Below are 55631 nucleotides of genomic sequence, written 5' to 3' on the forward strand. Positions count from 1 at the left end.
ATGCGCGCCCGCCTCGAGAAGCGGTTCGGCGAAGGCGTCGGCCGCTCGGTCCGCCTGCTCTACGGCGGCTCGGTGAAGCCCGGCAACGCCTCCGAGATCTTTGCGGTCTCAAATGTCGACGGCGCGCTTGTCGGGGGCGCCTCGCTGAAGGCGTCGGACTTCGTGCCGATCATCGAGGCGCTGAACGGCTGAGACGCCCTTCGAATGTTTGAACATGGAAACGGCCGGACAATCTGTCCGGCCGTTTTCGTTTCGGGGCGATGCGCTGCAATCAGACGAAGTTGAACAGGTCCGCCGTCATGTCACCGGCAAACAGCGCCGGCTCGCCCGCGCCGCTGTCGAGCGAGATCGTCAGGTCGCCGGCGGTGATGAAGAGCGGCCCGTAGGTGTCGAATTTCTGGAACGTCAGATCCTCGAACCCACCGTCGAAGCCCACGAAGGTCAGCACGTCGGTGCCCAGTTCGAAATCGAGCACGGTATCGGTTTCCGGGCTGTCGAAGACGTTGAACACGAAGACGTCCGCTCCGTCGCCGCCCACCAGCGTGTCCGAGCCGAAACCGCCGTTGAGCGTGTCGTCGCCGGCGCCGCCGCGCAACAGGTCGTGACCCGCGCCGCCGCCAAGGTAGTCGTCGCCGCCCTCGCCGTAGATCGTGTCGGCGCCATAGCCGCCGCCCACCGCGTCGTTGCCGTTGCCCGCGAAGATCAGGTCCTGGCCGGCGCCGCCGCCGAGGCTGTCGTCGCCCGAGCCGCCGTTGATCGTGTCGTCGCCGGTCACTCCGCCGATGGTCGAGTCGCCCGCCTCGTCGATGATGAGGTCGTTGCCGGCGCCGCCCGAGGCGACGTTGTCGCCCGACCCGAGAAGGATGATGTCGTCACCGCCGCCACCGCCGACGATGTCGTTGCCGTCGCCGGCCTCGATCGAATCGCTGCCCTCGCCGCCGCCGATCTGGTCGTTGCCGCCCTCGCCGAACACCGTGTCGTCGCCGTTCGAGGCCGCGATCACGTCGCCCCGGTCGCCGCCGAGCACCACGTCATCGCCATCGCCCGCAAGGATGCTGTCGGAGCCGCTGTCACCGAGCAGCGTGTCGTTGCCCGCGCCGCCTTCGAGACGGTCCGGCCCGTCGAGCGCCCAGATGACATCGTCGCCGGCGGTGCCCTGCAGCAGGTCGCCGCCGTCTGTGCCGATGATGAGGTTGGTATCCGGCGCGTAGGAATCGGCGAGTGCGTCGAGGTCGTAGGCGTCGGGAAAATCTGCCGGATCGACCGGGTCGAGATCGACGTTCAGCCCGGAGACCTGCCCCCAGAGATCGTTGGCGTCTGCAGCCGACATGTTCTCCGACAGCGCGTCGCCCCCAAGCTGGATGATCGCGTAGTTATAGGTATCGGGATCGGCCGCGAGCCCGTAGGAGACCACGAGGAAATTCGCCTCGAACTGGTCGTTGTCGCCCCAGATCCAGGTGTTTTCGCTGATCGACAGGCGGGTGCCGACCTCTCCGATGTCGACGGTAGTCCCGCCGTCGGTGATCGCCACTTCGGTCAGCCAGCCCGAGAGGGTCGCCGCGCCCGCAAGACTGAGGTCCGATCCGAGCACCCGGGTGCTCTGCTCGGGGTCTATGGAGAAATCCCAGTTGCCGATGGTCCCGATCTCGAGGGTCTGGCTGCTGAGGTCGATCTCGGGTGCGAGACCGCCATCGAAATACCATTCAAGAAGAAGAGCGTCGAAGCTGTAATAGGGCATGACAGGCCATCCGGTGTGGGAAACTGCGAAACGTTAAGACTTTGTTAACGCGTCAAGCAAGCGTTCCCGCATTGCCCCGACCTACTCTCAACCCTGCGGGCGACAGTCCCGTGATCCTCTCCGGGATTGTTCTCGCTTTCGCTGGCCCGCGCCAATTTCTCCTTCGAATCGAACCGCGTGCCGCCCGCCCCTGCCCGAAAAGCGAAGCGGCCCGCCCTCCGGACAGGAAGGCGGGCCGTGGGATCTGGCAGCGGCATCCCGTGCCGCCGTGACCGGATCAGCGGGTGATGATCTCCGGCCCCATGAAGGTGGTCGGCAGCCAGGTCGAGAGCACCGGGATGTAGGTCACCATGATGAGGAACACGAAGAGCACCGCGAGGAACGGCAGCGCCGCGCGCACCACGGACATCATCGGCATGCCGGCCACGCCCGAGGTCACGAAGAGGTTCAGGCCCACCGGTGGCGTGATCATCCCGATCTCCATGTTCACCACCATGATGATGCCGAGATGGATCGGGTCGATGCCGAGCTCGATGGCGATGGGGAACACCAGCGGTGCCACGATCACCAGGAGGCCCGAGGGCTCCATGAACTGCCCGCCGATCAGCAGGATGACGTTCACGATCACCAGGAACATCACCGGGCCGAGGCCGGCGTCGAGCATCGCCGCCGCGATCTGCTGCGGGATCTGCTCGTCGGTCAGCACGTGCTTGAGGATCAGCGCGTTGGCGATGATGAACATCAGCGTGATCGTCAGCTTGCCGGCGTCGAACAGCGTGTCGCGCGTGTCGCGGTGGAAGAACGCGGTGACCAGCGCGATGGGCTTGCGGATCAGCGGCACGTTCGGCGCACCGTCCCGGCCCGCGAGCGGCCCCATGTCGCGATAGACGAAGTTCGCGATCAGGAAGGCGTAGACGGCGGCGACCGCGGCGGCCTCGGTCGGGGTGAAGATGCCGCCGTAGATGCCGCCCAGGATGATGATGATGAGGAACAGTCCCCAGAGCGCCTCGCGACCGGCGGAAAAGACCTCGCTCCAGCCCATCCATTCGCCTTTCGGCAGGTTGCGCACACGGGCGATGATGTAGATCGTCGCCATCAGCATGGTGCCGGCCATCAGGCCCGGGATGACGCCTGCGAGGAACATCCGTCCCACCGACACGTCGGTCGCCGAGGCGTAGACCACCATCACGATCGACGGCGGAATGAGGATGCCCAGCGTGCCGGCGTTGGCAATGACGCCCGCGGCGAAATCCTTGCTGTAGCCCACCTGCCGCATGCCTGCGATGACGATGGAGCCGATGGCCACCACGGTCGCCGGCGACGACCCCGAGAGCGCCGCAAAGAGCATGCAGGCAAAAACGCCGGCGATGGCGAGACCGCCGTGCATGTGACCGACAAGCGCGATCGAGAAGCGGATGATCCGTCGCGCCACGCCGCCCGTCGACATGAACGACGAGGCAAGGATGAAGAACGGGATCGCCAGCAGCGTGTAGTGCCCGGCCATGGCCTGGAAGAAGCTCTGCGCCACCGAGGCAAGCGAGGTGTCCGACAGCACCAGCAGGAAGATGATCGACGACAGGCCGAGCGAGACCGCGATCGGCACGCCGATCAGCATCAGGCCCACGACGGAGACGAAAAGAAGAAGCACGTCCATCTGGATCAGTCCTCGCGGTTCATGTGGGCGACGTCATCGATGGCGTCTTCGGCCTCGTGACTGACGATCAGGCTGTCCTGGCGGCCGGTGAAGATGCGCACGCCCGCCTGGATGAAGCGGAAGAGCAGCAGCGCGGCGCCGAGCGGCAGCATGGCGTAGGGAATGAACCGCGGCAGCTTCTCGTAGGCGTCGCCGTAGTTGATGAGCGGTTCAATGAAGCGCAGCCAGTCGGGCATCGGGATGTCGACGACCTCGTACCACGAGCGGTAGGAGGTGCGTTTCATCTCCTCGAAGCCGGTGGGAAACCAGCGGCCGGTGGTCTGCGGCAGGTTGGCGAAGTTGGCCCAGTAGTCCCAGGCGCCCTTGAGCAGCAGCGCGGCGTAGAAGATGCAAACAACAGCAGCGACGATGGCGAACACCCGACGCACTCCGTGCGGCACGATGCTGATCACCGCGTCCACCCCGAGATGGGCGGTGACCTTCACGGCGTAGCTGATGCCGAAGAGCACGAGCCAGGCGAACAGGATGGTCGTCGCCTCGAGGCCCCAGATCAGGCCGGTGTTGAAGATGTAGCGCAGCACCACGTTCACGAAGGTGATGAGCGTCATCAGCCCGAGGATGACCGCGATGGCCGTCTCCTCGAACTCGTTCACGAAGCGGCCCAGCATGGACGGGCCGTGCGAATGACTGGACATCCTGTCCCCCCTATGGATCGCGGAGGCGCCGCCCCCGGTATGTCATCAGGATATGCGAAGAGGTCCGGCCCCCTGTCCCGGGAGCCGGACCCGACGTGTCAAGGCGTCGGGATCAGCCCTGAACTTGCGAGTTGATCGCCTGCGCGGCGTCGATGTTCTCCTGGCCGACGTCGTCGGTGAACTGCTCCCAGACCGGCTTCATCGCCTCGACCCAGGCCTCGCGCTGCTCGGGGCTGAGCTCGCGGATGGTGGCGCCGGCATCGAGCACCGCCTGACGGTTCTCTGCGTCGACCTCGGCGATGGCCGCGTTGCGGTCCGCAGTCACCTCGTCGACGATGGTGCCGAGCTGCTCGCGCACGTCGTCGGGCAGGCTGTCCCACCAGTCGGCCGAGGTCACGACCATGTAGTCGAGCACACCGTGGTTGGTCTCGGTGATGCCGTCCTGCACTTCGAAGAACTTCTGGCCGTAGATGTTCGACCAGGTGTTTTCTTGCCCGTCGACAACGCCGGTCTGCAGGGCGCCGTAGACCTCGGAGAAGGCCATCGGCTGCGGGCTGGCGTCGAGCGCCTCGAACTGCGCCTTGAGCACTTCCGACGGCTGCACGCGGAACTTGAGGCCGGCGGCGTCACCGGGCACCTCGAGCGGCTTGTTGGCCGACATCTGCTTCATGCCGTTGTGCCAGAAGCCAAGGCCGAGCAGGCCGCGACGGACCATCGATTCCTTCATCGCCTGGCCGGTTTCCGAGTTCTGGAACTGGTCGACGGCATCCATGTTCACGAACATGAACGGCAGGTCGAAGATGCGGAACACCTTGGTGAACTGCTCGAACTTCGACAGCGACGGCGCGGCCATCTGGACGTCGCCGTTCAGCATCGCCTCGAGGACCTGGTCGTCGTTGTAGAGCGTCGAGTTGGGGTAGACCTCCATGCAGGCCTTGCCGTCCATCTCCTCGTTGACGCGCTCCTGCAGCAGCGACGCGGCGATGCCCTTGGGGTGCTTGTCGGTGTTGGTGACGTGGCTGAACTTGATGACGATCTCGCCGTCGTCACAGGCGGCCATCGCTCCGTTGGCACCGGCGGTCAGCGCTGCTGCAGCCACGGCGGTCATCAGAAAGGTCTTCATTGGGTATCCTCCCGAGTGTCTGGATGTTCGGGACCCGCTCCCCTGCGGGCCCTTCGCCAGACACAAGACAGCCATGCAGAAAATGCATCAAGAGGATGCGAGGCGCGCGTGAAGATATGTCTTAAAATACAATATTATCAATCAGATGAACATCAGACGACCATTCCGGCCCCGACACCGGAGACCCGAACGGTGCGAAACTTCGCACATCGCATACCGGCATATGTGCGGATTTCCGCACAGTGCTGCCCCGACTCGCGCCAATCTCAGCGGGTGCAAAGCTCGCGCGGGCGGTTGCCGTAGGGCTGGAAGGTACAGTCCGAGGCGCGAAACGACCGGTAGGCACGTTCGCAGGCCGACACGTTGCAGTTGCCTGCGGCACGCGCCCCGCCGCCGGACGTGTCCTGCTGCAAGGCATTTACCACGTCGCGGGCCGACACCCGCTGACCATTGAGTGCCCGGCCCAGGAGCGTCTCGACCGCGCTAGAGCGACCACCGCTGGCCGAAGGTCGAGGCGCCGGGGCTGCAACGGCCCGTGCTGGTTCAGGAAGATCGGAGAGTGTTTCGGGGCGCGCCTGCGGGCTCGGCATGTCCGACGCAACGATCTCGGGCGCGGCGTCCTCGGGTTCGGCAGTGCCGTCTGGGACTTCCTCCGGCGCACCCTGGAAGAAGGCCGTGAAGATCTCGGCAGGCAGCGAGCCGCCGGTCACTTCGTCCATGGGGCTGTTGTCGTCATTGCCGACCCACACGCCGACCACGAGATCCCCTGCCCAGCCGATGAACAGCGCGTCGCGGTAATCCTGGCTGGTGCCGGTCTTGCCCACGGCGCCCGGCACGGCCCCGGCGGCCTGCCCGGTACCATCGGTGACCACCGCGCGCAGCATGCCGGTCATCGTGCCGCGATGCTCCAGCAACTGCGCGGCACGCCCCTCGGGCTCGGGATCGCCCCACTCGAACGGATGGAAGTCCATGTCGCGCCCCGACACCCCGGCGAGCCCCCTCGCCTGCACCGGCGCGCGCCCGCTGGCGATGGCCGCGTAGGCTTCGGTCATGTCGAGCAACGTCACCCCCGACGCCCCAAGCGCCAGCGCGGGCGTTTCGCTCAGCTCGGCCTCGATACCAAGGGCGCGGGCGGTCTCTGCCACGGCGTCAATGCCCAGGGTCCGGGCAAGCTGGACCGTGGCGGCGTTCATCGACTCCACGAAGGCCACGGCCATCGCAACGTCGCCATGGAATTTGCCGTCGAAATTCTGCGGAGCATAGCCGTCGATGTCTACAGGACGGTCGGAGATCGCATCCTCGGGCCGCATGCCCCGTTGCAGGGCCGTGAGGTAGACGAAGGTCTTGAAGGTCGACCCCGGCGCGCGCAGGGCATCGGTGGCGCGGTTGAATTCGCTTTGCGCGTAGTCGCGACCGCCCACCATGGCCGCAACCGAGCCGTCGCCGCGCAGCGCGACGAGCGCCGCCTCATAGGCGCGGTCTCCCAGAACGGATGCCACGGCGTTCTCTGCCGCGACCTGCAGGCCGGGGTCCAGCGTCGTGCGCAGCGTTACGGCCCCGTCAAGCGTCGCGGTCATCGCATCGGCCTGCCCTTTTACCCAGTCAGCGAACCAGCCGCCATAGGGCGCCCGGCCACGCTGCGGTGACATGGTGGCAAGCTCGATACGGGCGGCATTGGCCACGCCTGCATCGATCCGGCCCTGATCCTCCATGAGGTCCAGCACCAGCGCCGCCCGGTCGCGCAGCGCATCGGGGGCGCTGAACGGATTGATCTCGGACGGCGCGCGGATGATCGCCGCAAGCGCCGCAGACTGCGCCAGCGACAGGTTCGCGGCGGAGGTGTCGAAGTAGATCCGCGCGCCCGCCCCGACCCCGGTGGCCCCGGCGCCCATGTAGACGCGGTTGAGATAGGCCTCGAGGATCTCGTCCTTGGTGAAGCTGTCTTCCATCTGGGCCGCCAGTCGCGCCTCGCGCAGCTTGCGCATGTAGGATTTCTCGGGGGTGAGGTAGCTGATCTTGACCAGCTGCTGCGTGATCGTGCTACCTCCCTCGACGATACCGTCCGAGACCATGTTGCGCATGCCGGCGCGCAGGATGCCGCGCAGGTCCACACCGCCATGCTCGCGAAAGCGCTGGTCCTCGAGGGCGATCACCGCCTCCTGCAGATGCGCCGGAATGCGGTCGAGCGTCACGTATTCACTGGTCACGCCATGGGCGAGGTACAGCGGGTTGCCGACCGCATCCTCGAAGTCCAGCTCGGCAGGCATGGCGGCTTGAGCTGCGGCAAGATCGGGCTTCGTGGCGATCCATGCGCCCGCACCGCCAACCACCAGGATGCCAAGCGCCGCACCTAACACCAGCGGCAGTCTGCCTCGGCCATGTCGGCCACCCCATCCCGGCCCCCTCGACAGCGACTTGACCTTGTGGCCCCCACGACGGGCGGCACTGCCGAAACGGGACGCAAGGTTGCGGAACTGGCTGGGGTCGGGCTTTTTCACGGCGATCCTGGCTCTGGCTGTGGACGTCATGGACCAATCCGTCACCGCCCAGGTAGTTCCCGCCAATGTTCGGACGCGCCGCGCTGTGGCGAAATTCTGCCGGCTATCGGAACGCCTCGGCCTTCAGCCCGTATTTCGCCAGCTTGTCGTAGAAGGTCTTGCGCGGAAGCTTCAGCATCTCGGCGGCGGCGCTCGCCTGTCCGCCGGTGCGGCGCAGCGCGTCGGCCAGCAGCGAGCGCTCCACCTGCGCCAGCCGCTCGCTGAGACCGAGCCCCTCGTCGCTCGCGTCCTTCTCGCCAAGCCCGAGCACGAAGCGCATCGCCGCCGACATCAGTGAGCGCGCGTTGCCCGGCCAGTCCCGCGCGATGAGCCCCGCGATCATCTCCTCGCCGATCTCCGGCTCGGGCAGGCCCGACTGCTCGGCGGCCTGCGCGACGTAGTGGCGAAACAGCACGGGAATGTCCTCGGGGCGCTCGGACAGGGCCGGGATGCGCAGCTGCATCACCTCGAGCCGGTAGAAGAGTTCTGCCGAGAAGCCGCCCGCCTCGACCTGGGCCCCGAGATCCTCGACCGTGCCCGCGATCAGACGGGCCCCGCCCGCCTCCAGCGCATCCTGCAGCGCCATCTGCGTGTCCATCGGCAGCTGGCCGATCTCGTCGAGGAACAGTGTCCCGCCGGCGCAGCCCTGCCACAGCTCCGACAGGTCGTCGCGCGAGAGCCCCGCCGCCGAGCGCTTCTCGAACGCTCCCTTGGCGCGCGAGGAACACAGGTGCACGACCTCGGCGACCTTGGGAATACCCGAGCCGCGCGCGCCGCGGATGAGCACGTCGGTGCCTGCCCGTGCCGCCGCGCGAGCCTGCGCGCGCAGACTCTCGGACTGAGGCGAGATGCCGAAGATCATGCGTGCCGCCGGGTCGCCGGTCTCGAGCTGGGCCTTGAGCCTGCGGTTCTCCAGCACCAGCGAACGGGTCCGCAGCGCCCGTTCGATCACCGAGATCAGCTCGGCCGGCGCGCAGGGCTTCTCGAGGAAGTCGAAGGCGCCCGCAGACATCGCCCGCACCGCCATCGGGATGTCGCCCTCGCCGGTGAGCAGGATCACCGGCAGCTCGGCGTCCTGTTCGTGCGCGTAGTCGAGCAGGTGGAAGCCGTCGCGCCCCGGCATGCGGATGTCCGAGACGATGACACCCTCGAAGCGCGGGCCGATCCGGTCCTTGGCCTCGACGAAGCTGCCGGCGGTGATCGCGTCGAACTCGGCAAGCTCGAGCGTCTGGCCCAGCGCCTCGCGCACCGCCGCGTCGTCATCGACCAGAAGCACCCTGCGCACGCTCATGCCATTTCCTCCGCCTGAAGCAGTTCCACCGTGAAGAGCGCCCCGCCCGCGACGTTCTCGCCGCGCAGCCGCCCGCCGAAGCCCTCGACGATGCCATGTGAGATCGACAGGCCCAGGCCCATGCCCTCGGCCGCACCGACCTCCTTGGTCGAGTAGAACGGATCGAAGATACGCGACGGGTCGGCGATGCCCGGCCCGGTGTCGCGTACCGTGAGAAACGCCATTCCCAACGAGTCGTCGCGGGCGATACGGATGGTGAGGCACCGCGTCTCGCACTCTGCCATCGCGTCCATCGCGTTCGACAGCAGGTTGATCACCACCTGCCCCAGCCGGACCTCGCCCGCCATCACGACGGTCGCCCGTTCGGGCCGCTGCCAGTCGATCCGCGTGCCGGTCTCGGCAATACGGGGCCCCAGCACCTCGAGCGCGCTTTCCACCACCGCCGCCAGCCCTACGCGCCGCGCGGGCTCGGGCTCGGCCTTGGCAAAGGCGCGCAGGTTCTTGATGATGCGCCCCATGCGGTTCGCCATGTCCGAGATGCGCCCGAGGTTCTCGGCGGCGCGCTCGGCCTTGCCGCGTTCGAGGAAGGCGGTGCCGTTCTCGGCGAAACTGCGGATCGCCATGAGCGGCTGGTTCAATTCGTGGCTGATGCCGGCACTCATCTTGCCCAGCGCGGACAGCTTCGAGGCCTGCACGAGATCCGCCTGCGCCCGCTTCAGCGCGGCCTCGGCCTCCTGCCGTTCGGCGATCTCGCGGCGCAACGCGACGTTGCTCTGCTCGAGCGCCCGGGTCCGGGCCGCAACACGGTCCTCGAGCTCGAGGTTGGCCTCGGCCAGCGTGCGGCGCCGTTCCAGCCCCAGCCACAGCAGCGCCCCGAAGAACAGCACCACCGAGGTCACCACGGCGGACTGCAGCGCCGCGACGCGCATGGTCGGCATCACGTCGGCCAGCAGCACGCCAGTCATGCCGATGACCGGCAGCGCGGTCTCGAGCCGCAGCGCGCGAGGCGGGACGTAGGACGACAGGCGCTGCACCGAGACGGTATGCCCCCCGGGATGGCGCAGCGTCACCTCGTAGCTCGTGCCGTCGGGGCTCAGCAGCGCGTCGCCGTTCTTTCGCCAGCCCAACAGCTCGGAGCGGTTGGTCACGAAAATCTCGCCCGAGGCATCGGTGAAGAAGACCGCCGGCAGCGAGCCGCGCCAGTCCTGTTCGAGACCCGCCACGTCGACGGCGACGATCAGCGCGCCCCGCACCCGCCCGTCCGGTCCGAAGCTGGGCGCGGCGTAGTAGAAGGCCCGGTCGATGCCGTTCGGTCCTGCGCCGTGCGAGACGCCCAGCGCCCCGTCCATGGCACGCGCAAATGGGCCGGCTTGCAGAACGTGCGACGGCAGGCCGGGCGCGGAGGCGGCAAGTGTCTCACCACTACGGTCCACGTAGGCCGCGAGCACCGCGCCCGACCGGTCGGCCGCGCGCAGGAGCATGGCATCCGCCGTTTCGCGCGACCCTCCTTCGTGGAGGGCGGCAAGCGCCGGATGATCGGCGGTCAGCACCGCGAATTCCCGAAAGCGCTGGAGCTGCGTGACAAGCCGGTCAGAGGCCAGTTCCAGGTCGCTCTGTCCCCGTGCCGCGAGCGGGTCGAGCCCCTGCAGGTAGGCCTGCCGCCAGACGCCCAGCGCCAGCGCCGCCGTGACGACGAGAGCCAGCGCGATCAGCGCGGCGCGGTTTCGGGATGCGGGAACCATCGCGTTCCACATAGCAAGCCGCCGCCGCTCAGGGAAGCGCGGCCGATCCGCTTGCCAGCCGTTTGCCGGCGGGGCAGTGTCACGGCCATGCAGCGCTTTTCCCAGTCCCCGACCGATCCCGACTTCGTGCAGAACCCCTACCCGTTCTACGACCGGATGCGTGCCTCGGGCGATCTCGCCTGGTGGGACGAGTATGACACCGTCTGCGCCACCTCGCACCGCGCGGTGCATGCGCTGCTGCGCGACCGCCGCTTCGGACGCGAGATCCCCGCCGAGCTCGCTCAGCCCGTGCCGCCGCATCTCGCACCCTTCTACGCCATCGAGAACCACTCGATGCTCGAACTCGAGGCGCCACGTCACACCCGGTTGCGCGGGCTCGTGCTGCGCGCCTTCACCACCCGGCGGATCGCCGGGCTGGGGCCCGAGATCGCGACCCTGTCCCATGCGCTGATCGACGCCTTCCCCGACGGTCCCTTCGACCTGCTCGACCGCTTCTGTCAGCCCTTGCCGGTGATCGTCATCTCGCGGCTTCTCGGCGTGCCAGACGAGATGGCGCCGCAGCTTCTCGGCTGGTCGAACGCCATGGTCGCGATGTACCAGGCGCGCCGCACACGCGAGATCGAGGACAACGCCGCGCGGGCCGCCTCGGAGTTCAGCGCCTTCCTGAGGGATTACGTCGAGGCCCGCCGCAGGACCCCGGGCGACGACCTGCTGTCACAGCTCATCGCGGCGGAGGAGGCCGGAGAGCGGCTTTCGACCGACGAGTTGATCGCCACCTGTGTGCTGTTGCTGAACGCCGGACACGAGGCAACGGTGCACACCATGGGCAACGGCATCCGGACGCTGCTGGAGACCGGCCACGGCATCACCGCCGAGACCGCCGCCCCGGTCACCGAAGAAATCATGCGGCACGATCCGCCGCTGCATCTTTTCACCCGCCACGCCTACGAGGAGGTCGAGGTGTTCGGCCACCGCTTCCGGCGCGGCGACACGGTGGCACTGTTGCTGGGGGCGGCGGGCCGCGACCCCGAGGTTCACGCCGACCCGGCGCGGTTCGACCCGGGAAGGACCAGCACTGCCCACCATGCCTTTGGCGGCGGGCCGCATTTCTGCGTCGGTGCGCCGCTCGCCCGGCTGGAATTGCAGACCGCCCTGCCCATCCTCTTCGAGCGATGCCCGACCCTGCGGCTGGCCGAGCCCGCGCGCTATGCGGATCTTTACCATTTTCACGGGCTCGAGACGCTGGTCGTCACGACCTGAGGGACTGGCCGTGCTCAGCTCTTGCGGTCGGAATGCCCGAGGTCGCGCTCTGGTTCGATTACGTCGCGCAACCGCTGCTTGATCTCCTTGGGCTCTGGAAAACCGCCGTCGCGCTTGCGTTCCCACAGGAGCGTGCCGTCGACGGAAATCTCGTAGACACCCCCGTAACCGGGCACCAGCGTCACGCCGCCCAGCGCCTCTCCGAAGGTCTGCAACAGTTCCTGTGCCATCCATCCGGCCCGCAACAGCCAGTTGCAGCCGGTGCAGTAGGTGATGCTCACGCGTGGTTTGTCTTTCGTCTCGGTCATGCGCCGCATCCTGCCCGATGCCACCGGGCGCGACAATGCACCAAAGAAAGCTGACGCCTCAGACCGGCAGCGCCGTGGTCGCCTTGATCTCTTCCATGGACAGCAGTGCCGTCACGTTGTGCACCTTCACCTCCGAGATGAGCGCCTGGTAGAAGACATCGTAGGCCCGGGCGTTCGCCACGCGCACCTTGAGGATGTAGTCGATATCCCCGGCGAGCCTGTGCGCCTCGAGCACCTCGGGACGCGAGCGCACCGCGTGCAGGAACCTTGTCTGCCAGTCGGAATCGTGCTCGGAGGTGCGGATCAGCACGAAGAAGCAGGCCTCGAAGCCGAGCTTGTCGGGATCGGCCACCACGATCTGCGGACCGATCACCTCGGCCTCGCGCATCTTGCGAATCCGGTTCCAGACCGGGGTCTTGGATGACCCCACGGCACGGGCGATCTCGTCGAGCGAACGTCCCGCGTCGCGCTGCAGTTCGCGAAGGATTTTCCGGTCGGTGGCGTCGAGCTGCATCGGTTTTCCCCTAATCCTGCCTCACGTAGACGATGTTCCATACCACGGCTCCGGGGTGGAACAAATGTCTTAATGAAAGCCCCCGGCTAGCGAGAAAGGGGGACAACGTTCTATATTCATGAGGACACTCACCCACACCGGAGCTGCCCCCAATGGCACGATCCCCCATCCTCCTGAGCCAGGGCCATGTGGCCTTCGTCGGCGCCGGTCCCGGCGACCCCGAGCTTCTCACCATGCGGGCGGTTCGGATGATGGAATGTGCCGACGTGATCCTGCACGACGCGCTGGTGCCCGCCGACATCCTCGCCGTGGCCGGCGACAGCGCACGGCTCGTGCCGGTCGGCAAGCGCGGCTTCGGCCCCTCGATGAAGCAGGACGAGATCAACGCCCTCATCATCGAGCACGCGCTGGGCGGAGCCCGCGTCGTGCGGCTCAAGTCTGGCGATCCCGGCATCTTCGGGCGGCTCGACGAGGAAACCCAGGCGCTGGAAGCCGCGGGCATTCCCTATCACGTCACCCCCGGGCTGACGGCCGCATCGGCCGCGGCGGCCGGCATGGGCGTCTCGCTCACCAAGCGCGGGCGCAACAGCGACCTGCGCCTGCTGACCGGCCATGACGTGAAGGGCTTCGCCGAGCAGGACTGGCGCACGCTGGCCCGCCCCGGTGCCGTCGCCGCCATCTACATGGGCAAGCGCGCCGCGCGCTTCCTGCAGGGCCGCCTGATGATGCACGGCGCCCACCCCGACACCCCGGTGACGGTCGTCGAGAACGCCTCGCGCGCCGACGAGCGTCACCTGCCCGCCACGCTCGCCACGCTGGCCGCCGATCTCGACGCGGCCGCGCTCGACGGTCCCGCCGTGCTGCTGCTCGGCCTCGCCCCTCAGGCGAGCGTCGCAAGCCGCATCGCCGCCGAGGCCGCGGCCCGTGGCGCCACCGAACACGCCGCAGCGCGGTAATGCACGCAAGACAGGAGACCTCCTGATGCCCAAAGCCTTCACACCCAAAGTCGTCACCGCCAACGCGTTGCTCGAGGGTGACGTCATCTACCTTGCCGCCGACGACCGCTGGGTCCGCAGCCTCGAAGAGGCGGAAGTGCTCACCGACGAGGCCGTCGCGCAGGTTCGCCTGCTCGCCGCACAGGCGCGCAGCGCCGAGGCGGTCGGCGTCTACCTCGCCGATGTCGCGCCCACCGACGCGGGCCCCGAGCCCACCCATTTCCGCGAGGCGTTCCGGGCCAAGGGCCCCTCGAACTACGCCCACGGCAAACAGGAAACCGCCTGAGCGGCGCAGACCCCACTCGGAAAGATTTGCAAATTCCCCACGCGGATTTGCGGGAGACAAGACCAGATGTATCGCTACAACGACTTCGACGCCGCCTTCGTGGCCGAGCGCAACCGTCAGTTCCGCCAGCAGGTCGAACGCCGCATCGCCGGCCATCTGACCGAGGATGAATTCAAGCCGCTGCGCCTGATGAACGGGCTCTACCTGCAGCTGCACGCCTACATGCTGCGCGTCGCCGTGCCCTATGGCACCCTGAACAGCGCGCAGATGGACCAGCTCGCGCTGCTGGCCGAGAAGTGGGACAAGGGCTACGGCCATTTCACCACGCGCCAGAACATCCAGTACAACTGGCCCGAGCTGCGCGATATCCCCGACATGCTCGACGCGCTGGCCGAGGTGGGGATGCATGCCATCCAGACCTCGGGCAACACGATCCGCAACGTGACTGCCGACCATTTCGCCGGTGCCGCCGCCGACGAGGTCGCCGATCCGCGCCCCGTGGCCGAGCTGCTGCGCCAGTGGTCCACCGACCACCCGGAGTTCCAGTTCCTGCCGCGCAAGTTCAAGATCGCCGTCACCGGTGCCGAGAACGACCGCGCCGTCATCAAGGCGCATGACATCGGCATCCAGGTCGTCGAGAAGAACGGCCAGATCGGCTACCGCGTGCTGGTGGGCGGCGGACTTGGCCGCACGCCGATGATCGGCAAGGAGCTCGCGAGCTTCGTGCCGCAGGACGACCTGCTGCCCTTCGTCGAGGCAACCGTCTCGGTGTGGAACCTGCTCGGCCGTCGCGACAACAAGTACAAGGCGCGGATCAAGATCACCGTGCACGAGCACGGCATCGACGAGATCCGCTCGCTGGTCGAGACCCGCTTCGAAGAGACCAAGCAGGCGTTCAACGGTGCCGACCTCGCGCTCTTCGAGGAGATCAAGGCGCAGTTCGCGCCGCCGGCGTTCCGCAACGCGCCCACGGATGTCTTCGACGCGGCCTACGCGACCGACCCGGTCTTCCAGGCCTGGGCCGACAGCAACCTGACCGCGCACAAGGTGGACGGATATGCCATCGCGCAGATCAGCCTGAAGGCGCATGGCGAAACCCCCGGCGACGCGACCGCCGACCAGATGCGCGTGATGGCCGACATCGCGCGCCGCTTCGGCCACGACGAGCTGCGCATCAGTCACGAGCAGAACGTGGTGCTGCCGCACGTCCACAAGTCGGACCTGCCGGCGATCCACAAGATCCTCAAGGCCAACGGGCTCGCCACCGCGAACATCGGCATGATCTCGGACATCATCGCATGCCCGGGCATGGATTACTGCGCGCTGGCCACGGCCCGCTCGATCCCGATCGCGCAGGAGATCGCCACCCGCTTCGACGAGCTGAAGACCGAGAAGGACATCGGCGAGCTGAAGATCAAGATCTCGGGCTGCATCAACGCCTGCGGCCACCACCACGTGGGCCACATCGGCATTCTCGGCCTCGACCGCGCGGGCGTGGAGAACTACCAGATCACGCTGGGCGGCGACGCCACCGAGACCGCGAGCCTTGGCACCCGCACCGGGCCCGGCTTCTCGGCCGAGGAGATCGTGCCCGCCATCGAACGCATCGTCAGCGCCTACCTCGAGCATCGCGAAAGCCCCGAGGAGACGTTCCTGCAGACCTACCGACGCCTCGGTATGGCGCCCTTCAAGACGGCGCTCTACGGCGAGGAGGCCGGAAAAAAAGCAAGGGCAGCCTAGACGCATGACCTTTCAACTTTCCGCAAATACGGCCGCTGGCGGAAGCCCGGCGCGCAGCGCTGCGGAGCTTGCGGACCTGCGCGCCCGCGTCGATGCGCTGAACACACGCTACCGTCACCACGGGGCCGTGTCGGTGCTCGAGGGCGCGCTGCGCGACCCCGAGGCCGGCAACATCGCGCTGGTCTCGTCCTTCGGGGCCGAGTCGGTGGCGCTGCTGCACCTCGTGGCGATGATCGACCGCAAGACTCCGGTGCTGTTCATCGACACGCGTCTGCTCTTCGCCGAGACGCTGGCCTACCAGCAGGACGTGGCCGAGCGGCTGCACCTCGAGAACGTGCGGGTGATCCGCACCGACGAGGCGGTGCTGAACGCCCAGGACCCGGACGACGACCTGCGCCAGCGCAGCACCGACGCCTGCTGCGCGCTGCGCAAGACGCTGCCGCTCGAGCAGGCGCTCGACGGCTACGACGGCTGGATCACCGGCCGCAAGCGCTTCCAGTCGTCGACCCGTGCCGCGCTCGAGTTCTTCGAGCTCGAGGACGAGACCGGCCGGATCAAGGTGAACCCGCTCGCGCACTGGGCCCCCGAGGACGTGCGCGCCTACATGGACGAGAACCGCCTGCCCCGGCATCCGCTGGTGTCCAGGGGCTACCCGTCCATCGGCTGCGCGCCGTGCACCTCGCCGGTGAAGCCGGGCGAAGATCCCCGCGCCGGTCGCTGGCGCGGCGAACAGAAAGAGGAATGCGGCATCCATTTCGTCAATGGCCGCATGGTGAGACAAGGACCGAGCACATGAGCATCCTCGTGACCGACAAGGGCTTCACGGCCGACGACTGGACGCAGGGCTACGAGAGCGCGAGCGCGCTCGACCTGGCCTCCGACACCGATCCCGCCGCGCTGGAGATAGCGCCGCAGGTCGAGATGGTCCGGATCGACTTCCCGAGCTTCTCCGACGGGCGCGGCTTCACGCTGGCGCGGCTGCTGCGCCTGCGCGGCTACCGCGGCCGGCTGCGTGCCAAGGGCCACGTGATCGCCGACCAGTATGCGATGGCGCGGCGCGCGGGCTTCGACGAGGTCGAGATTTCCGACGAGCTTGCCGCCCGGCAGCCCGAGGAAGACTGGCTGTTCCGCGCGAATTGGCAGCAGCACGACTACCAGAGCCGCCTGCGCGGTTGAGTCATCTTTCAATTCTACCAATGACGCTCTAGAAAGGGACTCGGGTTTCGTTTGTCTACAAACGAATTCTGCGGTATGCACGACCGGCGGAACCCGATGAGATCAGCCATGACCGAGATGAGCCCCGTGACCGACACCCAAGCGACCCAAGCCGACGCGCCCAAGAAGATGGTGCTGCCCGACGCCCAGACCGTGACCGAGGTCAAGCACTGGACCGACCGCCTGTTCTCGTTCCGCGTGACCCGGCCCGCGAGCCTGCGCTTCCGCTCGGGCGAGTTCGTGATGATCGGCCTGATGGGCGATCCGAACCCCGACACCGGCAAGCAGAAGCCGCTGCTGCGCGCCTACTCCATCGCTTCGCCCTCCTGGGACGAGGAGCTCGAGTTCTACTCGATCAAGGTGCAGGACGGCCCGCTGACCTCGAAGCTGCAGCACATCCAGCCCGGCGACCAGATCATCCTGCGGCCCAAGCCCGTCGGCACGCTGGTGCATGACGCGCTTCTGCCCGGCAAACGGATCTGGTTCTTCTCCACCGGCACCGGTTTCGCGCCCTTCGCCTCGCTGCTGCGCGAGCCGCAGACTTACGAGGATTACGACGAGATCATCATCACCCACACCTGCCGCGAAGCCGGCGAGCTGCAGTATGGCGCCGATCTGATCGAGAGCCTCAAGACCGACGAGCTGCTCAACGAGGTGATCGGCGAGGGCTTCTGGAAGAAGATCAAGTACTACCCCACCACCACGCGCGAAGAGAGCGCGAAGATGGGGCGGATCACCGACCTGATGCGCTCGGGCGAGGCCTTCGAGGATCTCGGCGTCGCGCCGATCAACCCCGAGACCGACCGCGCGATGATCTGCGGCAACCTCGCCTTCAACCTCGAGCTCAAGGAAATGCTCGAAGGCTACGGGCTCGAGGAAGGTGCGAACTCGGATCCCAAGCAATACGTGGTCGAGAAAGCCTTTCTCGACTGAGACCCTCGTGGACCCACACGCGATGAGAAAGGCCCGCACCCCCGGTGCGGGCCTTTCTTTCTTCATGGGATCTGCCGGTTGCGCCGCGGGCCGGTCCTGCGCGTGCGACCGGGCACCGCGACGGAAGGCGCCGGCTCAGGCCTCCAGGGCGGCGTCGGCGGGATGCGCATCGATCCAGAGCAGCTGGTTCAGGAAGAACATGCTGAGAGCGACGGCGGTGTAGAACGACATCCCCTGCAAGCCCGGCAGGTTGAAGATGGACCCGACGACGAAGGGATTGAGAAGGCTGATCCCGACGAAGACGGACAGGCCGAGCACGGCCAGCAGGCAGCCAGCAGCGCGGCTCGCGGGCCCGAGGCTGAGCATCAGCGTCAGTGACGCAAACATGATCCCGACGCTCGTTGCCGGCGACATGAAATCCCGCGACGATAGTGCAACAGGATCATCGAGCCCCTCTGCGGCGACCTGCAGCAGCATCTGGCTTCCCATGGCCACGGCGGCGGCCGTCAACGCCGCTCCGATGGCGACGGGCCGGGCCCTGTGCCATGACCGGGTTGTCAGACCGAGGCCAAGGAAAAGCAGCCCGATGCAGAGGGCGGTCGACGGAACGGTGCCATACTGGTTTTCACCATTCCGGACCAAGGTCTGATCATCCGTCAGCCAGCCCGCAATCACCAGCAGCATCCAGAAGGCTCCTGCCAGCGACAGGACGAAGACAAGTTGTCTTTTGACGTTTCTCATCACGCCCGGGCACCCCATGTTCGAAACTGGTTGCATGATTTAACGTGGTCGGTGGATTCGGCGCAATATCGGCTTTGCACGAAAGCGCGCGACCTTTTGGCCTGCCCGCCCCGGACAGGTCTCCGTCAGCGGCCGGTCAACCGCTCCGTAACAGCCGGGCAACGGAAATCGACCCTTGCAGGTGCGGATTTGGCGCTTGAAACAGGGCCGTTGCAAGTTTATTTTGCACGCTCAAAGCATTCACGGAATAAGGACCGATACCATAGCCCGCAGACCTCACAACGCGCCTCCCACGCGCGACACCGGCCCCCGAGTCAACGACCGTATCCGGGCCCCGGAAATTCGTCTGATCGGCGCCGAAGGCGAGAACCTCGGCGTCCAAACGCCCCGGCGTGCCATGGAGCTTGCCGAGCAGGCGGGGCTCGATCTCGTCGAGATCTCGCCCAACGCGAACCCGCCTGTCTGCAAGATCATGGATTTCGGCAAGTTCAAGTACGAGCAGCAGAAGCGCGAGTCCGAGGCGAAGAAGAAGCAGAAGATCATCGAGGTCAAAGAGGTCAAGTTCCGTCCCGGCACGGACACGCATGACTACGATGTGAAGATGCGCAACGTGCTGAAGTTTCTCGAAAAGGGCGACAAGGTGAAGATCACCCTGCGCTTCCGCGGCCGCGAGATGGCGCACCAGAACCTCGGGCGCGAGCTGCTCGAGCGCGTCGCCGAAGACGTGAAGGAACTGGGCAAGGTCGAGAACATGCCCAAGATGGAAGGCCGCCAGATGATCATGATGATCGGCCCCGTCGCCAAGTAAGCCCGGGCCTTTCGTCACCGGACACGATTACCGAACCCGCCGCTTCGCCGGCGGGTTTTCTTTTTGGAGCCTTGAGATGTGTCGGTTGGGAGACCCGGCACCGCGCCTCTTGCGAGGGCGGGATCTTTCGGGGGCGCTGCCCCCGTCGCTGCGCGACTCCCCCGGGATATTTGGGGCCAGAAGAAACGCCTGCCGAGGCCCCTGGCTGGCGGTTGCGCTCAGCCCTCGCGGGGGCGCGGGCGCGAGGGAGGCTCTTTCAGGAGGCCGCCCACGCCCATGCCCATGATGTCGCCCGGCGTGACCTCGACCCCGCAGAGAATCCGCTCGAGGACCCAGTCGGCGCCGTTGAGCGCCGGCGAGCGCGCGCAGCCCGGCAGGCCGATGACCGGCCGCGCCCCCAGCGCACCGAAGAACAGCAGGTTGCCGGGATCGACCGGCATGCCGAAATGGGTGACGTGGCCGCCCGCCGCACGCAGCGCCTCGGGGGCGGTGTCGTGCAGGTCGGAGGTGGCCGAGCCGGTGAGCACCAGCACCACGTCGGAGGTGGCATTGCCGATCGCGGCGGCGAGCGGCGCGGTCTCGTGCGGGACGACAACCGGATCACCGAGCTCGACCCCCATGCGCTGCAACCGCCCCCGCATCGCCCGGTGGCCCTTGGGCGACGGCGGCTTGCCGATGGTGGTCTCGATGAGGGTGGCGGTGCGGGCCCGCACGGGGCGCAGGCGCAGCGCGCCGCCGGCCTCGGCGCAGGCGGCATCGAGCGCCTCGCCCGGCACCGCGTAGGAGATGATCTTGATCGTCGCCGCCATGCTGCGCGCCGCGACCGCCTGGTAGGGGCGCAGCGTGGCCACGGTGATCATCGGGTGGATGGCGTTCACCGCGTCGATGCGGGCCGCGTCGACCTCGAGCACGCCGGTGCCGGTGGCGTGCAGGTTCACCCGTCCGGTGGCCGCCCGGCCAATGCGCAGGCCCGCGGCCTCGGGCTCGGGGAGCAGCGCGCGGGCCAGACGTTCGGCAGCGGCGTCCTCGGCCAAGTCGCCGGGCTCGAGCCGGGCGACGACGATCTCGTCGAGCTCTGCCGCGGCGAGCTGGTCGAGATGTTCGGGCGCGATGATCAACCCCTTGCGCAGCCGCCCGGAGGGCAGTTGCAGCGAATGCGCCAGCACCCCGCCGACCGCATCCTTCAGCGGAACGGGGCCGAACTTCATGCGCCCTTCCTCAGCACCCGCGTAATCTCGGCGAGGATCGAGACGGCAATCTCGGAGGGGCCGGCGGCGCCGATATCGAGCCCGATCGGACCGTGGATGCGGTCGATCTCGGCCTGCAGGAAGCCGGCCTCCTGCATCCGCGCGACCCGCTTGGCGTGGGTACGGGGGGAGCCAAGTGCGCCGATGTAGAAACAGGGCGCGCGCAGGGCAAGCTCGAGCGCCGGGTCGTCGATCTTGGGATCATGGGTCAGCAGCACCAGCGCGGTGCGGGTGTCGAGGCCGAGCTTCTGCACCGCCTCGTCGGGCCAGTCGTTCGAGACCGTCTCGCCGGGGAAGCGGGCCTCGGCTCCGAAGGTCTCGCGCGGGTCGACGATCACCGGGTCGTAGCCGGCGATCCGGGCCATCGGCACCAGCGCCTGGGCGATGTGCACCGCGCCCACGACAATCAGGCGCAGCGGCGGATTGTGGATTGCGACGAAGGTGCGGCCGTCTTCCTCGAAGCCGGAGCGATCCATGCGGAACCGGGTCTCGTGGCCGGTCTCGTCGAGGCGGCGCGCGCCGCCCTCGGTGTCGACGACATAGGCCACGGGGCGCCGTGCGGCACGGGCCTCGCAGAGCGCCGCGAGCATGTCCTCGGGGAGGACCTTGCCGACCGGCTCGACCATCACGCGGATCCTGCCGCCGCAGGCGAGGCCCACCGCGAAGGCATCGTCGTCGGAGACGCCGAACTCGAGCAACCGCGCGGCGCCCGCGTCCAGCGCTTCGAGCGCCTCGACGATCACCGCGCCCTCGACGCAACCGCCGGACACCGAGCCTTCGATCTCGGCGTCGCCCGAAATCACCAGCTGCGCGCCCACGCGGCGGGGCGCCGAGCCCCATGTCTCGACCACCGTGGCGAGCACGGCACCGCGCCCTTCGCGGTGCCATGCAAGCGCGGTTTCCGGAATGCTGTCGACGTTGGTCATAGCGGTTGTCTCCCTGCTCCGTTCCTATCACGCGCGCGTTGTACGCGGCCCTCCTCCCAAGGTCTCATCCGACCACCGGCCGGCTTGTCAGCCGCCCTGCTGATGCACCGCCGAAACCTCGGCGCGGATGATCCGGGCGATCTGCGCGCAATCGTCGTGCGAGAAGGTAAGCGGCAGACGCAGATCGACCAGCCCCGCGAGGATGCGGTCTGTAGCGGCCATAGGCGCGCACGGGGCATAGCGCCAGGAGTCGTAGCGCGAGGTGAAGGCCACCGGCTCGGGCGCGCCGAACCATTTCAGCTCGACCCCGCGCGCGGCACAGCGCGCCAGCAGCGCCTCGAGCGCCGACGCCGGCCAGTCGAGCATCAGCGCCTGGAAGGAGGAGCCGACAAAGCGCTCGCGCGGGTCACGGTCGACCAGCGTGAGCCCGGGACAGTCGCGCAGGCCCGCCTCGAGCGTCCGGTAGAGCCCGTTCCACCGGTCGACCTGAGCGTCGAGCGCGCGCAGCTGGGGGCGCAGGATCGCGGCGCGCAGGTTGTCCATGCGGCCAGAGACGTTCGGCGTGTGATATTTCACCCGCTCGAAGACCTCGGGCCCCGGCGCCGCGAGATGGCGCTCGTAAAGCATGTAGGAGCCCGACAGGATCACGGCCCGCGCGGCGATCTCCTCGTCATCGGTGACGAGGAAGCCGCCCTCGCCCGAGTTCATGTGCTTGTAGGTCTGCGTCGAATAGCAGCCGACCGCGCCGTGACGGCCCGAGGGCACGGCGTTCCACGCCGCCCCCATCGTGTGGGCGCAATCCTCGATCACCGTGACGCCGGCGGCATCGCAGAGCGACATCAACCGGTCCATGTCGCAAATGTGGCCGCGCATGTGGCTGAGCATCAGCACCCGCGCGCCACTGTCGGCGATACGCTCCCCGAGGTCGTCGAGGTCGATCACCAGCCGTTCGGTCACGCCCACGAATACCGGCGTCGCCCCGACCGAGGCGATGGCCCCCGGCACCGGCGCCAGCGTGAAGGCGTTTGTCAGGACCTTGTCTCCGGGCCCGACGCCCACGGCGCGCAGCGCGCAGCCGAGCGCGTAGCCGCCCGAGGCCACCGCCAGCGCATAGCGGGCGCCGGTGGCCTGCGCGAACTCCTGCTCGAGCAGTGCGGTCTCGGAGAGTTCGCCCGCAGCCACGTTGTAGCGGTGCAGGCGCCCGTGCCGCAGCACCTCGAGGGCGGCGGCGATCCCCTCGCCGGGGATCGGTTCCTGCTGGGTGAAACTGCCTTGGAAACGCTCGGTCATGGCCTCTTCATGCGCCTGCCTGCCGCGCGCGTCAATCCGCGAGCCTTGTAAGCACGCGGCATTTGGACTGTCCGCCCGACAGCGGCGGGCGCCGCCCTCAACCGAGCAGCCGGTCGACCTCGGACCCGAGCTCGCGGAAGTGACCGATGACGCCTTCCGGCGCGAGGTCACGAACGGCCTCGCCGTCGGGGCCGAAGCTGACGAGGATGCAGGGCGCGCCCACGGCGGCTGCGGTCTTGCGGTCCGTGTCGGTGTCGCCGACGAGCAGGCTGCGGCCCACGGCCCCGCCGACGCGGGCGACCGCTTCGGTGTAGGGCGCGGGATCAGGCTTGCGCACCGGCAGCGTGTCGGCCCCGACGAGCGCGCCGAACAGATCGCGCACCCCCAGACGGCACAGCAGCGTCTCGGCCAGCGCTTCGGGTTTGTTGGTGCAGATCGACACGGTGCTGCCGGCCTCGCGCAGCGCCTCGACCGCCTCCACCGCGCCCGGATAGAGCACCGTGTGAACGTCGATGGCCTCGCCGTAGGCAGTCAGCAGCTGCGGATACCAACGTTCGACCGTCTCCTCGTCCGCCTGACCCATACGCCCCAGGCCCAGCCGCAGCATCGCCCGCGCGCCGCGGAACGCCGTCGCGGCGTCGGCCTCGGGATCGAGCCGGACGGAGGCGCCCATTTCCGCGAAACACCAGTTCGCCGCGGCGATCAGGTCGCCGCTCGTGTCCGCGAGCGTTCCGTCCAGATCGAAAACCACCGTGCGCATGCCGTCACCCCTCTGCTGTCACACCTCGAAATCCAACGTGATACGTGCGACCTTGCCCCTGTTACCCGACCCGATAAAACGGGCGCAGAACAAACACAAAGAGAAACGCATGAGCATCGCCCTGATCATCCTTGCTGCGGGAAAGGGCACCCGCATGGAGTCAGATCTCCCCAAGGTCCTTCACCGCATCGCGCACGCGCCGATGCTCTGGCACGCCATGCGCGCCGGCCAGACACTCGACCCCGCGCGGACCATCGTGGTCGCCGGACACGAGGCAGAGCAGGTCGCGGCCTCGGCGCGCGACTACGATCCCGAAACGCACGTGGTGATCCAGCGCGAGCAGCTCGGCACCGCCCACGCTGTGGCGCAGGCTGGCCCGGAACTCGAGGGCTTCGACGGCGATGCCATCGTGCTCTACGGCGACACCCCCTTCATCAGCCAGGACACGCTCGAGTCCATGGCCCGCGCGCGGGCCCACCACGACGTCGTGGTGCTGGGCTTCGAGGCCGCCGACCCGGGCCGCTACGGTCGGCTCGTGACCGAGGGAGACGCGCTTCTGCGCATCGTCGAATACAAGGACGCGACGGATGAAGAGCGCGCCATAACGCTTTGCAATTCGGGCGTTGTCGCGGCTGACGCACAGACGCTCATGGCGCTGATCGAAGCGGTGGAGAACGACAACGCGGCGGGCGAATACTACCTGCCCGACATCGTCGAGATCGCCCGCGCGCGCGGGCTTTCGGCGGGGGTCGTGCCCTGCGCCGAGACCGAGACGCTTGGCGTCAACTCGCGCGCCGAGCTTGCCGGAGCCGAGGCCGCCTTCCAGCAGTCGGCCCGCATGCGGCTGATGGCCGACGGGGTCACGCTGCAGGCCCCCGAGACCGTCTACACCGCCTGGGACACCACCATCGGGCGCGACACCGAGATCGAGCCGAACGTCATCTTCGGCCCCGGCGTCACCATCGAGAGCGGCGCCCGCATCCGGGCCTTCAGCCATCTCGAGGGGTGCCACGTCAGCCGCGGCGCGGCAGTCGGGCCCTTCGCCCGGCTGCGCCCGGGCGCCGAGCTGGCCGAGGACACCCATGTCGGCAACTTCGTCGAGATCAAGAACGCTTATCTCGGCGAGGGCGCCAAGGCCAACCACCTGAGCTATCTCGGCGATGCCGAGATCGGCGAAGGCACCAACATCGGGGCCGGCACGATCACCTGCAACTACGACGGCGTGTTCAAGCATCGCACCACCATCGGTCGCGGCGCCTTCATCGGCTCGAACACCATGCTGGTCGCGCCGGTCACGCTGGGCGACGGCTCGATGACCGGCTCGGGCTCGGTCATCACCGAGGATGTGGCCCCCGGTGCGCTGGCGCTGGGACGCGCGAGGCAGGTCGAGAAAGCCGGTTTCGCAACCCGGCTCTTCGACGTGCTGCGTGCCAAAAAAGCAAAACAGACCAAGGGGTAACGGGCATGTGTGGAATTGTCGGCGTTCTGGGCACGCATGAAGCGGCGCCCATCCTCGTGGAGGCGCTGAAGCGTCTCGAATACCGCGGCTACGACAGCGCGGGCATCGCCACCGTCAACGGCGCGGGCAAGCTCGACCGGCGGCGCGCGGTGGGCAAGCTCGTCAACCTGTCCGACCGGCTGGTGCACGATCCGCTGGCCGGAAAGGCCGGCATCGGCCACACCCGCTGGGCCACCCACGGGGCGCCCAACGAGAAGAACGCGCACCCGCACCGCTCCGGTCCCGTCGCCGTGGTGCACAACGGAATCATCGAGAACTTCCGCGAGCTGCGCAACGAGCTGGCCGCCGAGGGCCACGCGCCCGAGACCGACACCGACACCGAGACCGTCGCCATGCTCGCGCGGCATCATCTCGACAGCGGCATGACCCCGGTGCAGGCCGCCCGAGCCACGCTCGCCCGCCTCGAGGGCGCCTTTGCCCTGGCGTTTCTTTTCGAAGGCGAAGAGGACCTGATGATCGTCGCGCGCAAGGGCTCGCCGCTGGCGATCGGCCATGGCGACGCCGAGATGTATGTGGGCTCCGACGCCATCGCGCTCGCGCCGTTCACCGACCGCATCACCTATCTCGAAGAGGGCGACTGGGCCGTCATCACCCGCGCCGGCGCCGAGATCTTCGACGAGGCCGATGCTCCGGTCAGCCGCGAGATGCGTCGCATCCGCATGGACGCCGCCCGGGTCGACAAGGCAGGCTACAAGCACTTCATGGCCAAGGAGATCGCCGAACAGCCGACGGTTCTTGCCGATGCGCTCACCGCCTACCTTGCCGGGGATGACATCAACATCCCGACGGAAAGCCTTGATTTCACGAAGATAGATCGGCTCACCATGGTCGCCTGCGGGACCGCGTATTACGCCTGTCTCACGGCGAAATACTGGTTCGAGAAGCTGGCGCGCCTGCCGGTCGAGGTCGATATCGCCTCGGAATTCCGCTACCGCGAGCCGCCGATCCTGCCGGGCACCGTGTCCCTGTTCGTCAGCCAGTCGGGTGAGACCGCCGACACGCTGGCGGCGCTGCGCTACTGCCGGGGCAAGGCCGACCGGATCGTGTCGGTCGTCAACGTCGAGACCAGCAGCATCGCCCGCGAGAGTGACCTCGCACTGCCCATTCACGCCGGTGTCGAGATCGGCGTCGCCTCGACCAAGGCCTTCACCTGCCAGCTCAACGTGCTGCTGCTGCTGGCCATCAAGGCGGCAAAGGTGCGCGGCACCATGAGCGCGGACGAGGTCGCCTCGCTGCTCGACCAGCTGCGCGGGCTGCCCGGGCATTTCAACGCCGCGCTCGACCGCGACCAGACCATCGAGAAGGCCGCGATCCGCATTTCCGAGGCGCGCGACGTGCTCTTCCTGGGGCGCGGCATGATGTATCCCCTCGCTTACGAGGGTGCTCTGAAACTTAAGGAAATCAGCTACATACACGCCGAGGCTTATGCGTCCGGCGAGCTGAAGCATGGCCCCATTGCGCTGATCGACAAGACCGTGCCGGTGATCGTCATGGCACCGCATGACGCGCTGTTCGACAAGACCGTGTCGAACATGCAGGAGGTCATGGCGCGCGGCGGCAAGGTCTGTCTCATCACCGACCCGGCGGGCGCCGCCGAGGCGGGCGAAGATGTCTGGCAGATGATCACCATGCCCGCCGTCGACGACCGGCTCGCGCCGCTGCTCTACGCGCTGCCGGCACAGATGCTCGCCTACCACGCCGCCGTCGCCAAGGGCACCGACGTAGACCAGCCGCGCAACCTCGCGAAATCGGTCACCGTGGAGTAACGCCCCGGTCGAACGCGCTTGAACAGAAAGCCCCCGAAGTCCTTCGGGGGCTTTTCCATGCTGTCAGGCCCTCAGAGCCGCTCTCGCAGCACCGCTACGGCGGCGCGCAGCTCATCGCGCACAGGCCCTTCGCGCGGGGCATCACGCACCGTCTCGAGCAGCACGGGCTCGGGGCGTCCCTTGCGGCTCCAGCCGAGCGAGGCCATATGCGCCCGCGCCGCCTCGGGCAGCCGTTCGGGCAACGCCTGCCCCGACAGCGTTGCCCAGACCGCCGCCCAGCAGCGCGCCACGCTCCACGGGTTGTAGCCGCCGCCTCCCGAGACGATCAGCCGGGGCGCCAGCGCCCGCAACGCCGAAACCGCCCGGATATGGCTGTTGTTCGACAGCGCCAGCCGCGACAGCGGATCCTCGGTCAGCGCGTCCGAGCCGCATTGCAGGAACACCGCGTCGGGCGCGAACCCTTCGACGGCGGGTAGAATGACCTCTTCCAGTGCCAGCGCGAACTCGCTGTCGTTGAAGCCGCGCGGCACCGGCAGGTTGAACGCCGCGCCGCCGCCGGTGTCCTCGAGCGCGCCGGTGAAGGGCCAGCGCCGGTCCTCGTGCACCGAGATCACCCGTACCCGCTCGGAGCCGTGAAAGGCGATCTCGACACCGTCGCCGTGGTGCGCGTCGATGTCGACGTAAGCCACACGCCGCGCGCCGAGCCGCAGCAGATGCTGGATCGTCAGCACCGGCTCGTTGAGGAAGCAGAAGCCGCTGGCACCGTCCGCAAGCGCGTGGTGGGTGCCGCCGCCGATGTTGTGCACCGCGTGCACCTGCCCCGACATAACCAGCTCGGCGGCCAGCAGCCCGCCACCGACCGCCGTGGCGGGGCGGCGGAACATCTCGGGGAAGACCGGGTTCGACAGCGTGCCGAGCCCGTGCCGCTTGCGGGTCTCCTCGCTCACCGTGCCGGCGTCTTCCGCTGCCTGCAGGGCCGCGATGTAGTCCGGCGTGTGGAACCCGGTAAGCGCCGCCGGTCGCGCGCGCGGGCTGGTGCGGAACAGGGCGCGTGGCAGGTGGCCGAGCGCCCGGGTCAGATCCATCGCCGCCGGCACCCGTTCGATCGAAAGCGGGTGCCGGGCGCCGTAGTTCGAACCACGGTAGATCTCGGCGGCGATGAAGAGCGCGGGCTGCATGTGCCCGTATCTATGGCAGGAGCCGGCCCCCGGAAAGTGCCGGTAGCGCGGCACGTTGCACATCTGCCGCGCATCGGCTTAGGTCGCGCCATGCCCGGCACAACGCTGACCCTCCGCATGATCGCCCTCACCACCCTGCTGCTCGCCCTCGGCGGCGCCGGCGGGCTGGTGGCGCAGGCGCTGCATCTGCCGATGCCCTTCATGCTCGGCAGTCTCGCCGTCGCGGCGCTGGCGGTCGGCCTGTTCCAGCACGGGCAACTGCGCGACTACCGCTTCCCGATGCGCTTCCGGACGTTCTTCATCGGCCTCATCGGCGTGATGATCGGCACGCAGGTGCGCCCCGAGCTGATCTCCGAGGCCGGGGACCTGGTCCTTACGCTCTCGGCCCTTGCGGTCTTCGTCGCGCTGGCCCACGGCGGCAACTTCCTGATCTTCCGGCGGCTCGGAGGCTACAGCCGCGCCACCGCCTACTACGCCGGCACACCCGGCGGGCTGATGGAGAGCCTCGTGATGGGCGAGCGCGCCGGCGCCGACCTGCCGCTGCTGACCGCGCAGCAGTTCCTGCGCATCATCATCGTCATCACCGTGATCCCGACCGGCATGTCGCTGTGGTTCGGTCACCCCGTCGGCAGTGCCGCGGGGTTCGGCCCCGATGCGCGCCAGCCGGTCACCCCCGAGGCGCTGGCGCTGATCGCGCTTGCCGCCGCAGCCGGGCTCGGGCTCGCACGGGTCGTGCGCCTGCCCGCCGGGCAGATCACCGGCCCGCTGCTGCTTTCGGCCGCGCTGACCCTGAGCGGCGTCGTGGACCTGCACCTGCCGTTCTGGCTGATCGCGGTGGCGCAGGTGGTGGTCGGCGTATCGCTGGGGCTGCGCTTCTCGGGCATGAACGCCGCGATGCTTCGGCGCTCGGTCTGGCTGAGCGTGGTCTCGGTGTCGTGGATGCTGACGCTCGGCGCGGGCTTCGCCACGGTGCTAGGCTGGGCGACCGGCTTGCCGTTCCTGCAGCTGCTGATCTCCTACGCGCCGGGTGGCGTGACCGAGATGTCGGTGATCGCGCTGAGCCTCGCCGTGAACCCCGCGATGGTGAGCCTGCACCACGTGGTGCGCATCCTCTTCACTGTGGGCTTCATGGGGCTTGCCGAGAAACGGGTGAACATGGAGGCCGGTTGACCGCCGCCCGCCCCGCGTTTCAGCCTGCGGCCTCGGCCTTTTCCTCGAGCGCCAGCCATTCTTCCTCGGCGCCGGCGAGCTTCTCCTGCCGCTGGCTGAGCGCCTCGGTGGCCTTCCTGAACTTCACCGGCTCGCGGGTGAAAAGCTCCGGATCGGCCAGAAGCTCCTCGAGCTTCGCGATCTCGGCCTCGAGCCGCTCGATCAGGGCGGGCAGCTCCTCGAGCCGGTGCTTCTCGGTGTAGCTGAGACCGGCCGGCTTCTTCGGCGCGGGCTTCGCCGCGCCTTTCGGAGCCTGTGCTTGGGCCGCCTTGCCCGGCTTGCCGTCCTTGCCCTGCGCCGCGCCCTCGGGAGGGTTCTCGGCCCGCTGCGCGCGGTAGTCGCTCCAGCCGCCGGCGTAGACGGTGGCCCGGCCATCGCCCTCCATCGCCACGGTGGTGGTGGCGATCCGGTCGAGGAAATCCCGGTCGTGGCTGACCAGAAGCACGGTGCCGTCGTATTCGCCCAGCAGGTCCTGCAACAGGTCCAGCGTCTCGACGTCGAGATCGTTGGTCGGCTCGTCGAGCACCAGCAGGTTCGATTCCTTCGCCATCAGCTTGGCCAGCAGAAGCCGCGCCTTCTCGCCACCCGAGAGCGACCGCACCGGCGCCCGGGCCTGCCGCTCGTCGAAGAGGAAGTCCTTGAGATAGCCCACCACGTGCCGCGGCTGGCCGCGCACGAGCACCTGGTCGGCCTTGCCCGAGACGCGCATCTCCTTGTCGCCGGTGAGGCTCTCCCAGAGGCTCATGTCCGGGTCGAGCTGCGCGCGCGACTGGTCGAACAGCGCCACCTCGAGGTTGGTGCCGAGCTTTACGTGCCCCTCGTCGGGCGCGAGGTCGCCGAGCAGCATGTGGATGAGGGTTGTCTTGCCGGTGCCGTTCGGCCCGACGAAGGCCACCCGCTCGCCGCGCTGCACGGTGATGTCGAGCCCCTTCACGATGGTCTTGTCGCCGAAGCGCTTCGCGAGGCCCGTCGCCTCGATCACCTTCTTGCCCGAGGTCGGTGCCGAAGCGAGTTCCATCGCCGCCGTGCCCTGCCGCCGGATCATGCCGGCGCGCTCCTGCCGCAGCGCCTTGAGCGCGCGCACCCGGCCCTGGTTGCGGGTGCGCCGGGCCGAGATGCCCTCGACCGCCCACTTGGCCTCGGCCTTGATCTTGCGGTCGAGCTTGTGCCGCGCCTCGTCCTCCTCGGCCCAGACGGTATCGCGCCAGTCCTCGAAGGCGGCGAACCCCTGCTCCTGCCGGCGCACCGCGCCCCGGTCGATCCACAGCGTCGCCCGCGTCAGCTCCTCGAGGAAGCGGCGGTCGTGGCTGATCAGGACGAAGGCCTTGCGCGTGCGCTTCAGCTCGTCCTCGAGCCAGCCGATCGCGTTGATGTCGAGATGGTTGGTGGGCTCGTCGAGCAGCATCACGTCGGGATCCTGCGCCATCAGCTTGGCCAGCGCCGCGCGCCGCCGCTCGCCACCCGAGGCGGTGGCGACGGGACGCTCGGGGTCGAAGCCGAGCCCCTGCCCGGCCGCCTCGACGAGATACATCTCGGCCGGCCCCAGCCCCTCGGCCGCGTAGTCGCCAAGCGTCTCGTAACCGGTGAGATCCGGCTCCTGCTCCATGTAGCCGACGCTGGTGCCGCTGGGCACGATCCGCGCCCCGGTGTCCGGCTCCACGAGCCCGGCCATCACCTTCATCAGGGTGGACTTGCCGGAGCCGTTACGCCCCACGAGCGCGACCCGGTCGCCGGGCTGCACGATGAGGGAAAGGTCGGAGAAGACGGGATCGCCCCCGAAGGTGAGCGAGATGTCGTTGAGCTGGAGAAGCGGTGCCTGTGCCATGCCGATGCGCTATGGCGGGACAGGCCGCGCGTCAAGGGGGCACGGCAGCGCCTGCCGCGCGGGTCCGGACAAGGGGGCTCTGCCCCCCGCCTTCGGCTCCCCCCGAGGGTATTTGAGAAGAGAAGAAGACGAAGGCGCCGCGCCCGGGCCTTCTTCTCTTTCCAAATACCTCCGCCGGAGGCGGGCCCGACCGCGCGGCCGGGCACGGCGCCGGATCAGATGCGCGAGATCCGGCCGCCGCTGACCGCCGCCGCCACGCCGGTGGTGTCGGGTGCAGAGGTGGGCATGCCGCGCATGACCCGCACCGCGAGATAGGCGAAGGCCTGTGCCTCGAGCATGTCGCCGTCGAGGCCCACCGCTTCGACGGGCTCCACCGGGCAGTCGAGCCCCGCCGCGAGCATCGCCATCATCACCGGGTTCTTGCGTCCGCCACCGGTGACAAGGACCCGTTCGGGCGGCACGGGGCAATGCTCCATCGCCAGCATGACGGACGTCGCCGACATCGCCGTGAGCGTCGCGGCGGCATCGGCATCGGAAAGGTCCTTCACGAGCTCGGTGGTCATCCGGAAGTCGTCGCGGTCAAGCGACTTGGGTGGCATCTTGCGAAAGTAGGCCTCGTCCAGGAACCGTTCGAGCGCGCCGTCGGCCACCGTGCCCCGCGCCGCGAGCGCCCCGTCGCGGTCGCAGTCGAGCCCGAGTCGGTCCGCCACGAGGTCGTTCAGCGGTGCATTCGCCGGCCCGGTGTCGAAAGCCAGAAGCGCGCCCTCCTCCTCGGGGGTCATGCGGGTCGGATCGACCCAGGTCAGGTTGCCGACGCCTCCGAGGTTGAGAAACGCCAGCGGCGCCTGTGCCCCGGTCCATTGCGCGCAGGCGAAGTGGAAGAACGGCGCCAGCGGCGCACCTTCGCCGCCAAGTGCCACATCGGCGGAGCGGAAATCCCAAACCGTATCGCGCTCCAGCGCCTCGGCCAGCGCGTCACCGTCGCCGAGCTGGTGCGTGCCGCGCCCCCGCGGCTCATGCGCCAGCGTCTGGCCGTGGAAACCCACCACCTCGACCTGTGGGAAGCGCGCGAGCAGCTCCAGATGCGCCTGCTGCACGACCCGAAGGGCGTCGGCGGTATCCTCGCCCGGCCAGCGCCCCAGTGCCTCCCGCAGCACGCGGCGTTCGTCTCCGCTATATTCCCGGTAGCCGCTCTCGCCGAACGCGTGGATTCGGTGGCCGTCGGTCTGCACCAGCGCCGCATCGACCCCGTCGAGCGATGTCCCGGACATCGCACCCAGCGCCCACAGTGGCGCATCCATCATCTTGCCCTTCAACTCTGCTCGCCCCGCCCTTATAGGAACGGGCGAACTATAAGAGGGAAGCCCCATGACCTACCATCCCAAATCGGACTTCATGCGCGTCATGATGGAGCGTGGCTTTCTGGCCGACTGCACCGATTATCAGGGCCTCGACGAGGCGCTGAGCAAGGGCGTGGTCACGGCCTACATCGGCTACGATGCCACGGCGAAGTCGCTGCACGTCGGCCATCTCCTGAACATCATGATGCTGCGCTGGTTGCAGAAGACCGGTCACAAGCCGATCACGCTGATGGGCGGCGGCACCACCAAGGTCGGCGATCCCTCGTTCCGGTCCGACGAACGGCCGCTGCTCGGGCCCGAGCAGATCGACGCCAACATCGACGGCATGAAGCAGGTCTTCGCGAAATACCTCGGCTACGGAGAAGGTGCGACCGACGCGCTCATGCTCAACAACGCCGAATGGCTCGACGGGCTCAACTACCTCGAGTTCCTGCGCGACATCGGACGGCATTTCTCGGTCAACCGGATGCTGTCCTTCGAGAGCGTGAAGTCGCGGCTCGACCGCGAGCAGTCGCTGAGCTTCCTCGAGTTCAACTACATGATCCTGCAGGCCTACGATTTCCTCGAGCTGCATCGCCGCTACGGTTGCAGCCTGCAGATGGGCGGCTCGGACCAGTGGGGCAACATCGTCAACGGCATCGACCTGACGCGCCGGGTGCTCGACGCCGAGATCTACGGCCTCACCTCGCCGCTGCTGACCACCAGCGACGGGCGCAAGATGGGCAAGAGCCAGGGTGGCGCAATGTGGCTCAACGCCGACATGCTCAGCCCCTATGCGTTCTGGCAGTTCTGGCGCAACACCACCGACGCCGACGTGGGCCGGTTCCTGAAGCTCTACACCGAGCTGCCGGTCGAGGAATGCGACCGGCTCGGCGCGCTCGGCGGCGCCGAGATCAACGAGGCCAAGATCGTGCTCGCCAACGAGGTCACCACCCTCTGCCATGGCGCCGAGGCGGCGGCGGCGGCCGAGGCGACCGCCCGCGAGGTGTTCGAGAAGGGCGGTGTGGGCGACGACCTGCCGAAGTTCGACGTGACGCTCGAGGTCATCCCGGCCGAGACGATCGACGCGCCGCAACCGGGCTTCTACGTGCCCGCGGGCGCCCTCTTCGTCGAGGCGAAGCTCGCGAAATCGGGCAAGGATGCCAAGCGCCTGATCGCCGAGGGCGGCGCCATGGTAAACGACCAGCCCATCGACAAGAGCTTCCCCTTCGTCGAACGCTCGGTCCTGCAGGGCGACTACGCCAAGCTCAGCGCCGGCAAGAAGCGCCACGCCCTCATCAGGCTGGCCGACTGACTCCGGCGACGCGCCGCGCGTCCGCGCGGCGCGTCAGAAGAGCCCCTGTACCACCGCCTGCAAGAGCGCCAGCCCCGCGAAGGGCAGCGAAAGCACCACCGCCAGCAGAAGCGCGGCCGCGGCCGTCGGTTTCGGACGGGGCGCCACGGCGGCGGAAGAGCGGGGCGCCGCGCGGCGCTTGAAGGGACTCGGGGCCATGTTCCGGAGTTAACCACCGATTCACTTTCCGATCCCTTAATCCGGATCATGGAATCGCTCCGCCCGCCCCTCCTGCAATCGCCCGAATATGCCCGCACGCTCGACGCGCTCGGCCTGCCGCTGCGACGCGGCAGCCTCGGGCCCGACAGCGCGCCAGAGGCAAGCTGGCTGATCCAGTCCCGCCACATGCCCCTGCTCGGAAAGGTCGAACTCCTCTCCCGTGGCCCTGTCTTGGGGACTCCGCTCCTGCCGGAGGACTGGTGGCCCGCCTGTCGCTCCCCGCGGGGCACGCCGCTCCTGCTCAACGCCACCGGGGACGCGCCCGAGCGCCTGCTCGCCGCCGGCTTCTGGCCCCTCGTCACCCCGGCCACCATTGCCATGCTCACGCTGGCGCCGCCCGAGACCATGCGCCAGGCGATGCATCAGAAATGGCGCAACCGCCTCAACCACAGCCTCGACGCGGGCCTCGGGATCAGGCGCATGCCACTCACCCCCGGTCACTGGCTACTCGAAGCCGAGGCCGCACAGGCCCGCGCCCGCCGCTACCGCGGCCTGCCGCCCCCGCTGATCGCGGCCTTCGCCCAGGCGAACCCCGGCCGCGCTCTGATCTGGGAAGCCCGCTGCAACGACACGCCGGTCGCGGCCATCGCGATCCTGCGGCACGGTCCCATGGCCACTTGGCAGATCGGCGTCACGCCCCCCGAAGGCCGCCGCCGCAACGCCATGAACGCCCTCCTGTGGGACGCCATGTGCTGGCTCGCCGCGCACGGCCATGACAGGCTCGATCTCGGCATGCTCAATTCCGACGACGCGGCCGGCCTCACCCGTTTCAAGCTTGGCACTGGCGCCCGCGCCGAGCGCCTCGGCGGCACCTGGCTGCACCATCCGGCCCTCGCCCCGCTCGCACGCCGGCTGCCCAAAAGGCTCGCGGCCTGACCGGCTTCTTCTGGCCGGAAATATTCCCGGGAGGTGAATTGCCCGGGGCCTCCCGGGCAAGAGGAGGGCAGCGCCCTCCTCGGCGGCCGCCGGGCGCCAGCGGCGCGCGGCGGCTCGGAACAGGGCGCGCCGCGACAGCGGCGCGCTCCGCCAGATCAGTCCGTGACCTCGACCGAGACCATCCGGTCCGGCTGGCCGACCACGGCGCCGTTGCGGCCGGTGCCGCGCTTGATGGCGTCGATCACGTCCATGCCCGAGGTCACCTCGCCCACGACGGTATATTGCCCGTTCAGGTGCGGCGCCGGGGCGAACATGATGAAGAACTGCGAATTCGCCGAATCCGGGTTCTGCGACCGCGCCATGCCCACCGTGCCGCGGCCGAAATCGCGATCCGAGAACTCTGCGGACAGGTCCGGCATCTCCGAGCCGCCCATGCCCGCCATGCGCATGTCGCCGCCCATCTTGCCATGCTCGACATCGCCGGTCTGCGCCATGAAGCCGTCGATCACGCGGTGGAACACCACGTCGTCATAGGCGCCCTCTTCGGCAAGCGTGGTGATGCGCTCGACATGGTTGGGGGCCACGTCCTCGAAGAGGTCGATGTGGAAGGTGCCGTTGGCGCCCTCCCCCTCGACCGTCACGTCCAGCCCCGCCGCCGACAGCGGCGCGGCCAGCACGCAAAGCGCGGCTGCAACGAGATTACGCATCGGCGGCCACCTTGACGCTGACCATCTTGTCCGGGTTCGCGGGCGGCTCGCCGCGGGTGATGGCATCGACATGCGCCATGCCGTCGATCACCCGGCCGTAGACCGTGTACTGCCCGTTCAGGAAGTGGTTGTCCTTGAAGTTGATGAAGAACTGCGAGTTGGCCGAGTTCGGGTTCTGCGAGCGCGCCGCGCCCAGCGTGCCGCGGTCGTGCGGCAGCTTCGAGAACTCCGCCGGCAGGTCGGGCAGCTCCGAACCGCCGGTGCCGGCGCGGCCCATGTTGCCGCCCTTGTCGGCGTTGCCATGCTGCACGTCGCCGGTCTGCGCCATGAAGCCCTCGATCACGCGGTGGAACACCACGCCGTCATACTGGCCCGCGCGCGCCAGCTCCTTCATCCGCTCCACGTGCTTCGGCGCCACGTCGGGCAGCAGCTCGATCGTCACGGTGCCGTCCTTCAGCTCCATGAGGATGGTGTTTTCCGGGTCCTTGATCTCGGCCATGTCGCATCACTCCCTGTGCGCTCAAAGATGCCTCGTGACGTAATACGCCCCCGCCCGATTGCCAAGACGCCGCGGCGCATTGACGCCAGCGGCCTCAGGGGGCATCCCTTTGGCAACGCTTTGACAGGAGGACAATATGGCCTGGAAGACCCTCGACGACATGGAGCTTGACGGCAAGCGCGTGCTCACCCGTGTCGACATCAACGTGCCGGTGGAGAACGGCGAGGTCACAGACGCCACGCGCATCGAGCGTGTCGGCCCCACCGTGCAGGATGTCCTGTCGCGCGGCGGCACACCGGTGCTGCTGGCCCACTTCGGCCGCCCGAAGGGCAAGGTCGTGCCCGAGATGTCGCTGAAGATGCTGGTGCCCGCGCTCGAGGCCGCCTTCGGCACCAAGGTGCATTTCGCCACGCTCGACGAGGCCGAGGCCGTCATCGGCGCCTGCCCCAAGGGGGATGTCGTGCTGCTCGAGAACACCCGCTTCGAGCCGGGCGAGGAAAAGAACGACACCGAGCTTGCCAAGACCTATGCCGCGCTCGGCGATGTCTACTGCAACGACGCCTTCTCGGCGGCGCACCGCGCCCATGCCTCGACCGAGGCGCTGGCACGGCTGCTGCCCTGCTGCGCCGGCCGGCTGATGCAGGCCGAGCTCGAGGCGCTCGAGGCAGCGCTCGGCAACCCCAAGCGCCCGGTGCTCGCCGTCGTCGGCGGCGCCAAGGTCTCGACCAAGCTCGAACTGCTGTCGAACCTCGTGGAGAAGGTCGACATGCTGGTGATCGGCGGCGGCATGGCCAACACCTTCCTCGCGGCGCAGGGCATCGACGTGGGCAAGTCGCTCTGCGAGCACGAGATGACCGGCACCGCCAAGGAGATCGCCGAGAAGGCCGCGACCACCGGCTGCGAGATCTTGCTGCCGCGTGACGTCGTCGTCGCCCGCGAGTTCCGCGAGAACGCACCCTCCGAGGTGGTGAAGGCCGAGGAGTGCCCCGCCGACGCGATGATCCTCGACGCGGGTCCCGACAGCGTTGCGCATGTCGAGCAGGCCATCGACCGGGCCGAGACGCTGATCTGGAACGGCCCGCTCGGCGCCTTCGAGATCGCCCCCTTCGACGCTGCGACCAATGCCGCGGCCGCCCATGCCGCCAAGGCGACGTCCACCGGCAAGCTCGTCTCGGTCGCAGGCGGCGGCGATACCGTCGCGGCGCTCAACAAGGCCGGCGCGTCCGAGGATTTCACCTATATCTCGACCGCAGGCGGCGCCTTCCTCGAGTGGATGGAAGGCAAGGTGCTGCCGGGCGTCGCCGCGCTCGGCTGAACCCACGCCCACTGACCGGACCGGCGGCCACGTGCCCGCCGGTCCACACCGGGCCTTCACGAAGATTTTCGGCAGCCCGCTGCACACAGGGGATTCCCATGGCGAATCGCCTGTGCCATAGTCACTTGCACGCATCCGCAAAGAGATGCGCACCCTGAGGCAGATCGAGAGCGCGTCCATGAACGCTAGGCGCAAACCCGCATTCGGCATCGTCATCTACGCCGCCGTGACGCTGAGTCTCTCGGCGTATTTCATCTTTGCCGCCGTGCAGGGGGATTTCGGTCTGTTCCGTCGTGCCGAGATCGAGGTCGAGGGCGAGAAGCTCGCCGCCGAGCTCAAGACGCTCGAGACCGAGGTCGCCCGGATGGAGAACCTCACCCGGCGGCTCTCCGACGACTACCTCGACCTCGACCTGCTCGACGAACAGGCCCGCGACGTCCTGGGGCTCATGCGGTCGGACGAGATCGTCGTCCGCTGATCCGCTCGCCGCACCCGGCACCACGCACCACCCTTCGTCATGACATGAAAAAAGGGCGCCCCGAGGCGCCCTTCTGTCGTTCGGCCTGCCCTCTCGCGGCTCAGCGCCCGAGCGCCTCGTGGAGTTTCGGCAGGAACTCCCTTGTGTACATGGTGCCGGCCAGCGGCCCGACGTGCTTGTGCAGAACGGTGCCGTCGCCGTCGACGATGAAGGTCTCGGGCGGTCCGGTGACGCCCCAGTTGATCGCGGCGCGGCCCTGCGGATCGAAGGGCACCCCGATGAAGGGGGATTTTTCTTCGGTCAGGTAGCCCGACGCGGCGCCGACCTTGTCCTTGAAGTTCACGCCGACGATGCGGACGCCCTCATCCTGCAGTTCCAGAAGGCGCGGATGCTCGGCCCGGCACGGCGGGCACCACGACGCCCAGAAGTTCACGACGGTGACTTCACCGGTGCGCAGGTCCGCATCGGTGACCGAGGGAAAGCCCTCGAGCGTCTGCTCGGGCAGCGGCGGCGCCGGCTGCCCGATGAAGGTCGAGGGCAACTCCCGCGTGTCACCGCGCTGCAGGCCGAAATAGGCCATCACCGCGAAGCCGAGGAAGATCAGCGGCGGCAGGAACACCAGCGGCGAGATCTTGCGCTTCGGGCGGTCGGGATTGGTGTCAGCCATGATGACGTTTGCTCCGTTTCTCGATGTCCTCGAGGTCGCGCCGCACCCGGCGGGCCCGCAGCAGGCTGGCCGCGACCAGCAGGACGATCAGGCCGAGGCTCACGCCATAGGACGCGAGCACGGCAAAGGCGTATTTCCCCAGATCCGGCATCATGCCTGACGCTCCCGTGCCAGCAGGGCGCGCGACCGGCGCGCCCGGATTTCCGTCTGCGTGCGCAGGAAGACCAGTGCCACGAACAGCAGGATGAAGCCCGCGATGCAGACCAGCGCCGGATACCAGAACACGTCGGCCACGTTTTCCTCGGCGTCCATCGACAGCGACGCGCCCTGATGCAGGCCCTGGTTCCAGAACAGCACCGCGTAGCGCGACAGCAGCGCGAAGACCGAGCCCACGAGACAGAGGATCGAGGTCAGGTCGGCGGCGGTGTCATCGTTCTCGATCGCCGTCCAGAGCGCCATGTAGCCAAGGTAGAACAGGAACAGCACGAGGAAGGACGTCAGGCGCGGATCCCACGCCCACCACGTGCCCCACATCGGCTGTCCCCAGAGCGCCCCCGTGGCCAGCGCGATGAGCGTGAATACCGCGCCCACCGGCGCCGCCGCGCGGGCCGCCAGCGCCGAGACATGATGGCGGCGGATGATCCAGACCAACGAGGTGACCAGCATCATCACCCATGCGTTGATCGCCATCATCGCGGCGGGCACGTGGATGTAGAAGATCTTGACGGTCGAGCCCTGCCGATAGTCGTCGGGCGTGAAGAAGAAGCCCCAGACAAGCCCGGTCACGAGACAGATCACCGCCCCGGCCGCCACCCAAGGCAGCACCAGGTCGGTGGTCCGGATGAACTTCACAGGGTTGGCATATTCCCAGATCGACATGGCTCTCCCCCTAGCGCAAGTGTCTTACGGTTTCACCTGAATTTTGCGTCATGAGCAAGGGCACGTGGTGCCGCAGGCTGGTCGCCGTGGCGTCCTCCACGGCCTTGGCTCAGCGCAGGTTGATGCGCAGCACGGCGGCGCTGGCGAAGGGCAGCAGCGCGATGACGCCGGCACTGATGCCCGCCAGCATGAGCAGCGGCGTCTGCACGGCCAGCCCCTCGGCGCCGCGCCGGGCCACCTCGGCGCCGAAGATCAGCGTGGGCACGTAGAGCGGCAGCACCAGCAGCGACATGAGCAGCCCGCCGCGCTTGAGGCCGACGGTGAGCGCCGCGCCGAAGGTCCCGATGACCGACAGCGCCGGCGTGCCTGCCGCGAGCGACACCAGAACCCAGAGATAGCCTTCGGGCGGCAGGCTCAGCAGCACACCCAACACCGGCGCGGCCAGCACCAGCGGCAGCCCGGTGGTCAGCCAGTGGGCCAGCGCCTTGACCGAGACGATGCCCTCCATCGGCAGCGGCGCCGTGGCCAGCAGGTCGAGCGAGCCGTCCTCCCAGTCGAGCGCGAAGATCCGGTCGAGCGACAGCAGGCAGGCCAGCAGTGCCCCGATCCACAGCACGCCCGGCGCGATCCGCGTCAGCAGCCCGGTCTCGGGGCCGACACCGAAGGGCACCAGCACGGTGACGATCAGGAAGAACGCAAGGCCCAGCCCGAAGCCGCCTCCGGCCCGCACCGCGAGCCGCAGATCCCGTGTCAGAAGAGCGATCACAGAAAGGCCTCGTCCTGTTTGGCGGCGCGCGGTCTGGCCTTCAGCGGCGTGACGTCGAACACGTCGGCCTCGGGAATGCCGAGGTCGATGTGGGTGGCCATCAGCGCCGAGCCTCCCGCCGCGAGGTGCTTGCGCACGGCCGTGGCGAACAGCGCGACCGAGGCGGTGTCGAGCGAGACCGTCGGCTCGTCGAGCACCCAGACCGGGCGCCCGGTGACCATCAGCCGCGCAAGGCCGAGCCGCCGCTTCTGCCCCGCCGAAAGGTTCCCGGCGAGCCGGTCGGCAAGGGTGTCGAGGTCGAAGTCGTGCAGCGCGGGAGCGATATCGGAGGTGCCGAAGACATGCGCCCAGAAGCGCAGGTTCTCGGTCACCGTCAGCATGGATTTCAGCCCATCGGAATGTGCGGCATAGGCGATGCGCTCGCCGGCGCCCTCGACCGTGCCCTCGAACGGCGGCTGAAGCCCCGCCACTGTGCGCAGAAGCGTGGTCTTGCCCGAGCCGTTGGGCCCGCGCAGCACCAGCGCCCGCCCGGGGGCAAGATCGAAGCTCACCCCTTCGAGCACCGGCACACCGCCCCGGGCCACCGCAAGATCGCGCACGCTCAACATCATGGCCGACGGCTTAGCGCAGCCGGAGCCCCTGCGAAAGACGCAATCCCACCGCGACGCGGCGACAGAGCCGCGCAGGGGCGTTCAGGTCATCGGCCGTGTGCCTGTGCGTCAGGTGTCAGACCGGCAGCGCCGCAAGCGCCACGCGACGCCCTTCGCCGAGCAGCACGTTGTAGGTGCGGCAGGCCGACGGCGTGCTCATGACCTCGATGCCGATGCCGGCGTCTTCGAGCCGGCTGCGAAGGCTTCGCGGCAACGGCGCCATCTCTGGCCCGGTGCCGATGAACAGCACGTCCACGTCGCCCGCGAGGGCCACCAGCGGCTCTTCATCCTCGAGCCCGCCCCAGGCGAGCGCGCCTTCCATGGCCAGGCAAAGCGTGCCTTCGACCGCACGGCCACCGACCCGGAAGAATCCCGGGCCATAGCCATCGACCGGCTGCGCTGCGCCGAAGCTGATCTCGTTCATCTGCATGGTGATCCCCTAGCCCCATACCGGCAATCCCAGCACGATTGCCGTTGCGATGATCCCGTAGGCCACGACACGGTATCCCTCCTCCCGTGCCGGATCGAACAGCGCCTGGCCCACTCTCGTGCCCAGACCATAGGGCAGAAGCATCAGGAAACCAAGCGGAATGGCCGAACGGGTTAACGCCCCCTGCATCGCCAGAAGCGGCAGCAGCGCCACCGAGGTCACGGTCAGGAAGACGAGGATCGTGGCCCGCGAGCGCGCGACGCTCTCCTGCCCGGCGAGCTGGAACAGGATGAGCACCGGCCCGAGCAGCCCCGTCGCGCCGCCGACGAAGCCGGTCGCCCCGGCCACCGCGATGCGCAGGCCCGGCCCGGGTGTCGCGCGGTAGCGCCAGCCGGTCACCAGCGCCGCGAGCGTGATCGCGGCCACCGCCACCACGGCCCATCGCAGCAGCGTCACGTCGGTGACGCGCAGCACGCGGATCCCGAGCGCCACCATCGGCAGCGCAATGACGATCATCATCCCGCTGGTCCTGAGGTCGACCTGTCGAAGCGCCCGCGGCAGCAGTGTCACCACCGAGGCCAGCGCCGCGAGGTTGAAGGCCGCGATGGCGGTCTCCATGGGCAGAAAAATGGCGCCGACCGGCATGAAGACCAGCGCGGCGCCAAAGCCGGAAAACCCGTAGATCGCCCCCGCCACGAAGGCGGTGAGCATCATCGCCCAGAGCCCCGGCGTAGCGAGGATCTGGGCCGTGAGATCAGACACTCGAGCCGGCGGCGGCCTTCTTCGCCTCGCCTTCGGCCTGTGGCTTCGACCAGTCGCGCTTGACGCCGAGCCAGAGCAGGATGGCCGAGGCCACGAAGATCGACGAGTAGGTGCCGACGAACACGCCCCAGATCATCGCGAAGACGAAGCCCCGGATCACGTCTCCGCCGAGGGTGAAGAGCGCGAAGAGCGCCAGCAGCGTGGTCAGCGATGTCATGATCGTGCGCGACAGCGTCTCGTTGATCGAGACGTTCAGCACTTCCTTAAGCGACCGCTTCTTGTACTTGATCAGGTTCTCGCGAACCCGGTCGAAGACCACCACCGTGTCGTTCAGCGAGTAGCCGACGATGGTCAGCAGCGCCGCGATGATGGCAAGGTCGAACTGGATGCCAACCTCGGAGAAGACACCGATGGTGAGCAGCACGTCATGCACCAGCGCGGCCACGGCGCCGACCGCGAACTGCCATTCGAAGCGCAGCCAGATGTAGATCAGCACCGCCGCGATGGCGAGCCCGACCGCGATGAAGGCGGTCTGGATCAGCTCGCCCGATACCTTGGGGCCGACGCTCTCGACCGAGATGAACTGGATGTCGGGGGCGACCTCCTGCAGCGCGCCCTCGACCGCGCTGATGGTCTCCTCGGTCACCGACGAGGTGTCGTCCTGCGCCTGGATGCGGACCTGCGCGACGTTACGGTCGGGGCCGAAGCTCGGGTCGAAGACCTCGGTGATCGAGCTGTCGCCCAGACCCAGCGCATCGACCGCGTCGCGGTAGGCGCCCACGTCCACCGGCTGCGTGCTCTCGGTGCGGATGGTCGTGCCGCCCCGGAAGTCGATGCCGTAGTTCAGGCCCCGCACCCCGAAGCTGACCATGGCGAGCACGATCAGGAAGCCCGAGATACCGAGCCAGAGCTTCCAGTGCTTGAAGAAGTCGAAGGAGGTTCCGTCCTTGACCAGTCTCAGATGGCGCATGTCAGATCTCCAGCGTCTTCGGGCGGCGGCGTTCGAACCACATCACGATCAGCAGGCGCGTCACCCAGATCGCGGTGAACACCGAGGTCACGATGCCCAGCCCCAGCGTGATGGCGAAGCCACGCACCGGCCCCGAGCCCATCACGTAGAGGATGATGGCGGTGATGATGGTGGTGATGTTGGCGTCGACGATGGCCGAAAGCGCCTTTTCGTAGCCGAGTTCGATGGCACGGGCCGGCCCGCGCGCCGATTTCAGCTCTTCGCGGATGCGCTCGAAGATCAGCACGTTGGCGTCGACCGCCATGCCGACCGTCAGCACGATGCCGGCGATGCCGGGCAGCGTCAGCGTCGCGCCGATCATCGACAGGATTCCCATGATGAGCCCGATGTTCAGGATCAGCGCCACATTGGCGAAGAGCCCGAACAGGCCATAGCTCAGGAACATGAAGACCAGCACCATCGCGAAGGCGACGGCGGTGGCGAGCTTGCCCGCCTCGATGCTGTCCTGCCCGAGCTGCGGCCCGATCGTGCGCTCCTCGAGGAAGTCCATCCCCGCCGGCAGCGCGCCGGCGCGCAGCAGCACGGCGAGGTTGTTGGCTTCCTCGACTGAGAAGTCGCCGGTGATGATGCCCGAGCCGCCGGCGATGTGGCTCTGGATGACCGGGGCCGAGATGACCTCGTCGTCGAGCACGATGGCGAAGGGCGAGCCGATGTTCTCGGCGGTGTAGTCGCCGAACTTGCGCGCCCCGCCGGGGTTGAAGCGGAAGCTCACCGCCGGGCGACCGTTCTGGTCATAGGTCGGCTGCGCGTCGGTCAGTTCCTCGCCGGTGACGACGGGGGCCTGCTCGAGCACGTAGTAGACGCCGTCCTCGTCCATCGAGGGCAGCACCTCGTTGCCGACGCCGGCGGATTCGTTGGCGTTGCCGCTGCGGCTGACGACCGGCTGGAAGGTCAGCTGCGCGGTGGTGCCGATGATGTTCTTCAGCTCCTCCGCCGAGCCGATGCCCGGCACCTCGATGAGGATGCGGTCGGCCCCCTGACGCTGGATCGTCGGCTCGCGCGTGCCGACCTCGTCGATGCGGCGGCGAATGATCTCGAGGCTCTGCTGAAGCGTGCGCTCGTCGGTGGCCTGTTTCTCGGCCTCCGAAAGGGTGACCACGACCTCGTTGCCGTCGCCGGCGACCTGAAGGTCGGTGGCGCCCGCCCCGGTGAGCGAGACGACCGGCTGTGCCAGCCCCCGCACCAGCTCGAGCGCCCGCGCCATGCCGTCGGGGTTCGAGATGCGCACCCGCAGGGTGCCCGGCGCGCTGTCCTGAAGCCGGATGGTGCCGACCTCGTCGCGGGCATCGCGCAGCACGTCGCGGACGTCGGGCCAGAGCGACTCCATCCGCGCGGCGTAGACATCGGCGACCCGGACCTCGGCGAGCAGATGCGCCCCGCCCCTGAGGTCGAGGCCGAGGTTCACGAGGTCGGAAGGCAGCCAGGACGGCCATTGCGCCGCCTCGGCCTCGCGCTCGGGCGTGCTGCCCGAGGTCTCGATCGCCTTGACGGCGTCATTGTGGGATTCCACGCGGGAATAGAAGAGGTTTGGCGCCGCCAGCACCAGCCCCGCCACCACGAGCGCCCAGATGAGGACGCGTTTCCAGGTATCGATCTGTAGCATGTCGGCGCCTTGTACGGCTCAGCTCTCGGCCGGTTCGGTCTTGGAGATCACCTGCGTGATGGTGTTCTGCACGACGCGAACCCGGACGCCCTCGGCGATCTCGATCTCGACCTCGTTGTTCTCCTTGACCTTGGACACCTTGCCGATGATCCCGCCCTGCGTGACCACCTGGTCGCCCCGGCGCAGCGCCGCGACCATCTTCTGATGCTCCTTCATCTTCTTCTGCTGCGGACGGATGAGCAGGAAGTACATGATCGCGAAGATCAGGATGAGCGGTACGAACTGTGCAATGGCGCTTGTGTCCATGGGCGGGCTCCTCGTTGGATGAAAGCAGGGGGAGGCCCCCCGTGAAGTCGCGCGGAACCTATGTGCGAACGCTATCGGATGCAAGGCGCGGAAACGCGGCGGTCGCCGGATGGTTCCGCGACCTCCGGGCGCACCCCGCCGCGCCGGCTTGCCGGGAAATCACCGGCCAAGTAGCCTTTGCGGGCCCGCCCGGGCAAGACACGGGATGCCCGCGACGACCATGCGCCTTGTTACCGCTCTCATTTTGTTGTTCGCGACGGACTGCCCCGCGCCTGCACAGGATCTCCCAGCCCTGCCGCTCGAGGATCACCCGCGCTGGGAGGCGGTCGGGCGGCTCAACACCCAGGGCTACAACCGGCGCGGCATGTGTTCCGCCGCGCTCGTGGCGCCCGATCTGGTGCTGACCGCCGCGCATTGCGTCGCCGGTCGCGACGCCCGCCCCGAGCGGCCGGAAAATCTGCATTTCGTCGCGGGCTGGCTCGGCGGACGCTACGCGGACGAGGCCGCCGTCGCCTCCTACGAGGTCCCCCCCGAGGCCTACGCCCGCGTCAACCTCGACATCGAGCACGACGTAGCACTCGTCACGCTCGCGCGGCCGCTCGACGTGGCGCCCCTGCCCGTCGGCAGCCATATCGCGCCGCCCTTCGCCGTCGTCGGCTACCACGACCACCGCGAGAACCGGCTTTCGGCGCGCTTCGACTGCGCCGGCGCGCTCGACCATGCGCTGATCCGGATCGCTTGCCCGGTGCGCCCCGGCAACTCCGGCGGGCCGGTGCTTGCCGGCGGCCCGGACTGGAAGATCGTCGGCGTCATCACCGCCTCGGTCGCGGGCGGAACGCTGGTCGTGCCGGTGGATGAGTGGGTCCGCGAGCGGCTCGTGCGGGGCGCCCCCTACACCTCCGAGTGAAAAGAGGGCATAACCGCCCCGACTCGACCCCGGAAAAGAGAAGGACAAGGGACGATGCACGACATCCGCACCATCCGCGATAACCCCGCCGCATTCGACGCGGCGCTGTCTCGCCGCGGGATGGAGCCGCAGTCGCCCTCGATTCTCGCGCTCGATGAAGAGCGCCGCGCCGCCATCCACGCCGCCGAGACCGCACAGGCCGACCAGAAGAAGGCCGCGAAAGAGGTTGGTGCCGCCAAGGCCGCCGGCAACGAGGCCGAGTTCGAGCGCCTGCGCGCGCTGGTGGGCGAGAAGAAGGCCGAGGTCGCCGACATGCAGACCCGCGCCAAGGAGCTCGACGCGCAGCTCAACGAACTGCTGATGGGCCTGCCGAACCTCCCCTACGACGACACCCCCGAGGGCGCCGACGAGGACGACAACGTCGAGATCCACCGCTGGGGCACGCCCGGCAGCTTCGATTTCACCCCGATGGAGCATTACGAGCTGCCGGCGGTACAGAAGGGCATGGATTTCGAGACCGCCGCCAAGCTCTCGGGTTCGCGCTTCGTGGTGCTCTCGGGCGCCGTGGCGCGGCTGCACCGGGCGCTCGCGCAGTTCATGCTCGACACCCATACCGAGGAAAACGGACTCACCGAGACCTGGACCCCGGTGCTGGTGCGCGAAGAGATGATGTATGGCACCGGCCAGCTGCCGAAATTCGGCGAGGACAGCTACCAGACCCGCGAGGGCTGGTGGCTGGTGCCCACCGCCGAGGTGACGCTGACCAACATCGTCAACGGCATGACCGTCGACGAGGATTACCTGCCGCGTCGCTTCGTCGCGCACACCCAGTGCTTCCGCTCGGAAGCGGGCAGCGCCGGCCGCGACACCTCGGGCATGCTGCGCCAGCACCAGTTCGAGAAGGTCGAGATGGTCTCGGTGACCCACCCCGACAAATCCCGCGAAGAGCTTGACCGGATGACCGGCTGCGCGCAGGGCATCCTTGAAAAGCTGGGGCTCCCCTACCGCACCGTGGTGCTCTGCACCGGCGACATGGGCTTCGGCGCGCGCCGCACCCATGACATCGAGGTCTGGCTGCCCGGGCAGGACAGCTACCGCGAGATCTCCTCGGTCTCGGTCTGCGGCGACTTCCAGGCGCGGCGGATGAACGCCCGCTTCAAGCCAGGGGATGGCGGCAAGCCGGGCTATGTCCACACGCTGAACGGCTCCGGCCTTGCCGTCGGGCGCTGCCTCATCGCGGTGCTCGAGAACGGCCAGCAAGCCGACGGATCGGTCCTCCTGCCCGAGGCGCTCCACCCCTGGCTGGGCGGCAAGACGACGCTCACCGCAGACGGAGAGCTGGTCTGACCATGCAAACACTCTGGGCGGCACTGGTGTTCTTGGCCGCGGTGATCTTCGCCGCCGGGCCGTTTCTGTTTCCCGGCTTCCAGGGCTTCGACCCCGGGGCCTTCCCGGTGCCGCAGGACGACCCGCCGGTGCAGCCCGCGGGCTACGCCTTTGCGATCTGGGGGCTGATCTACCTCTGGCTCGTCGCGGGCACGGGCTTCGGCCTGTTCCGCCGAGCCGACGACCCCGACTGGCAGCCGCACCGGATGCCGCTGCTCGTGAGCCTTGTCGTCGGCATCGTCTGGCTGCCGGTGGCGCAGATCTCGCCGATCGCGGCGACCGTGCTGATCTGGGTGATGATGCTCGCAGCCCTCGTGGCGCTGTTTCTCGCCGGTGACATGGACCGCTGGCTGCAGGTCGCGCCGCTCGCCGTCTACGCCGGCTGGCTGACCGCCGCCGCCTCGGTCTCGATCGGCCTGATGCTGGGCGGCTACGGCCTCCTGCCCGAGACTCCCGCCGCACTCGTCGGCCTCGGCATCGCGCTCGCGATCGCGCTGGTCGTGCAATACCGGCTGCACCGCGCGCCGCTCTACGGCATCACGGTGATCTGGGCGCTGGTGGCGGTGATCGTGGCGAACTCGGCCCCGCTCAACATCGCCGTGACGGGTGTCGCGGTGCTCGGCATCTTCGGCATCCTCGCGCTGCGGGGCACCGACACCGAATAAGGCGGCGCGGGGCCACCGCGCCCCTGCGCGCCCCTGCGTACCGCGGGAAGTGCAAACCACCGAAGACCCTCGCGCAACACGCGGCCCGCGCACGCGGCGGCCGGCTTCGGCCCCGCACGCTGCCACGCGAGGCGCCCGCGCGTCATTTCCAAGCTTGCAGGCTCCGGCGTTCCGGGCAGACTGCCGCGCAGTCAATCGCGACAGCGACGGAACCCGCCCGGCGGCGGCGCGGTTGACCCCCGCTGTCACGGTCAGGACATGAACCCATGCAAATCTTCACCTGCCCCGCCTGCGGGGCCGATCTCTACTTCCACAACACTGGCTGCACCTGCGGCCAGCAGGTCAGCTTTGACCCCGACGCGCAGACCATGCGTCCGCTCGAAAGCCCCTGCGCCAATCGCGAGGCCATTGCCTGCAACTGGCAGGCCGAAACCGAGGGCGCGCTCTGCCGGTCCTGCGCCATGACCGAGGTGCTGCCCGACCTGCGCGAGGACGCCAACCGCCCGCTGTGGGAAACCTCCGAGCGTGCCAAGCGCTGGATGCTCGCCAATCTCGCGCGCTGGGGCTGGTTCACCCCAGACGACCCCGGCGATCGGCCGGTGTACCGGATGCTCTCCGAGCAGACCACGACAGGGCAGGAAGACGTGGTCATGGGCCATGCCAACGGTGTCATCACCATCAACGTCACCGAGGCCAGCGAGGCAGAGATCGTCAAGCGCCAGGAAGCCCTCGGCGAGCTCTACCGCAGCATGCTTGGCCACATGCGCCACGAAACCGCGCATTTCCTGCACATCCGCCTCTCCGAGGAGCCCGGCTTCCCCGAGGCCTTCCGCGCCCTCTTCGGCGACGAGCGAGCCGACTATGGCGCCGCACTCAAGGCGCACTACGAAAACCCGAAACCCGCCGGTTTCGACCATGTCACCAGCTACGCAACCGCCCACCCCCACGAGGACTGGGCCGAGACGCTCGCGCACCTGATGCACCTGATCGACCTGCTCGACAGCGCAGCCGCGGCGAAACTCGCGCTGCCGGACGGCCCGCCGCCGGGCTACGACGCCTACGCCAGCGGCGACACCGAGCACGAGCTGACCCTCGCCATCGACCTCGCCATCGCGGTCAACCACGTCAACCGCGCCATGGACCTGCCAGACCTCTACCCCTTCGTGCTGGCGCAGGGCGTGCGTGACAAGATTGCCTTCGCGCACGGCTGGCTGCGCCGCAACGCCCGACACTGAAATGCCGGGCGCCCACGGTGCCCGGCCCTTCTTCTCTTTTCAAATACCTCGGGGGTGAGGCGCGGCACGCGCCGAGGGGGCAGCGCCCCCTCGCGGGGTCCACGGGGCCGCGCCCGCACCTCANCGCGGGGTCCACGGGGCCGCGCCCGCACCTCAGCCCTTCTTGCGCCCGAGGTGCTTCTTCAGCGCGCCGGCGTTCTTCTCGCGCTTGTTCTTGTAGGGGTTCCGGTCGCCCTGCCCGCGCATGTAGAGCCGGATCGGCGTCCCCGGCATGTCGAAGGCCTCGCGCAGCCCGTTCACCAGGTAGCGGGTGTAGCTGTCGGGCATCTTGTCGGGGTGCGAGCACATCACCACGAACCCCGGCGGACGGGTCTTGGCCTGCGTCATGTAGCGCAGCTTGATGCGGCGGCCCTGCGGCGCGGGCGGCGGGTGGCTCGACACCATCCCCTCAAGCCAGCGGTTGAGCTGGCCGGTCGAGACTCGCCGGTTCCACACTTCCCAGGCCTTCACCACCGCGTCGTGCAGCCGGTCGAGCCCGCGCCCGGTGCGCGCCGAGACGGTGACCAGCGGCGCGCCGCGCAGCTGCGGCAGCAGCCGGTCGAAGGCTTCCTTGAGGTCGCGCAGCTTCTCCTGCTTGTTGTCCTCGACGTCCCACTTGTTGACGGCGACGACCACGGCGCGGCCCTCGCGCTCGGCAAGGTCGGCGATGCGCAGGTCCTGCTGCTCGAACGGGATCGCCGCGTCCAGCAGCACCACCACGACCTCGGCGAATTTCACCGCGCGCAGACCGTCCGAGACCGACAGCTTCTCGAGCTTTTCCTGAACCTTCGCGCGCTTGCGCATGCCGGCGGTGTCGAAGATCCGCATCGGCGTGCCGTCCCAGGCGGTGCGCACCGAGATCGCATCGCGGGTGATGCCCGCCTCGGGTCCGGTGAGCAGCCGCTCCTCGCCGAGGATCTTGTTGATCAGCGTCGACTTGCCGGCGTTCGGCCGGCCGACCACGGCGATCTGCAGCGGCTTCTCGTCGGTGAGCGCGGGCAGGCTCTCGTCGGGCGCCACCTCGTCCTCGGGCACGTTCACGTCGACCTCTGGGGCCTCCTCGGCGGCGCGTTCGGCGAAGCCGTCGGCCAGCGGCTGCAGCATCGTGTAGAGATCCGGCATGCCCTCGCCGTGCTCGGCCGAGAGCCGCAGCGGCTCGCCCAGCCCCAGCGCGTAGGCTTCGAGGATTCCGGCGTCGGCGGCAGCGCCCTCGGCCTTGTTCGCGGCGAGGATCACGTGCTTGGCGCGCTTGCGCAGGATCTCGGCGAAGATCTCGTCGGTCGGCGTCACGCCGGTGCGCGCGTCGATCATGAACAGACAGACGTCGGCCATGTCGACGGCGCGCTCGGTGAGCCGCCGCATCCGGCCCGGCAGGCTGTCGTCGGTCGCGTCCTCGAGCCCGGCGGTGTCGATCACCGTGAAGCGCAGGTCGCCGAGCTTGCCCTCGCCCTCGCGCAGGTCGCGGGTCACGCCGGGCTGGTCGTCGACCAGCGCGAGCCGGCGGCCGACGAGTCGGTTGAACAGCGTCGACTTGCCCACGTTCGGGCGTCCGACGATGGCGAGGGAAAAGGTCATCTCATGCACCCCAAATCAGAAGACGCCCCGATAGCGCATTTGCGCAGGCGGCGAAAGGGGGCGCGCGCCGCGACGCCCCCGCCGGAAACCCGGTCTCGCGCCCCGCCCCGTTCAGCGGTAGGCGACGAGCTCGCCCTTCGTGGTCACGACGTAGAGCGTGCCGTTGGCGATGGCCGGCGCGGCGGTCGCGCCGCCCGGGATCTCGATGGCCGAGAGCAGCGCGCCGTTTTCCGGGTTGAAGCTGCGAAGCGCGCCGTCCGACGAGGCCACGATCAGCCGCCCGCCCGCCATGACGGGCCCGTGGTTCGCATAGGCGCTGTCACGGCGGCGCTGCGGTTTGCGCACCGGCTCGTAGCCCGGAAGTTCGACCGCCCAGACCTGCTCGCCGGTCTGCGCGTCGAGCCGCACCAGCTCGTTGCGGTCGGAGACGAGGAACACCGAGTCGCCGGCCGGCCAGACCGGCTGCCGGGCGCCCATGCGCGCGGTCCAGATCCGCTCGCCGCTGCCGGCCCGGAAGGCCACGACCCGGCCCGAGTGATTCCCGACGTAGACCGTGCCGCCCGAGATCACCGGAGCGCCGGTGATGTCGGTCACGCCCGCCAGCGCCGAGCCGGTGCGCGTGCCGACCACGTCGGCATTCCACAGTTGCAGCCCGCCCTGCCGCAGCACGGAGCGCACGCTGCCGTTGCCGAAGGCGAAGATGACGGAATCGTCCGACAGCGCGGGCGCCGGGGCGCCGGCCACGTTGTTCACGTCCTCGAGCCCCTCGACCTGCCAGCGGATGCGGCCGTCCTCGGCCTCGATCGCCCAGCCGCGCTGGTCGCCCGACGTCACGTAGACCAGCCCGCCCGCGATCGTCGGCGCGCCGGTGGCGGTGTCGCCGAGCTCCTGCACCCAGATCTCGTTGCCGGTCGTGGCATCGAGCGCGCTCAGCCGGCCGAAGCCCGAGGCCACGTAGAGGCGCCCGCCGGCGACGGCGAGCCCGCCGCCCTGCGCCTGCTTCGCAGTGTCGCGCGCGGGCACCATGCTCTTTTGCCACAGCACCTGCCCGGAGGTGCTGACCGCGCTGACGCGGTGCTCGGCATCCATGGTGAAGATGCGGCCATCGGCCACCACCGGGTCGACGTTGATCCGCGCGCGGCGGCTGTCACCGGCGCCGATGTCGACCGAGAAGACCGGCCGCAGCGCCTGCCCCAGCGTCGCGTTGCCGGTGCGCGCGAAGGGCGACACCGGGCTTTGCGCCCAAGAGGCGTTGCGCGTGGGCGCGGCAAGGGCGATCGCCCGCGCGGTGTTCGCCGGCGTCGCGGCCTCGGCGGCGCTTTCGCTGAGCACCTCGCGGGTGCCGAAGCGCTCGCCCTGAAGGATGGGTTCCGGCTCTTCGCAGGACGCGAGAACCGTGAGCCCGACGAGCCCCGCCGTGATCGTGGTGATGCGCAAATCCCTGCCCCCGTCTTGCCTGCCCGAGTTGTCTGCCGTCATGTTGCCGGCTCAGCCGGCGTCGAGTTCGCCGCCGAGCGCCACAATCAACTGAGACGCCCGCTGGCGCAAGCCCGCGGTCGTTTCCGAATCCTCGATGATCCGCTGCAGCCGCGCGATGGCGTCATCGGTGTTCCCGGCCTCGACGTCGAGCAGCGCCAGTTGTTCTTCCGCCAGCAGCCGCAAGGGCTTGCCGGGCACTGCGAGCGCTTCGAGCCCGATGCGCCGATCCTCGAGCGAGTAGTTGGACGCGGCGCTGGTCAGCGCCTTGAAGCTCGCCATCTCGCGGTAGATCTCGGCCACGTCGCCGTTCGTCGACACGGCTTCTAGCCGCGCGGCGGCATCCTCGGCGTTGCCGGCGGCCTTGGCCTCGGCGGCGCCGAGCATCGCCACCAGCGCCTGCGTGCCGGGCGTGGGGGCATCGATCTCCGCGAGCGCCTCGGCACGGGCCTCGGGCGCCTCGGCGTCGAGCGCGGCAAGGATCCGGTCGCCCAGTTCCTGCGCCTCGGCCCGGTCCCGCGATGCCGCGTATTCGCGCCACGCGGCGCCACCCACGAGCACCAGAACCAGCAGCACCGCCACCCAGCCGTAGCGCTTCATGAGCCCGAAAAGCCGGTCGCGGCGGACCTCTTCGGTCACTTCGTCAATGAAACTGTCGGTATCGCTCAAGGTGGCCTCGCTGCTCGTCGTGTTGCCCCCTCTTACAGTCCCATATCCGGGCTGCCAAGGCGTCCTGTCCCCCGCCGCCGGCCGAGCGGCTCCGTGCCGCTTGATCGGTGCGGCGCGCACGGCTAAACTGAACCAATCAGTTCAGTGGCGAACACCCGACTCCGGGAGGCGCGCCCGTTGCCCGGACGGTGCCGCCGTCCGCCTGCGGCACAAAGCGGCAGCCCGGCTGTCTTGCCCCGTGCCCCATTCGTCGTAACGTCCGGCTCGCGGACAGAGTGGAAAGACCGGGACCATGCGCATCATCTCGATCATCACCGCGGTCGTCGTCATGGCCGTGCTCTACGGCGTCGTGATGGAGCGCGACCGGCTCTTGGACTTTGCGCGGGACATCGCCCCCGCCGGCAGCGCCGAGGACGCCCCGGCTGCCGAAAGGGAAGCGCCCGGGACCGAGGCGCTTCTCGAAGAGACACCGGAAGAAGAGGGCGTAGCCCCGGTTGCCGTCATGGCGATGCACTCTGTCGCGCAGAAGATCGACGACGCGGTGACGCTTCGCGGCGAGACCCAGCCTTCGCGCGAGGTCGACGTGCTGGCGGAAACCACTGGCCGGGTGATCTCGGAGCCACTGCCCAAGGGCAGCGAGGTTGAGGCCGGGCAGCTGCTGTGCGAGCTTGATCCCGGCACCTCGCAGGCCTCGCTCGACGAGGCCGAGGCCGCGCTGAACGAGGCAGAAGCGCAGCGCCCGCAGGTCGAGGCGCGCATCCCCGAGGCCGAGGCGACGGTCGCACAGGCCGAGGCGCGGCTCGAAGAGGCACGAATCAACCTGACCGCCGCCGAAGAGCTGTCGAAAAACGGCTATTCCTCGCGCACCGCGCTTGCTTCGGCCCGGGCGGCACAGCGCACCGCCGAGGCCGGGGTGCGCAGCGCCGAGGCCGGGCTGAAATCGGCGCAATCGGGGCTCGACAGCCTCGGCGCCCAGATCGAGAGCGCGCGCGCCGCCGTGGCCCGGGCGCAGACCGTCGTCGACAACCTGACCATCGAGGCGCCCTTTTCCGGCGTGCTGGAAAGCGATACCGCCGAGCTTGGCGCACTGCTGAGCGTCGGCACGCCCTGCGCCACGGTGCTGCAGCTCGACCCGATCCGGCTGGTGGGTTACGTCCCCGAGACCTCGGTCGCGCGGGTCGAGGACGGCGCCCGCGCCGGGGCCCGGCTGATCGACGGCGAGACGGTCACCGGCACCGTCACCTTCGTCGCGCGCCGCGCCGACGAGACCACCCGCACCTTCCGCGTCGACATCACCCTGCCGAACCCCGACCTTGCGGTGCGCGCCGGGCAGACCGCCGAGATCGCCATCGCCGCCGACGGCGTCACGGCGCACCTGCTGCCGCAATCCTCGCTCACGCTCGACGACGACGGGCGGCTCGGCATCCGCGCGGTGGCGGGCGACGACACGGCGCTCTTCATGCCGGTCACCGTGCTGCGCGACACCCGCCGGGGCATCTGGGTCGGCGGCCTCCCCGAGACGGTCGACGTGATCACCCTGGGGCAGGAATACGTCACCGACGGCGTGCCGGTCGCGCCGAGCTACGAGGAGGTCCTGCAGTGACCGGCCTCGTCGACTGGGCCGCGACCCGCGCCCGCATGGTGCTGGCCTTCATCGTGCTGTCGATCGTCGCCGGCGCCTATGCCTACGTGACGCTGCCCAAGGAAGGCGAGCCCGACATCGAGATCCCGGCGCTCTTCGTGTCGGTCCCCTTCCCGGGCATCTCGGCGGAGGATTCCGAGAAGCTTCTGGTCAAGCCGATGGAGACCGAGCTTGCCGACCTCGACGGGCTCAAGACGCTTTCCGGCACCGCCGCCGAGGGCTACGCGGGCGTGGCGCTGGAATTCGAGTTCGGCTGGGACAAGACCGAGACCATGGCCGATGTGCGCGATGCGATGAACACCGCCGCCGGCAACTTCCCCGACGGAGCCGAGAACTACTCGATCAACGAGATCAACTTCTCGGAATTCCCGGTGCTCATCATCTCGCTGACCGGGCCGGTGCCCGAGCGCACCATGGCGCAGGTCGTCAAGGACCTGCAGGACCGGGTCGAAGCGCTCGACTCGGTGCTCGAGGCGGGCATCGCCGGCAACCGGGACGAGATGACCGAGGTCACCATCGATCCGCTGCGGCTGGAAAGCTACAACGTCACGGCGAACGAGCTGATCAACGTCGTGCAGAACAACAACCTGCTGGTGGCTGCGGGCGAGGTCGAGACCGACCAGGGCTCGTTCTCGGTCAAGATCCCCTCGAGTTTCGACGACCCGCGCGACATCTACGACCTGCCGGTGAAGGTGAACGGCGACCGGGTGGTGACGCTGGGCGACCTTGCCACGATCCACCTGACCTTCGAGGACCGCGAGGGCACCGCGCGCTTCAATGGCGAGAACACGGTCGCGCTGCAGGTGGTCAAGCGCAAGGGCTTCAACCTGATCGACACCACGGCCGAGGTGCGCGA

The 55631-nt window shown here is 68.5% G+C and carries 55 protein-coding genes (2 of these 55 cut by a window edge); 22 read left to right on the top strand and 33 right to left on the bottom strand.

What is annotated here, in order from left to right; all coding sequences use genetic code 11:
* Positions 1-192, top strand: partial view of a triose-phosphate isomerase gene (tpiA, locus tag D6860_RS12605; RefSeq protein WP_076624843.1) — the 3' end only. The gene continues 546 nt to the left of window position 1, outside the view; the window shows 192 of its 738 coding nt (coding positions 547-738); its start codon lies off the left edge, out of view; the stop codon is at positions 190-192.
* A 79-nt stretch (positions 193-271) separates the two neighbouring features.
* Here tpiA and D6860_RS12610 read toward each other — a convergent pair whose 3' ends face one another.
* The 7 genes from D6860_RS12610 to D6860_RS12640 form a co-directional block, all read right to left on the bottom strand.
* Positions 272-1738, bottom strand: a complete 1467-nt coding sequence (locus tag D6860_RS12610; RefSeq protein WP_076624844.1) for a calcium-binding protein — start codon at positions 1736-1738, stop codon at positions 272-274.
* 277 nt (positions 1739-2015) lie between these two features.
* Positions 2016-3392 carry a TRAP transporter large permease gene (locus D6860_RS12615; RefSeq protein ID WP_017466986.1) on the bottom strand — a complete coding sequence of 459 codons (1377 nt, stop codon included), beginning with the start codon at positions 3390-3392 and terminating at the stop codon, positions 2016-2018.
* Positions 3393-3397: 5 nt separating this feature from the next.
* The gene (locus tag D6860_RS12620) at positions 3398-4087 is read right to left on the bottom strand and encodes a TRAP transporter small permease (RefSeq protein WP_076624845.1); all 690 of its coding nucleotides are present in this window, start codon (positions 4085-4087) and stop codon (positions 3398-3400) included.
* A gap of 112 nt (positions 4088-4199) precedes the next feature.
* Entirely contained in the window at positions 4200-5210 is a 1011-nt protein-coding gene (locus D6860_RS12625; RefSeq protein WP_017466988.1) for a TRAP transporter substrate-binding protein, read from the bottom strand.
* A 266-nt stretch (positions 5211-5476) separates the two neighbouring features.
* Positions 5477-7738 (bottom strand): transglycosylase domain-containing protein, encoded by a 2262-nt coding sequence (locus D6860_RS12630; protein WP_083697890.1) that lies wholly within the window; start codon positions 7736-7738, stop codon positions 5477-5479.
* A gap of 73 nt (positions 7739-7811) precedes the next feature.
* Positions 7812-9038: a sigma-54-dependent transcriptional regulator gene (locus D6860_RS12635; RefSeq protein ID WP_076624847.1), complete on the bottom strand. Its 1227-nt coding sequence runs from the start codon at positions 9036-9038 to the stop codon at positions 7812-7814.
* Positions 9035-10780, bottom strand: coding sequence for a sensor histidine kinase (locus tag D6860_RS12640; protein ID WP_229743298.1), 1746 nt, complete (start codon positions 10778-10780; stop codon positions 9035-9037). The genes D6860_RS12635 and D6860_RS12640 overlap by 4 nt, the downstream gene beginning before the upstream one ends.
* A gap of 87 nt (positions 10781-10867) precedes the next feature.
* Between D6860_RS12640 and D6860_RS12645 the strand changes: the two genes are divergently transcribed.
* Complete coding sequence (locus tag D6860_RS12645) at positions 10868-12040, top strand: cytochrome P450 (protein WP_017468392.1); 1173 nt, start codon at positions 10868-10870, stop codon at positions 12038-12040.
* Between the two features lie 14 nt (positions 12041-12054).
* Here the strand turns inward: D6860_RS12645 and D6860_RS12650 are convergent, their stop codons facing one another.
* Positions 12055-12348, bottom strand: coding sequence for an Rdx family protein (locus tag D6860_RS12650; protein ID WP_017468391.1), 294 nt, complete (start codon positions 12346-12348; stop codon positions 12055-12057).
* 58 nt (positions 12349-12406) lie between these two features.
* Positions 12407-12862, bottom strand: coding sequence for an Lrp/AsnC family transcriptional regulator (locus D6860_RS12655; protein WP_076624849.1), 456 nt, complete (start codon positions 12860-12862; stop codon positions 12407-12409).
* A 152-nt stretch (positions 12863-13014) separates the two neighbouring features.
* Here D6860_RS12655 and cobA point away from each other — a divergent pair, with 152 nt between their 5' ends.
* From cobA to D6860_RS12685, 6 genes are all read left to right on the top strand, one after another.
* Positions 13015-13818, top strand: a complete 804-nt coding sequence (cobA, locus tag D6860_RS12660; protein WP_076624850.1) for a uroporphyrinogen-III C-methyltransferase — start codon at positions 13015-13017, stop codon at positions 13816-13818.
* Between the two features lie 25 nt (positions 13819-13843).
* The gene (locus tag D6860_RS12665) at positions 13844-14143 is read left to right on the top strand and encodes a DUF2849 domain-containing protein (protein WP_076624851.1); all 300 of its coding nucleotides are present in this window, start codon (positions 13844-13846) and stop codon (positions 14141-14143) included.
* A gap of 66 nt (positions 14144-14209) precedes the next feature.
* Positions 14210-15883 (top strand): nitrite/sulfite reductase, encoded by a 1674-nt coding sequence (locus D6860_RS12670; RefSeq protein WP_076624852.1) that lies wholly within the window; start codon positions 14210-14212, stop codon positions 15881-15883.
* A gap of 4 nt (positions 15884-15887) precedes the next feature.
* Positions 15888-16679 carry a phosphoadenylyl-sulfate reductase gene (locus D6860_RS12675; RefSeq protein ID WP_083697891.1) on the top strand — a complete coding sequence of 264 codons (792 nt, stop codon included), beginning with the start codon at positions 15888-15890 and terminating at the stop codon, positions 16677-16679.
* Complete coding sequence (locus D6860_RS12680) at positions 16676-17059, top strand: DUF934 domain-containing protein (RefSeq protein WP_017468108.1); 384 nt, start codon at positions 16676-16678, stop codon at positions 17057-17059. The genes D6860_RS12675 and D6860_RS12680 overlap by 4 nt, the downstream gene beginning before the upstream one ends.
* A gap of 108 nt (positions 17060-17167) precedes the next feature.
* Positions 17168-18031: a ferredoxin--NADP reductase gene (locus D6860_RS12685; RefSeq protein ID WP_076624853.1), complete on the top strand. Its 864-nt coding sequence runs from the start codon at positions 17168-17170 to the stop codon at positions 18029-18031.
* A gap of 135 nt (positions 18032-18166) precedes the next feature.
* On the opposite strand, the gene D6860_RS12690 is transcribed toward D6860_RS12685, so the two are convergent.
* Positions 18167-18715, bottom strand: a complete 549-nt coding sequence (locus tag D6860_RS12690) for a hypothetical protein (protein ID WP_076624854.1) — start codon at positions 18713-18715, stop codon at positions 18167-18169.
* A 319-nt stretch (positions 18716-19034) separates the two neighbouring features.
* Here D6860_RS12690 and infC point away from each other — a divergent pair, with 319 nt between their 5' ends.
* Positions 19035-19580: a translation initiation factor IF-3 gene (gene infC, locus D6860_RS12695; protein ID WP_093411976.1), complete on the top strand. Its 546-nt coding sequence runs from the start codon at positions 19035-19037 to the stop codon at positions 19578-19580.
* A 218-nt stretch (positions 19581-19798) separates the two neighbouring features.
* Here the strand turns inward: infC and D6860_RS12700 are convergent, their stop codons facing one another.
* The 4 genes from D6860_RS12700 to D6860_RS12715 all read right to left on the bottom strand — a co-directional run bounded on the left by D6860_RS12700 (position 19799) and on the right by D6860_RS12715 (position 23803).
* Positions 19799-20788: a molybdopterin-binding protein gene (locus tag D6860_RS12700; RefSeq protein ID WP_076624855.1), complete on the bottom strand. Its 990-nt coding sequence runs from the start codon at positions 20786-20788 to the stop codon at positions 19799-19801.
* A complete protein-coding gene (locus D6860_RS12705; protein ID WP_017469475.1) occupies positions 20785-21753 on the bottom strand; it encodes an XdhC family protein in 969 nt (322 codons plus the stop codon). Before D6860_RS12705 ends, D6860_RS12700 begins: the two co-directional genes overlap by 4 nt.
* Positions 21754-21840: 87 nt before the next feature.
* Positions 21841-23043, bottom strand: coding sequence for a DegT/DnrJ/EryC1/StrS family aminotransferase (locus D6860_RS12710; protein ID WP_076624856.1), 1203 nt, complete (start codon positions 23041-23043; stop codon positions 21841-21843).
* 97 nt (positions 23044-23140) lie between these two features.
* A complete protein-coding gene (locus D6860_RS12715; protein ID WP_017469731.1) occupies positions 23141-23803 on the bottom strand; it encodes an HAD family hydrolase in 663 nt (220 codons plus the stop codon).
* A gap of 109 nt (positions 23804-23912) precedes the next feature.
* On the opposite strand from D6860_RS12715, the gene glmU reads away from it, so the two are divergent.
* Together glmU and glmS are read left to right on the top strand one after the other, a co-directional pair.
* Positions 23913-25262 (top strand): bifunctional UDP-N-acetylglucosamine diphosphorylase/glucosamine-1-phosphate N-acetyltransferase GlmU, encoded by a 1350-nt coding sequence (gene glmU, locus D6860_RS12720; protein WP_076624857.1) that lies wholly within the window; start codon positions 23913-23915, stop codon positions 25260-25262.
* Positions 25263-25267: 5 nt separating this feature from the next.
* A complete protein-coding gene (gene glmS / locus D6860_RS12725; RefSeq protein WP_076624858.1) occupies positions 25268-27088 on the top strand; it encodes a glutamine--fructose-6-phosphate transaminase (isomerizing) in 1821 nt (606 codons plus the stop codon).
* Positions 27089-27159: 71 nt separating this feature from the next.
* Here the strand turns inward: glmS and D6860_RS12730 are convergent, their stop codons facing one another.
* Positions 27160-28266 (bottom strand): acetoin utilization protein AcuC, encoded by a 1107-nt coding sequence (locus D6860_RS12730; RefSeq protein ID WP_076624859.1) that lies wholly within the window; start codon positions 28264-28266, stop codon positions 27160-27162.
* A 90-nt stretch (positions 28267-28356) separates the two neighbouring features.
* On the opposite strand from D6860_RS12730, the gene D6860_RS12735 reads away from it, so the two are divergent.
* A complete protein-coding gene (locus D6860_RS12735) occupies positions 28357-29436 on the top strand; it encodes an AbrB family transcriptional regulator (protein ID WP_076624860.1) in 1080 nt (359 codons plus the stop codon).
* Positions 29437-29455: 19 nt separating this feature from the next.
* Here D6860_RS12735 and D6860_RS12740 read toward each other — a convergent pair whose 3' ends face one another.
* Together D6860_RS12740 and D6860_RS12745 are read right to left on the bottom strand one after the other, a co-directional pair.
* Positions 29456-31300, bottom strand: a complete 1845-nt coding sequence (locus D6860_RS12740; protein WP_076624861.1) for an ABC-F family ATP-binding cassette domain-containing protein — start codon at positions 31298-31300, stop codon at positions 29456-29458.
* A 215-nt stretch (positions 31301-31515) separates the two neighbouring features.
* Positions 31516-32604, bottom strand: coding sequence for an anhydro-N-acetylmuramic acid kinase (locus tag D6860_RS12745; RefSeq protein ID WP_076625453.1), 1089 nt, complete (start codon positions 32602-32604; stop codon positions 31516-31518).
* Between the two features lie 64 nt (positions 32605-32668).
* Here D6860_RS12745 and tyrS point away from each other — a divergent pair, with 64 nt between their 5' ends.
* Positions 32669-33955 (top strand): tyrosine--tRNA ligase, encoded by a 1287-nt coding sequence (gene tyrS / locus D6860_RS12750; RefSeq protein ID WP_076624862.1) that lies wholly within the window; start codon positions 32669-32671, stop codon positions 33953-33955.
* 33 nt (positions 33956-33988) lie between these two features.
* Here the strand turns inward: tyrS and D6860_RS25260 are convergent, their stop codons facing one another.
* Positions 33989-34153 (bottom strand): hypothetical protein, encoded by a 165-nt coding sequence (locus tag D6860_RS25260; protein WP_164845641.1) that lies wholly within the window; start codon positions 34151-34153, stop codon positions 33989-33991.
* 48 nt (positions 34154-34201) lie between these two features.
* Here D6860_RS25260 and D6860_RS12755 point away from each other — a divergent pair, with 48 nt between their 5' ends.
* Positions 34202-35089, top strand: coding sequence for a GNAT family N-acetyltransferase (locus tag D6860_RS12755; RefSeq protein ID WP_076624863.1), 888 nt, complete (start codon positions 34202-34204; stop codon positions 35087-35089).
* A gap of 155 nt (positions 35090-35244) precedes the next feature.
* Here D6860_RS12755 and D6860_RS12760 read toward each other — a convergent pair whose 3' ends face one another.
* Together D6860_RS12760 and D6860_RS12765 are read right to left on the bottom strand one after the other, a co-directional pair.
* A complete protein-coding gene (locus tag D6860_RS12760; RefSeq protein WP_076624864.1) occupies positions 35245-35796 on the bottom strand; it encodes a peptidylprolyl isomerase in 552 nt (183 codons plus the stop codon).
* Entirely contained in the window at positions 35789-36295 is a 507-nt protein-coding gene (locus D6860_RS12765; RefSeq protein WP_017469728.1) for a peptidylprolyl isomerase, read from the bottom strand. The genes D6860_RS12760 and D6860_RS12765 overlap by 8 nt, the downstream gene beginning before the upstream one ends.
* A gap of 136 nt (positions 36296-36431) precedes the next feature.
* On the opposite strand from D6860_RS12765, the gene pgk reads away from it, so the two are divergent.
* Together pgk and D6860_RS12775 are read left to right on the top strand one after the other, a co-directional pair.
* Complete coding sequence (pgk, locus tag D6860_RS12770; RefSeq protein WP_076624865.1) at positions 36432-37610, top strand: phosphoglycerate kinase; 1179 nt, start codon at positions 36432-36434, stop codon at positions 37608-37610.
* Between the two features lie 178 nt (positions 37611-37788).
* The gene (locus D6860_RS12775; protein ID WP_076625454.1) at positions 37789-38088 is read left to right on the top strand and encodes an FtsB family cell division protein; all 300 of its coding nucleotides are present in this window, start codon (positions 37789-37791) and stop codon (positions 38086-38088) included.
* Positions 38089-38188: 100 nt separating this feature from the next.
* On the opposite strand, the gene D6860_RS12780 is transcribed toward D6860_RS12775, so the two are convergent.
* From D6860_RS12780 to yajC, 10 genes are all read right to left on the bottom strand, one after another.
* Entirely contained in the window at positions 38189-38755 is a 567-nt protein-coding gene (locus D6860_RS12780; protein WP_076624866.1) for a DsbE family thiol:disulfide interchange protein, read from the bottom strand.
* Positions 38748-38909: a heme exporter protein CcmD gene (gene ccmD / locus D6860_RS12785; protein WP_017469037.1), complete on the bottom strand. Its 162-nt coding sequence runs from the start codon at positions 38907-38909 to the stop codon at positions 38748-38750. Before ccmD ends, D6860_RS12780 begins: the two co-directional genes overlap by 8 nt.
* Positions 38906-39634: a heme ABC transporter permease gene (locus D6860_RS12790; protein ID WP_017469036.1), complete on the bottom strand. Its 729-nt coding sequence runs from the start codon at positions 39632-39634 to the stop codon at positions 38906-38908. Before D6860_RS12790 ends, ccmD begins: the two co-directional genes overlap by 4 nt.
* A 109-nt stretch (positions 39635-39743) precedes the next feature.
* Positions 39744-40400: a heme exporter protein CcmB gene (ccmB, locus tag D6860_RS12795; RefSeq protein WP_076624867.1), complete on the bottom strand. Its 657-nt coding sequence runs from the start codon at positions 40398-40400 to the stop codon at positions 39744-39746.
* Positions 40397-41011, bottom strand: a complete 615-nt coding sequence (ccmA, locus tag D6860_RS12800; RefSeq protein ID WP_076624868.1) for a heme ABC exporter ATP-binding protein CcmA — start codon at positions 41009-41011, stop codon at positions 40397-40399. Before ccmA ends, ccmB begins: the two co-directional genes overlap by 4 nt.
* 115 nt (positions 41012-41126) lie before the next feature.
* A complete protein-coding gene (locus D6860_RS12805) occupies positions 41127-41480 on the bottom strand; it encodes an Mth938-like domain-containing protein (RefSeq protein ID WP_076624869.1) in 354 nt (117 codons plus the stop codon).
* A gap of 9 nt (positions 41481-41489) precedes the next feature.
* Positions 41490-42242: a sulfite exporter TauE/SafE family protein gene (locus D6860_RS12810; protein ID WP_229743299.1), complete on the bottom strand. Its 753-nt coding sequence runs from the start codon at positions 42240-42242 to the stop codon at positions 41490-41492.
* A complete protein-coding gene (secF, locus tag D6860_RS12815) occupies positions 42235-43212 on the bottom strand; it encodes a protein translocase subunit SecF (RefSeq protein ID WP_017469659.1) in 978 nt (325 codons plus the stop codon). The genes D6860_RS12810 and secF overlap by 8 nt, the downstream gene beginning before the upstream one ends.
* 1 nt (position 43213) lies before the next feature.
* Positions 43214-44875, bottom strand: a complete 1662-nt coding sequence (gene secD / locus D6860_RS12820) for a protein translocase subunit SecD (protein ID WP_076624870.1) — start codon at positions 44873-44875, stop codon at positions 43214-43216.
* A gap of 18 nt (positions 44876-44893) precedes the next feature.
* Entirely contained in the window at positions 44894-45181 is a 288-nt protein-coding gene (yajC, locus tag D6860_RS12825) for a preprotein translocase subunit YajC (RefSeq protein ID WP_017469962.1), read from the bottom strand.
* A gap of 205 nt (positions 45182-45386) precedes the next feature.
* On the opposite strand from yajC, the gene D6860_RS12830 reads away from it, so the two are divergent.
* The 4 genes from D6860_RS12830 (at position 45387) to D6860_RS12845 (ending at position 49374) form a co-directional block, all read left to right on the top strand.
* Positions 45387-46088: a trypsin-like serine peptidase gene (locus D6860_RS12830; RefSeq protein ID WP_076624871.1), complete on the top strand. Its 702-nt coding sequence runs from the start codon at positions 45387-45389 to the stop codon at positions 46086-46088.
* Positions 46089-46142: 54 nt separating this feature from the next.
* Complete coding sequence (gene serS, locus D6860_RS12835; protein ID WP_076624872.1) at positions 46143-47435, top strand: serine--tRNA ligase; 1293 nt, start codon at positions 46143-46145, stop codon at positions 47433-47435.
* A gap of 2 nt (positions 47436-47437) precedes the next feature.
* Positions 47438-48139: a hypothetical protein gene (locus D6860_RS12840; protein WP_076624873.1), complete on the top strand. Its 702-nt coding sequence runs from the start codon at positions 47438-47440 to the stop codon at positions 48137-48139.
* A 266-nt stretch (positions 48140-48405) separates the two neighbouring features.
* The gene (locus D6860_RS12845; protein ID WP_076624874.1) at positions 48406-49374 is read left to right on the top strand and encodes a zinc-binding metallopeptidase family protein; all 969 of its coding nucleotides are present in this window, start codon (positions 48406-48408) and stop codon (positions 49372-49374) included.
* Positions 49375-49527: 153 nt separating this feature from the next.
* Here the strand turns inward: D6860_RS12845 and der are convergent, their stop codons facing one another.
* From der to D6860_RS12860, 3 genes are all read right to left on the bottom strand, one after another.
* The gene (der, locus tag D6860_RS12850; protein ID WP_076624875.1) at positions 49528-50988 is read right to left on the bottom strand and encodes a ribosome biogenesis GTPase Der; all 1461 of its coding nucleotides are present in this window, start codon (positions 50986-50988) and stop codon (positions 49528-49530) included.
* A gap of 111 nt (positions 50989-51099) precedes the next feature.
* Positions 51100-52467: an outer membrane protein assembly factor BamB family protein gene (locus D6860_RS12855; RefSeq protein WP_229743300.1), complete on the bottom strand. Its 1368-nt coding sequence runs from the start codon at positions 52465-52467 to the stop codon at positions 51100-51102.
* A 9-nt stretch (positions 52468-52476) separates the two neighbouring features.
* On the bottom strand, positions 52477-53133 hold the full coding sequence (locus D6860_RS12860) for a tetratricopeptide repeat protein (RefSeq protein ID WP_076624877.1): 657 nt from the start codon (positions 53131-53133) through the stop codon (positions 52477-52479).
* A gap of 292 nt (positions 53134-53425) precedes the next feature.
* Here D6860_RS12860 and D6860_RS12865 point away from each other — a divergent pair, with 292 nt between their 5' ends.
* Together D6860_RS12865 and D6860_RS12870 are read left to right on the top strand one after the other, a co-directional pair.
* The gene (locus D6860_RS12865) at positions 53426-54736 is read left to right on the top strand and encodes an efflux RND transporter periplasmic adaptor subunit (protein ID WP_076624878.1); all 1311 of its coding nucleotides are present in this window, start codon (positions 53426-53428) and stop codon (positions 54734-54736) included.
* Positions 54733-55631 carry the start of an efflux RND transporter permease subunit gene (locus tag D6860_RS12870; protein ID WP_076624879.1) on the top strand. The gene runs 2791 nt beyond the window's last position, so the window shows 899 of its 3690 coding nt (coding positions 1-899); the start codon lies at positions 54733-54735; its stop codon lies beyond the right edge, outside the window. The genes D6860_RS12865 and D6860_RS12870 overlap by 4 nt, the downstream gene beginning before the upstream one ends.

The organism is Salipiger sp. D13 (assembly GCF_003703915.1).
Classification (GTDB): Bacteria; Pseudomonadota; Alphaproteobacteria; order Rhodobacterales; family Rhodobacteraceae; genus Salipiger; species Salipiger profundus.

Coding starts and splice junctions, on each gene's coding strand:
- D6860_RS12610 (WP_076624844.1), bottom strand. CDS start 1,738: ATGCCCTATTACAGCTTCGACGCTCTTCTTCTTGAATGGTATTTCGAT.
- D6860_RS12615 (WP_017466986.1), bottom strand. CDS start 3,392: ATGGACGTGCTTCTTCTTTTCGTCTCCGTCGTGGGCCTGATGCTGATC.
- D6860_RS12620 (WP_076624845.1), bottom strand. CDS start 4,087: ATGTCCAGTCATTCGCACGGCCCGTCCATGCTGGGCCGCTTCGTGAAC.
- D6860_RS12625 (WP_017466988.1), bottom strand. CDS start 5,210: ATGAAGACCTTTCTGATGACCGCCGTGGCTGCAGCAGCGCTGACCGCC.
- D6860_RS12630 (WP_083697890.1), bottom strand. CDS start 7,738: ATGACGTCCACAGCCAGAGCCAGGATCGCCGTGAAAAAGCCCGACCCC.
- D6860_RS12635 (WP_076624847.1), bottom strand. CDS start 9,038: ATGAGCGTGCGCAGGGTGCTTCTGGTCGATGACGACGCGGCGGTGCGC.
- D6860_RS12640 (WP_229743298.1), bottom strand. CDS start 10,780: ATGGTTCCCGCATCCCGAAACCGCGCCGCGCTGATCGCGCTGGCTCTC.
- D6860_RS12645 (WP_017468392.1), top strand. CDS start 10,868: ATGCAGCGCTTTTCCCAGTCCCCGACCGATCCCGACTTCGTGCAGAAC.
- D6860_RS12650 (WP_017468391.1), bottom strand. CDS start 12,348: ATGACCGAGACGAAAGACAAACCACGCGTGAGCATCACCTACTGCACC.
- D6860_RS12655 (WP_076624849.1), bottom strand. CDS start 12,862: ATGCAGCTCGACGCCACCGACCGGAAAATCCTTCGCGAACTGCAGCGC.
- cobA (WP_076624850.1), top strand. CDS start 13,015: ATGGCACGATCCCCCATCCTCCTGAGCCAGGGCCATGTGGCCTTCGTC.
- D6860_RS12665 (WP_076624851.1), top strand. CDS start 13,844: ATGCCCAAAGCCTTCACACCCAAAGTCGTCACCGCCAACGCGTTGCTC.
- D6860_RS12670 (WP_076624852.1), top strand. CDS start 14,210: ATGTATCGCTACAACGACTTCGACGCCGCCTTCGTGGCCGAGCGCAAC.
- D6860_RS12675 (WP_083697891.1), top strand. CDS start 15,888: ATGACCTTTCAACTTTCCGCAAATACGGCCGCTGGCGGAAGCCCGGCG.
- D6860_RS12680 (WP_017468108.1), top strand. CDS start 16,676: ATGAGCATCCTCGTGACCGACAAGGGCTTCACGGCCGACGACTGGACG.
- D6860_RS12685 (WP_076624853.1), top strand. CDS start 17,168: ATGACCGAGATGAGCCCCGTGACCGACACCCAAGCGACCCAAGCCGAC.
- D6860_RS12690 (WP_076624854.1), bottom strand. CDS start 18,715: ATGCTGCTGGTGATTGCGGGCTGGCTGACGGATGATCAGACCTTGGTC.
- D6860_RS12700 (WP_076624855.1), bottom strand. CDS start 20,788: ATGAAGTTCGGCCCCGTTCCGCTGAAGGATGCGGTCGGCGGGGTGCTG.
- D6860_RS12705 (WP_017469475.1), bottom strand. CDS start 21,753: ATGACCAACGTCGACAGCATTCCGGAAACCGCGCTTGCATGGCACCGC.
- D6860_RS12710 (WP_076624856.1), bottom strand. CDS start 23,043: ATGACCGAGCGTTTCCAAGGCAGTTTCACCCAGCAGGAACCGATCCCC.
- D6860_RS12715 (WP_017469731.1), bottom strand. CDS start 23,803: ATGCGCACGGTGGTTTTCGATCTGGACGGAACGCTCGCGGACACGAGC.
- glmU (WP_076624857.1), top strand. CDS start 23,913: ATGAGCATCGCCCTGATCATCCTTGCTGCGGGAAAGGGCACCCGCATG.
- glmS (WP_076624858.1), top strand. CDS start 25,268: ATGTGTGGAATTGTCGGCGTTCTGGGCACGCATGAAGCGGCGCCCATC.
- D6860_RS12730 (WP_076624859.1), bottom strand. CDS start 28,266: ATGCAGCCCGCGCTCTTCATCGCCGCCGAGATCTACCGTGGTTCGAAC.
- D6860_RS12735 (WP_076624860.1), top strand. CDS start 28,357: ATGCCCGGCACAACGCTGACCCTCCGCATGATCGCCCTCACCACCCTG.
- D6860_RS12740 (WP_076624861.1), bottom strand. CDS start 31,300: ATGGCACAGGCACCGCTTCTCCAGCTCAACGACATCTCGCTCACCTTC.
- D6860_RS12745 (WP_076625453.1), bottom strand. CDS start 32,604: ATGATGGATGCGCCACTGTGGGCGCTGGGTGCGATGTCCGGGACATCG.
- tyrS (WP_076624862.1), top strand. CDS start 32,669: ATGACCTACCATCCCAAATCGGACTTCATGCGCGTCATGATGGAGCGT.
- D6860_RS25260 (WP_164845641.1), bottom strand. CDS start 34,153: ATGGCCCCGAGTCCCTTCAAGCGCCGCGCGGCGCCCCGCTCTTCCGCC.
- D6860_RS12755 (WP_076624863.1), top strand. CDS start 34,202: ATGGAATCGCTCCGCCCGCCCCTCCTGCAATCGCCCGAATATGCCCGC.
- D6860_RS12760 (WP_076624864.1), bottom strand. CDS start 35,796: ATGCGTAATCTCGTTGCAGCCGCGCTTTGCGTGCTGGCCGCGCCGCTG.
- D6860_RS12765 (WP_017469728.1), bottom strand. CDS start 36,295: ATGGCCGAGATCAAGGACCCGGAAAACACCATCCTCATGGAGCTGAAG.
- pgk (WP_076624865.1), top strand. CDS start 36,432: ATGGCCTGGAAGACCCTCGACGACATGGAGCTTGACGGCAAGCGCGTG.
- D6860_RS12775 (WP_076625454.1), top strand. CDS start 37,789: ATGAACGCTAGGCGCAAACCCGCATTCGGCATCGTCATCTACGCCGCC.
- D6860_RS12780 (WP_076624866.1), bottom strand. CDS start 38,755: ATGGCTGACACCAATCCCGACCGCCCGAAGCGCAAGATCTCGCCGCTG.
- ccmD (WP_017469037.1), bottom strand. CDS start 38,909: ATGATGCCGGATCTGGGGAAATACGCCTTTGCCGTGCTCGCGTCCTAT.
- D6860_RS12790 (WP_017469036.1), bottom strand. CDS start 39,634: ATGTCGATCTGGGAATATGCCAACCCTGTGAAGTTCATCCGGACCACC.
- ccmA (WP_076624868.1), bottom strand. CDS start 41,011: ATGATGTTGAGCGTGCGCGATCTTGCGGTGGCCCGGGGCGGTGTGCCG.
- D6860_RS12805 (WP_076624869.1), bottom strand. CDS start 41,480: ATGCAGATGAACGAGATCAGCTTCGGCGCAGCGCAGCCGGTCGATGGC.
- secF (WP_017469659.1), bottom strand. CDS start 43,212: ATGCGCCATCTGAGACTGGTCAAGGACGGAACCTCCTTCGACTTCTTC.
- secD (WP_076624870.1), bottom strand. CDS start 44,875: ATGCTACAGATCGATACCTGGAAACGCGTCCTCATCTGGGCGCTCGTG.
- yajC (WP_017469962.1), bottom strand. CDS start 45,181: ATGGACACAAGCGCCATTGCACAGTTCGTACCGCTCATCCTGATCTTC.
- D6860_RS12830 (WP_076624871.1), top strand. CDS start 45,387: ATGCCCGCGACGACCATGCGCCTTGTTACCGCTCTCATTTTGTTGTTC.
- serS (WP_076624872.1), top strand. CDS start 46,143: ATGCACGACATCCGCACCATCCGCGATAACCCCGCCGCATTCGACGCG.
- D6860_RS12840 (WP_076624873.1), top strand. CDS start 47,438: ATGCAAACACTCTGGGCGGCACTGGTGTTCTTGGCCGCGGTGATCTTC.
- D6860_RS12845 (WP_076624874.1), top strand. CDS start 48,406: ATGCAAATCTTCACCTGCCCCGCCTGCGGGGCCGATCTCTACTTCCAC.
- der (WP_076624875.1), bottom strand. CDS start 50,988: ATGACCTTTTCCCTCGCCATCGTCGGACGCCCGAACGTGGGCAAGTCG.
- D6860_RS12855 (WP_229743300.1), bottom strand. CDS start 52,467: ATGACGGCAGACAACTCGGGCAGGCAAGACGGGGGCAGGGATTTGCGC.
- D6860_RS12865 (WP_076624878.1), top strand. CDS start 53,426: ATGCGCATCATCTCGATCATCACCGCGGTCGTCGTCATGGCCGTGCTC.